Here is a 55,463-nt window from a genome sequence, read left to right as displayed (position 1 = left end):
GCCCGGTCCTTCCCGTCCGGCAGCCCGGTCCTTCCACCTGGTGTTCCCCTGCGTAGGCCTTGCTCACCCCTGGGTGGGCGAGATCACGGCGTCGCGTGGAGGGGTCCGGCCCTACGGCGTCCCGTCGAGATGGACGCGCGGCACGCGTGCCCCGACGCGGGTGACGATCTCGTACGCGATGGTGCCCGCCGCCTGGGCCCAGTCCTCGGCGGTCGGCTCGCCCCGGTCACCCGGTCCGAACAGCACCGCCTCGGTGCCCTCCGGCGGCTCTTCCCCGCCGAGGTCGACGACGAACTGGTCCATCGCCACCCGGCCCGCGATCGTCCGCCACTTGCCGTCGACCAGGACGGGGCCGGTGTTGGAGGCGTGCCGGGGTATGCCGTCGCCGTAGCCGAGCGGCACCAGGCCGAGGGTGGTCTCGCCGGGGGTGACGTAGGTGTGGCCGTAGCTCACGCCGTGGCCGCCAGGGACCTGCTTGACCAGCACCATCGACGCGGACAGCCGCATCACGGGGCGCAGCCCGAAGTCCGCGGGGGTGCCGATCTCCGGGCTCGGGGAGATCCCGTACATGGCGATGCCGGCGCGCACCAGGTCGAAGTGCGCCTCGGGGAGGGTGAGGGTGGCGGGTGAGTTGGCGATGTGCCGGACCTCCGGGCGTGCGCCCTGCTGCTCGGCGTAGCGGATCATGTCGCGGAAGCGGGCCAGCTGGGGGGCGATGGAGGGGTGGCCCGGCTCGTCGGCACAGGCCAGGTGCGACCAGATGCCGGAGATACGGACCAGTCCCGCGCGCTCCGCGCGCAGCGCCTCGGCGACCAGGGCGGGCCAGTCGGCGGGCTGGCAGCCGCCGCGGCCGAGGCCGGTGTCGGCCTTGAGCTGGACGCGGGCCGGCGCGCCGACCGCACGTGCGGCGGCCGTGGCCTCCCGCAGCGCCCTGGGTCCGCTGACGGACATGTCGAGATCGGCCTCGACGGCCTCCCGCCAGGGGCCGCCCGGCGCCCACAGCCAGCACATGATGCGGACCCGGTCCGGGCCGAACCCGGCGGCGCGCAGCGCCAGGGCCTCCTCCGGGAGGGCCGTACCGAGCCAGGTGGCGCCCGCGTCGAGCGCGGCACGGGCGACCGGCACCATTCCGTGGCCGTAGCCGTCCGCCTTCACCACGGCCATGAACGCGGCGCGGGGCGCGAGGGCCCGCAGGGCCCTCACGTTGGCACGCAGGGCCCCCAGATCGATCTCGGCACGCGCGCGCGCCGTCGCAGTGTCACTCATCGTTCATACAGTGTCTCAAAGGCGGCGGGGAGGCGCGTTCCGTGCAGCCGGGCCGGGGGCGGCCCGGTCTGCGGTGCGTTGGTTCGACCCAACCGATCCACCCCAACCGATCGTCCCAACCGATCACCCCAACCGATCACCCCCCAGCCGGCCGCACCCGGCTGACCGGCCCCGACCAGCCGCGACGAGCCGCACGAGCCCCGACGCGCCCGCGCCGGGCCACCGTGCCGAGCCCCTTGAGGCCCTCGTGTCGGCCCACCGGCCGGTGCGGCCTGAACGCACACCGGTTCGGGGTGCCGCGGCACGTGAGGGGCGGAGAACCGCGCCTGGCCGGGGCTAGCGTTCGCCGGGGAGCCGCGCGGCCGTCCCCACCACGTCCCGCCACACCCGCGGCAGCACCCTCACGAGCTCCGACGCGCCGACAGGCGCGCCCTCGCCGGTCGCGAGCCGCCCGGCGAGACCGTGCAGGTAGGCGCCGACCGACGCCGCGTCCTGCGCGCCGAGTCCCGCCGCGAGCAGGGAGCCCGCCAGGCCGGACAGGACGTCGCCGCTGCCCGCCGTGGCCAGCCACGGCGTCCCCGTCGGGTTCACCCGGACCGGGCCGCCGTCCGGGCGGGCGACCAGCGTCGTCGAGCCCTTGAGCAGCGCCGTCGCCCCGTACCGCGCGGCCAGCTCGCGCACCGCCGCGAGCCGGGCGCCCTCCACCTCCTCGCGGGAGGTGCCGAGCAGGGCGGCCGCCTCGCCCGCGTGCGGCGTCAGCACGGTCGGCGCCGTGCGGGCGCGCACCGCCGCACGGTCCGCGAGCCGCAGCCCGTCCGCGTCGACGAGCACCGGGACGTCGGAGGCCAGCACCTCGTCCACCGCCGCGCTGTCGTCCCCCACACCGGGGCCGACCACCCACGCCTGGACCCGGCCCGCCCTCGACGGCGGCCCCGCCGACACCAGCGTCTCGGGGAACCGGGCGATCACCGCGTCCGCGGCGGGGCCCACGTACCGCACGGCGCCCGCGCCGCCGTGCAGCGCGCCGGAGACCGCGAGCACCGCCGCGCCCGGGTAGCGGGCGGAACCCGCCACCACGCCCACCACGCCGCGCCGGTACTTGTCGCTCTCCGCCGCCGGGCTCGGCAGCAGGGCCGCGACGTCCGCGTGCTGGAGCGCCTCCAGGTCGGGGGTGGGCGGCAGATGGGGGCCCAGGCCGATGTCGATGAGCCGGGTGGTGCCCGCGTACTCGCGTGCCGGGTCGATGAGGAGGCCGGGCTTGTGGGTGCCGAAGGTGACGGTCACGTGCGCGTGCACCGCCTCGCCCCTGACCTCGCCCGTGTCCGCCTCCACGCCGCTGGGCAGGTCGACGGCGACGACCGGCGCGTCGCAGGCGCGCGCGAGGACGGCGAGCGGGACGGCGGCGGGGCGGAGGCCGCCGCTGCCGCCGATGCCCACGATGCCGTCCACGATGAGGTCGGCTCGGCGGATCAGTTCCTCGGTCGTGGGGCTGGCGCCGGTGGTGGAGCTGGTGCCGGTGGTGGCTTTGCCTGCCGGTGGTTCGGGTGCCGCGTGGTGGGCGGTGCCGCCCGCGGCGCGGAGGGCGGCCAGGCCGGCGGGGTGGGTGCGGTCCGGGGTGAGCAGCAGTGCGGTGACGCCGGCGCCGCGGCGGGCCAGCCTTGCGCCGGCGTAGAGGGCGTCGCCGCCGTTGTCGCCGCTGCCGATGAGGAGGACGATGCGGGAGCCGTAGACGCGGCCCAGCAGTTCGGCGCAGACGGCCGCGAGTCCGCTCGCGGCACGTTGCATCAGGGCACCCTCCGGCAGCCTCGCCATCAGCTCACGCTCGGCCGCCCTTACCGTCTCCACGCTGTACGCACTCCGCATGCCACGAGTGTCCCGCATGGCCGCGCCCGCGCGACGCGGGTGTACGCCGCGAGTTGTGTGCGCGGGCTTCGTCGGGGCCGGTGCGCCTTCTGTTGTTCGGGGCGGGCTGCTTGTGGCGAGCGCGGGCTTCGTCGTGGCCGGTGCGCCTTCTGTTTCGTTGTGGGGCGGGGCCGCGGGGGGATCTCCTCCCCCACTGCCTTGAAGGCGTGGGAGGTGCCCCCACGGTCCGGCGCCTTCCGCACACTGGAGGCTCCTCTGGTCGTGGCGCCGGCCTCCCCCAGTGCCTTAAGGGCCTGGGAGGTACCCCCAGGGCGGACATCCCCCCACGTCCCCTCACCTCTCGTACGCGACTGCGGACCGGTGGGCCTCCCGCGCCGCCAGGGGCAGACCGGGGAAGGGGGAAGAGCCGCCTCCACCCGACAGCCCACGGCGCGTGTGCGGTACCGGCCCGCACCGGCAGGGCGGACGGCTTCTTACGTGAAGAGGTGCGAGGGGAACGCTGCCGCCAGCGCTGCGTAGCCCGTTGGGTTGAGGTGGAGGTGGTCGCCCACGTCGTAGGCGGGGTTGAGGGCACGCGGGTGGGCCGGATCGCGGGACGCCCGGTCCAGGTCGACGACCGCGTCGAAGCGGCCACTGGTGCGGATCCAGTCGTTGACCCGCTGCCGCGCCGCCTCGCGAAGGCCGTCGGGGTCGTCGTAGGGCCCGTTGCCGCCGAACGGGGTGAGCGTCGCACCGTAGACGCGGATGCCCTGCGCGTGAGCACGCAGGACCATCTGGTCGTACGCGGTGATGAGATCCTCCGCCACGGTGCGCTGCGCCTCGGCGGTGGCCGGTGCCGTGCCGATGTCGTTGACGCCCTCGAAGACGATCAGCGAGGTGACCCCGCTCTGCGCGAGGACGTCGCGGTCGAAGCGGGAGAGCGCGGTGGGGCCGAGGCCGTTCGAGAGGACCTGGTTGCCGCCCGCGGCCTCGTTGAGTACCGCGGTGCCCGCGGTGGCCCGGTGCGCCTGAAGTCGGCTCAGGAGTTGGTCGGTCCAGCGGTCGTTGCCGTTGGTGGTGGAGCCGCGGCCGTCGGAGAGGGAGTCGCCGAGCACCACCGTCGCACCGGTGGCGGTGCGGGTGAGGACCTCGACGCCGCTGAGGAAGTACCAGTGGTCCGCGGTGGCCGCGCCCGGCAGGTCCGTGTCGCCGGTGTGGTCGCCGGCCAGCAGGTACGAGGTGGTGCGGGAACCCGGGTGGGAGGTGATGTCGTTGGACGCCTGCCCCTCGGCCAGGTAGATCGTGACGGTGAGGTTGGTGCCGGGCCGCACCGTGAAGTCCAGCGGATCGGAGACCATGTCCGCACCGGTCGGCACCGTCACGGAGGCCCTGCCGCGGAAGGTCACCGGGTGGGAGCTGCCCGGCTCGATCGCGGCGGCCCCGGGCCGCCCGCCGCGCGGCAGTGCCACGGAGACCGCGGTGAGCGGCAGCGGGGCGCCCCCGAACACGTTCGACACCCGCAGCCGGATGCGCGGGCCGCCCACGGACACGTGCACGGTCTGCCGCAGCGTGCTGTCGGCGAGCACCCGGCCGTCCTGCGTGAACGGCGCCGGGGGCATGTTGGCCGGCTCGGTAAGCTGCGGCATCGCCGTCCAGGTGTGTACCCAGCCGGCCTCGGTCGTCGTCGCTGCCGCGGGCGCGGCGGGGCCGTCCGGGGCGGCGCCGGCCACCGCGAGGGGGGCGCTGCCGAGGAACCCGGCCAGGACGAGGCTGACGATCCACGACGGTCTCTTCATGACGGTCTCTTCATCCTCTTCATCGGGGTGCGTCCTCCGCTTCACCGGTGCGTGACCCGTACGGCGTACGGAATACAGCGCCGGGCACCGCCCTGCACAGACCCCCGCACGGCTGTCGGGGAGCCGGGCGTTGGGTCCCCGACGGACGTCGGATGGTCCCCGTGCCGTGGGCGTGGCATCGTGCTGGCAGCCGTCGGTGGCCCCGTGCCTGTGGCTGTGTTCCGGCAGGTGCCGGTGGCTCTGTGCAAGCGGGGCCGGTGTCCTTGTTCCGGCTGCCGTCGGCGGACGGCGCCGACCGGAGGTCCGCACATGCGTTACCCGTACGATCCCGAGCTCGCCGCGGCCCTCGCGATGATGGCCGAGGTGGACATCTCCGACCTGGCCGCGGCGCGGGCCGCGCAGGCCGGTGAGGTGGCGGCCCGGGTCGCGGTGGCCGACACCGGCGGTGTGGAGGTGACGGACCTGACCGCAGCCGGGCTCGACGGCGCGCCCGACGTGCCGCTGCGGGTCTACCGGCCCGCGGACACCCGCGGCGAGCGGTTGCCGGCGCTCTACGCGCTGCACGGCGGCGGCTTCGTGCTCGGCTCCCCCGACGTCGACCACGACGCCAACCTGCGGCTCTGCCGCGAACTCGGCGCCGTCGTGGTCTCCCCCGACTACCGGCTGGCCCCCGAGCACCCGTACCCGGCGGCCCTGGAGGACTGCTGTGCCGGGCTGTGGACGCTGGCGAAGGACGCCGCCGAGCTGGGCATCAGGCCCGACCGGATCGCGGTGGGCGGCGACAGCGCCGGAGCTGGACTCGCCGCCGCGCTGACCCTCCTCGCCCGGGACCGCGGCGGCCCCGCGATCTGCTTCCAGTACCTGTGCAGCCCCGCCCTCGACGACCGCCTCACCACCCCCAGCGCCCTGCTGTACACGGACACGCCCGTCTGGAACCGCCACAACGCCGCCCTCGGCTGGACCGCGTACCTGGGCGAGGGCGTGCCCGGCTCCGAGGGTGTGTCGCACTACGCCGCCCCGGGCCGCGCCGACGTCACCGAGCTGGCGGGCCTGCCGCCGGCGTTCGTCTCCGTGATGCAGTTCGACCCGCTGCGCGACGAGGGCATCGGCTACGCCCAGGCCCTGCTGACCGCCGGGGTCCACGCCGAACTGCACGTCTATCCGGGCACGTTCCACGGGGCGATCATGGTGGAGCACGCCGCGGTGATCCGCCGCGCGGCCGAGGACGCACGCGGGGCGCTGCGGCGGGCGCTGTGGCGGTGAGTTCAGGGGTGGTTCGGGGGTGGGTTCGGGGGCTTCCGTGGTGCTTCGAGGGTGGTTCGCGGGGCTTCCGTGGATGCTTCGGGGGTGGTTCGGGGGCTTCCGTGGGTGTTTCGGGGTGCGTTTCAGCGGCGGTGGGCCGGCGCCTCGGCCGGTGATACGCGCGTTGGCTGGACGCACGGTGTGCCTGCCCGGGCCGGTGACGGCAGGCCGCCCCGGCTGACAACCGCGCGCCGGCTGCGGTGACGAGGCCCGCACGGGCCGGTGACGGAGCGTCGGCTGCGCGCACGGTGACCCGCCCGGGCCGATGCCCGCACGTCGGATGCGGTCACGGTCGCGGTGGGGCCGGGTGACGCGGTGACGTGGTCGGCGGTGGTGCGGCTCGGGCGGGTGGCCGGTTGGGGGCCGGCTCCGGCAGCCGTCACCTCGCCCGTCGTCCCCTGGCCATCCTCCGTCACCGTGGTCCGTCTCACCCACCCTCCGTCACCCGCCTTCCGTCACCCGCCGTCCCTTACCCGTCACCCCTCCCCCAACGTCCCTCACCCGTCCGGAGGACCCTCCTCCGGTGTCGTCGCCAACCGGTGGGCGTACAGGGCGAGGTGGGCGGCGAAGCGGTTCCGGGGGTCGCTCAGGGTGTGGCCCAGGGCGCGTTCGGCGCGGGTCAGGCGGCCCGCCACCGAGCTGTGGTGGAGGTGCAGCGCAGCCGCTGCCTGCCGGAGTGAGCCGGTGCGGCAGAAGGCGGCGAGGGCGGCGAGCACGGCCCGGCCGCCGGGCTGCTCCGCGAGCGCCGCGAGTGCCCGTACCTCGGGCCGCTCCCGCAGCCGCCGCACCGGAATCTCGGCGAGCAGCACCACGGGGCCGAGGGCGTCGTGGTCGGCGACCGCCTCGTACGGCGGGTCGGGGACCGTGAACCGCAGGGCGGTACGGGCCTGTGCCCAGCTCGTCCCGGCGTCCAGGGCCGGCACCGCGCCGCCCACCCCGGCCCGGATCCCGCCGGACCACGGCGCGCCGGACTGCCCGGGTCCGGCAGGGCGGCCGGGCGGGGCGCCGGGGCCCCGCGGACCGGCCCGCGACGGGTCGGCGCCCGCCCAGGACCGCTCCGTGCCCGCCGCCGCCCACTCGCCCAGCACGGTGCGCAGTGCCTCGCCGGGCGACTCGGTGCCGTCGCCGCGCTGGTGGAGCACCACCGCGCCCGAGCCCATCCGGGCCACCCTGACGGTGCCCGGCAGGTCGCCGCGGCCGAGCAGCGTGACGGCGACCGGGCCGGCGTCGGCACCGTTCCGGCAGCTCACCGCGGCCACCCGGAGGGCGCCCGCGGGGTCGAGGCCGAGGCGGCGCAGCGCGTGGGCGCGGTCGGCGACCGTCTCATGCGCGGAGAGCACCCGCTCGACCAGCAGCGGGTCGGAGACCTGCGGCGGCTGCGCCCGCTGGGCGGTGCCGCCGAGCGTGCCAGCGGCGATCGCCATCCACTCCAGGACGAGGTCGTCGAACGGGCCCCGGGCGCCCGGCCGCTCCAGCCAGACGCGTCCGGCGGGCGCGAGGCGGGCGCTGCCGGAGACCCGCGCCGGGCGCCCGGTCAGCGGGGCGCCGTCGGGGCCGCAGCGCACGGTGCGGCCGTCCGCGAGTTCCAGGCCCGCGGGACACTCGGCGAGTCCGGCGGTCGAGCGGACCAGGGCGGCGGCGTCGAGGCCGCCGCCGAGCAGGGCCTGGAAGTGGGCGATCACCCGCACCGCGGCGGCCGCGTCCGCGTCCAGGGCCGACAACCGCAGCAGCAAGCCCTTCACGCCGCGCAGTCTAGGGGGCTTCCGCGGTGCCGGTCAGGCGTTCGGGGCCCGTTCCCCGGCCGCGGCTGCCGACTGGTTGCGCACAGGGCCCCGGCCGGGGCGCGGGGCTGTGTGACCAGGCGGCTCCGGGGCGCACCCCGCTGCTCCGCCGCGCGGCGCGACCAGCCGCAGCGGGACACGCTGACCGCCACCGCCCCGCGCCCCTAGGGCAAGCTCAGCGGAAATCGTCCGCGTGGTCCGCCGCCCACTCCTCGAACGTCCTGGCCGGGCGACCGGTGATCCGCTCCACCTCGCCCGTGATCTCGGGCGTGGCCCCCACCGTCGAGCCGAGGAACTCGACGAGTTGCCTGGCGGCCTCGACCGGGAACTGCGGGCTCGTCAGCGCCTCGACGGCCGCCTCCGGCGAGATCTGCTCGAAGCGGGTCGCACGCCCGGCCGCCTTGCCGATCGCGGCGACCTGCTCGGCCAGCGTGACCGGCGCGGGCCCCGTGACGACGGGCGCCGTGCCGACGTGCGCGTCGTCCAGCAGGGCACGGGCGGAGACGGCCGCCAGGTCGGCCTCGTGCACCGGCGCGGCGACCGCGTCCGGATAGGGGCCGCGCACCACGCCGTCCTCCTTGATCGCCGCGGCCCACCGCAGCGCGTTGGTGGCGTACATGCCGCCGCGGACGAACGTCCACTCCAGCCCGGAGTCGCGCACCGCGCGCTCGGCGAACGCGTGGGCGCGCGCGATCATGCCCTCCTCGGCGCCCTCGATGGTCACCGCCATGGACGAGTTCAGGACGATGCGCTTGACGCCCGCCGCCGCGATCGCCTCGACGACCTGGTCGGCGCCGCGCATGCCGGCCGCGGCGAGGTTCAGGTAGACCGCCTCCGCGCCGCTGAGCACGGGGCCGAGCATCGACGGGTCGCCGAGGTCGGCCCGGACGGCGTCCACTCCGTCCGGCAGGTCCGCCGCACCGGGGTCGCGGGACAGGGCGCGCACCGCGGCGCCCTCCGCGAGGAGCTGGTCGACGAGACTGCGTCCGATGTTGCCGGTCGCGCCGGTCACTACGATCAAGGGTCCCCCTCGGGGTCGCATGCCGAACGGTGCCCGCTGCGGGCAGTCGACTCCGCGGGGCACAACTCGGCTCTGATGGGCAGGCGTTGACCGTACACGCGCCGTGGGGGCCCGGCAGCCCGGGGTCCTTGCGTGATCCTTGCGTACGGCTTGCGTGACGGCCGGGGCCGGCCCGGGGCCGACGGCCCTGAGCCGATGGTCTGCGGGCCGACGGCCCGGGGCCCCGGCGGGCCGTCCTCGCCGACCGCCCCCTACCCCTCCGCGATCACCACGGCCGACGCCACCCCCGCGTCATGGCTGAGGGAGACGTGCCAGGAGCGGACGCCGAGCAGTTCGGCGCGGGCCGCGACCGTGCCGCGCACCCGCAGCCGGGGCTGCCCGCTGTCCTCCGTCCAGACCTCGGCGTCCGTCCACCGCAGCCCGACCGGCGCGCCGAGGGACTTCGCGAGCGCCTCCTTGGCGGCGAACCGCGCGGCGAGCGAGGCGATGCCGCGCCGCTCGCCGGACGGCAGCAGCAGCTCACCGGCCACGAAGAGCCGCTCCGCCAGGCCGGGCGTGCGCGCCAGCGACGCCCGGAACCGGTCGATCTCCGCGACGTCGATCCCCACCCCGATGATCACGATTCCTCACTCCCACAGCCCGGCTCACCTCGGGCGGCCCCACCGAGGTGGGCCCGCCCGCGCTCACTCCACCGTCACGGACTTGGCGAGATTACGCGGCTGGTCGACCTCGTTGCCGCGCACGGTCGCCAGCTCGCACGCGAACACCTGCAACGGTACGGCGGCCACCAGCGGCTGGAGCAGGGTCGGGGTGGCGGGCACCGGGACGAGGTGGTCGGCGTAGGGCACCACGGTCTCGTCGCCCTCCTCGGCGATCACGATGGTACGGGCGCCGCGGGCCCTGATCTCCTGGATGTTGGAGACGACCTTGTCGTGCAGCAGGGACCGCCCGTCCGGCGACGGCACCACGACCACCACGGGAACGTCCTCCTCGATCAGCGCGATGGGCCCGTGCTTCAGCTCGCCGGCCGCGAAGCCCTCGGCGTGCATGTACGCCAGCTCCTTCAGCTTCAGCGCGCCTTCCAGGGCGACCGGGTGGCCGACGTGCCGGCCCAGGAAGAGCACCGTCCGCTTGTCCGCGAGGGTGCGGGCGAGGGCGCGCACCGGCTCCATGGTGCCGAGCACCCGCTCGACCGCGCCGGCGATCCCGGCCAGGTCCCGGATGACGGCCCGCACCTCGTCGCCCCACTGGGTGCCGCGCACCTGACCCAGGTAGAGGGCGACCAGGTAGCAGGCCACGAGCTGGGTGAGGAACGCCTTGGTGGAGGCCACCGCGATCTCGGGCCCCGCGTGCGTGTAGAGCACGGCGTCGGACTCGCGGGGGATGGTGGAGCCGTTGGTGTTGCAGATCGCCAGCACCCGGGAGCCCTGCTCGCGGGCGTGCCGGACCGCCATGAGCGTGTCCATGGTCTCGCCGGACTGCGAGATGGCGACGGTGAGCGTCCGGGCGCCGAGGATCGGGTCCCGGTAACGGAACTCGCTGGCCAGCTCCACCTCGCAGGGGATCCGGGTCCAGTGCTCGATGGCGTACTTGGCGATGAGACCGGCGTGGAAGGCGGTGCCGCAGGCGACGATGACGACCTTGTCGACCTCGCACAGCTCCGAGGCGGAGATCCGCAGCTCGTCGAGGACCAGCGAGCCGTTCGCGTCGATCCTGCCGAGCAGGGTGTCGGCGACGGCCTTGGGCTGCTCGGCGATCTCCTTCAGCATGAAGGAGGCGTGGCCGTCCTTCTCCGCCGCGGACACGTCCCAGTCCACGTGGTAGGCGCGGGCCCGGGCCGGCCGGCCGTCGAAGCCGGTGACCGTCACCCCGTCCCCGCGCACCTCCACCACCTGGTCCTGGCCGAGCTCCAGGGCCGACCGGGTGTGCGCGATGAAGGCGGCGACGTCCGAGGCGAGGAAGGCCTCGCCCCGGCCGACGCCCACCACCAGCGGGGAGTTGCGGCGCGCGCCCACGACCACCCCGGGTGCGTCGGCGTGCACCGCCACGAGGGTGAACGCCCCGTCGAGCCGCCGGCACACCAGCCGCATCGCCTCGCCGAGGTCGCCGCAGGAGGAGAACTCCTCGGCGAGCAGATGGGCCACCGTCTCGGTGTCGGTGTCGGAGCGCAGCACGTGGCCGCGCGCGGTGAGTTCGGCGCGGAGCGCGGCGAAGTTCTCGATGATGCCGTTGTGGACGACGGCGACCCGGCCCGCGTCGTCCAGGTGCGGGTGAGCGTTGGCGTCGTTGGGTGCGCCGTGGGTGGCCCAGCGGGTGTGCCCGATGCCGGTGGCACCGGACGGCAGCGGCCGGTCGCCGAGCGCCTTCTCCAGGTTGACGAGCTTCCCGGCCCGCTTCGCCACGGCGAGCCCGCCGTCCGCCAGTACGGCCACCCCCGCGGAGTCGTACCCCCGGTACTCCAGCCGCCTCAGCCCCGCCAGCACCACATCCAACGCCGACTGTCCACCGACATATCCCACAATTCCACACATACGGCCACCCTAAGGCTCCCCTCGCAGCCGCACCTTCCGGCAACCGTCCGGTTGGCGGCACACCGACAGCGACATGGCGGCGCCCGACCAGCGAGGCTCCACCCCCGGTGCCCTGAAGGAGCGCGGGGAACTGCGCGACGAGGCGGCGCCCCGACCGGTAAGGCTGCACCCCGGTGCCCTGAAGGGGCGCGGGGAACTGCGCGACAAGCCCCCACTGGCCGGTGGTCAGGCAGGAGACCGCAAGGGGCTGATCCTGATTGGCCCGCCGCAGGCGGATCGTGGCCGGACGCACGGTTCCCCGGGCCCCTGGAAGGCCCCGCCACCGGCAGGTGGCCCCGGACCCACCGGGGCACCCGGACCCACCGGGGCACCCGGGCCCACCGGGGCAACCGGGCCCCCGGGGCACCCGGAAAGCAGAGTGTGACGTGCACGAGTCACAATGAACTGTGACTGCTCCGGTATCCCCGGCGTCCCGGAGCGCCCACCGGCCCCGCCCGGAGGCGACTCCCTACGTCGATCTCACCCGCGCCGAATGGAGCGCCCTGCGCGACAAGACCCCGCTCCCGCTCACCGCGGCGGAAGTGGAGAAGCTGCGGGGCCTCGGCGACGTCATCGACCTCGACGAGGTCAGGGACGTCTACCTACCGCTCTCCCGGCTGCTCAACCTCTACGTCGGCGCCACCCACGGCCTGCGCGGCGCACTCAACACCTTCCTCGGCTCCCGCGGCTCCCAGTCCGGCACGCCCTTCGTGATCGGCGTCGCCGGCTCCGTCGCCGTCGGGAAGTCCACCGTCGCGCGGCTGCTCCAGGCGCTGCTGGCGCGCTGGCCCGAGCACCCGCGGGTGGAGCTGGTCACCACCGACGGCTTCCTGCTGCCGATGAAGGAGCTGGAGGACCGCGGCCTGATGTCCAGGAAGGGCTTCCCCGAGTCGTACGACCGCAGGGCGCTGACCCGGTTCGTCGCGGACATCAAGGCGGGCAAGGACGAGGTGACCGCGCCCGTCTACTCACACCTCGTCTACGACATCGTGCCGGGCGAGCGGCTCACCGTGCGGCGCCCGGACATACTGATCGTGGAGGGCCTGAACGTCCTCCAGCCCTCCCTGCCCGGCCAGGACGGCCGCACCCGGGTGGCGCTCGCGGACTACTTCGACTTCAGCCTGTACGTCGACGCCCGCACGGAGGACATCGAGCACTGGTATCTGGAGCGGTTCCGCAAGCTGCGGCAGACCGCCTTCCAGGACCCGTCGTCGTACTTCCGGAAGTACACCCGGGTCTCCGAGGAGGAGGCGATGGCCTACGCCCGCTCCACCTGGCGCACCATCAACCGCCCCAACCTCCTTGAGAACATCGCCCCGACCCGCGGGCGCGCCACCCTGATCCTCAGAAAGGGCCCCGACCACAAGGCCCGGCGCCTGAGCCTGCGCAAGCTCTGAACGCAGCGGCGGGCCCGCGCCGGCGCACGAGCGGTGGACCGGGCCGCGCCCCCCGGGCCGGTGGGCGCAGGCCCGGCGGCCCGCTACCCTGCGCCCATGCTCCATCTGCGCATGATCACACCGGCCGAGCGCACCGATGACGTCGTCCGGGTGGTCGAGGAGGCCGTCGGCACCGCCCACCTGGCCGTCCTCCCGGGCGCCGCCCGCATCCCGCCGGGCGACGTCGTGCTGTGCGACGTGGCACGGGAGGCCGGCGACGAGCTGATCGCCCGGCTCCGGGCGCTCGGCATCGGCGAGCAGGGCTCCATCGCCGTGGAGCACACCGACCTCACGCTCTCCAGCCGTGCGGACCGCGCGGAGGAGGAGGCGCCCGGCGAGGGCGCGGACGCGGTGCTGTGGGACCAGCTCACCGACGCCTCCCACGAGGAGTCCACGCTCTCCGTCACCTATGTCGCCTTCCTCACCATCGCGACCATGATCGCCGCCTGTGGCGTGGTCCTGGACAACGCCATCCTCATCGTGGGGGCCATGGCGGTGGGCCCGGAGTTCGGGCCGCTCGCCGGGTTCTGCACGGCCCTGGTGCGCCGGGCTCCGCGGCTGGTGCTGCGGTCGCTGGTCGCGCTGCTCGTGGGGTTCGCGGCGGCCATGGCGGTGACGGTCGTCTTCAGCCTGTTCATGAACGGGGTGGGGCTCTTCAGCCGGGCGCAGCTGGAGGGGCCGCGGCCCAACACGGACTTCGTGTTCGCGCCGGACTGGTTCTCGTTCGTGGTGGCGGTGCTCGCCGGCGCGGCCGGCACCCTCTCGCTCACCTCGACGAAGTCGGGGGCGCTCGTCGGCGTCGCCATCTCGGTGACCACCGTGCCGGCCGCCGCCAACGCCGCCGTCGCGCTCAGCTACGGCGACGGCGACCAGACCTGGGGCTCCGTCCAGCAGTTGCTGCTGAACATGCTCGGCATCGTCATCGCGGGCACGCTCACCCTGCTGGCACAGCGGTACTTCTGGACCCGGCGGCGCACCGGGCCCCCGGTCTCCGGGCTGGGAGCCGGCTGACGCGGGGGCAGACCGGGGGACGGGCGCCCGGACGGGGCCGGAGCGGGTGCCCGGATGAACGCCAGGAGCGGGTGCCCGGATGAACGCCCGGACCGGGACGAGCACCCGCGTCACCACCCGCCGCTCACCCCGCTGCCCCAAGCGGCCGCTCACCGGGCCGGTCGAGACCGCCGCCGGCCGGAGCAACCGGAGCGGCCACTCGGCGGGCTACCCGAGGGCGGACTTCACCGCGTCCGCGAGCCGCGCCGCCACGGAGCGTGCCTGGTAGCTGTCGGCGGCCTCCACCATCACCCTGACCAGCGGCTCCGTGCCGGAGGGCCGGAGCAGGACGCGACCGGTGCCGCCCAGCTCGCGCTCCGCGTCGGCCACCGCGGCGGCCAGCTCCGCGGAGGTGGCGACGCGTGACTTGTCGACGTCGCGCACGTTGACGAGGACCTGCGGCAGCCGCTCCATCACGGCGGCGAGGTCGGCGAGGGAGCGCCCCGTCTGGGCCACCCGGGCCGCGAGCAGCAGCCCGGTGAGAATGCCGTCCCCGGTGGTGGCGTGGTCCAGGACGATGACGTGCCCGGACTGCTCGCCGCCGAGGGCGTAGCCGTGCTCCTTCATCTCCTCCAGCACATACCGGTCGCCCACGGCCGTCTGCACCAGGTGGATGCCCTCGCGCTCCATGGCGAGCTTGAAGCCGAGGTTGGACATCACCGTGCCGACGACGGTGTCCGAGCGCAGCTCGCCCCGCTCGCGCAGCGCCAGCGCCAGCACGGCGAGGATCTGGTCGCCGTCCACCTCGGCGCCGGTGTGGTCCACGGCGAGGCAGCGGTCGGCGTCGCCGTCGTGTGCGATGCCGAAGTCCGCGCCGTGCTCGACGACCGCGCCCTTGAGGAGGTCCAGATGGGTGGAGCCGCAGCCGTCGTTGATGTTGAGGCCGTTCGGGTCGGTGCCGATGGTGACGACCTCGGCGCCCGCACGGGTGAAGACCGCGGGCGAGACCCGGGAGGCGGCGCCGTGCGCCTCGTCGAGGACCACCTTCAGGCCGTCGAGCCGGTTCGGCAGCACCCCGAGGAGGTGCCGCGCATACTCCTCGAAGCCTTCCTCGTACTCCCGGACACGGCCCACGCCCGCGCCGGTCGGACGGTCCCAGGGAGCGCCGGTGCGGTGCTCCTCGTACACCCGCTCGATCCTGTCCTCCAGTTCGTCGGCGAGCTTGTGGCCGCCGCGGTTGAAGAACTTGACGCCGTTGTCGGGCATGGGGTTGTGGCTGGCGGAGAGCATCACGCCGAGGTCGGCGCCGAGCGCGCCGGTGAGGTGGGCGACCGCGGGGGTGGGCAGCACGCCGACGCGCAGCACGTCCACGCCGGCGCTGGCGAGGCCGGCGACCACGGCCGCCTCCAGGAACTCCCCCGAGGCCCGCGGGTCCCGCCCGACCACGGCCACGGGACGGTGGCCCTCGAAGGTCCCCGCCTCCCCCAGCACATGGGCCGCCGCCACGGAGAGGCCGAGCGCCAGCTCCGCCGTCAGATCCGCGTTGGCCCTGCCGCGCACACCGTCCGTGCCGAAGAGTCGTCCCACAGGTGTCCTCCGTACTTTCTCCCCCGGTGCCGTACGGGCCCGGGTGGTACCCCCGGCCTACGACGAGGCCGAAGCGCAGCCCCCGAAGAGGCTGAAGCGGTCACAGAAGCTTCAGACGTGATCGGCTCGGGAAGCTTCTGAAAATCTTATGCCGTTATACGCCGGGGGCCGCAGATACACGAACGCCCCGGTGGCACAGAGCGTGCCGCCGGGGCGTGTGGTACCCCCTGTGCCGTATGGGCCGCGGGGGGAAGGTCGTACCCGCCCCCAGGGGCGGTACGCACCGCGTGCGGCGCGCCGGGCGGGCCGCACGCGAAGGACGCCCGCGCGGTCCGTCCCGGCGTCGCTCTGACGCCGATTCAGTTCGCGCGGGCGGCCGGGGTCAGCGCTTGCTGTACTGCGGGGCCTTGCGGGCCTTCTTCAGACCGGCCTTCTTCCGCTCGACCGCGCGGTCGTCGCGGCGCAGGAAGCCGGCCTTCTTCAGGGGGCCGCGGTTGTTGTCCACGTCCGCCTCGTTCAGCGCGCGGGCCACGCCGAGGCGCAGCGCGCCGGCCTGGCCGGAGACGCCGCCGCCGGCGATCCGGGCGATGACGTCGTAGCGGCCCTCCAGCTCCAGGACCTTGAACGGCTCGTTCACTTCCTGCTGGTGCACCTTGTTCGGGAAGTAGTCCTCAAGGGTGCGGCCATTGATCTTCCACCGGCCGGAGCCCGGGACGATCCGGACGCGGGCGATGGCGTTCTTGCGGCGGCCCAGGCCGGCGGCGGGCTGGGGCTCGCCGAACCGGGACGCGAGGGACTCGGTGGTGTACTCACCCTCGACGGGGACCTCGGACTCGGTCGTGTACGACTCGATGTCGGCGGTCTCTTCGAGCGGCTGCTCAGCAGTGGTCTCGGCCACGATGCTCCTCAGATTCTCTTCGTCTCAGTGGGTGGCCGGACTTACTGCGCGACCTGGGTGATCTCGTACGGCACCGGCTGCTGGGCGCCGTGCGGGTGCTGGTCACCCGAGTAGACCTTCAGCTTGGAGAGCATCTGACGGCCCAGGGTGTTCTTGGGGAGCATGCCCTTGACGGCCTTCTCGACGGCCTTCTCCGGGTTCTTGGCGAGCAGGTCGTCATAGCGGACGGAGCGCAGACCGCCCGGGTATCCCGAGTGGCGGTACGCCATCTTCTGGGTCCGCTTGTTGCCGGAGAGGTGCACCTTGTCGGCGTTGATGATGATGACGAAGTCACCGGTGTCGACATGCGGCGCGTAGATCGCCTTGTGCTTGCCCCTCAGGAGGCTCGCGGCCGTGGAGGCCAGACGGCCCAGAACGACGTCCTGGGCATCGATGACATGCCACTGGCGCGTCACATCGCCGGGCTTGGGGCTGTACGTACGCACGGTTCGTAGCCTTCGCTTCTTCAGTGATGGGGTCACCCTGCCCCGGCGGGGCTGGGGACGGGTCCTGACAAGGCCACCACGGACGATCACGACAGCCCTGGCCGCACGTCGGTCGACGCAAACCGAGTGCTTGCCGCTGGTCATCGGCCCGGTGGACCGGTGTAAGGGCCCCTCACGTGAGATTTGAGAAAGCCAATACACATAACGAATTTGCAGAATACCCGGGCGGGGCCACACGGGTCAAAACGACGCCGGCCGGCCCCCGGCCGGGGTGACCCGGCCCGTGGGCCGGGGTGACCCGGCCCGTGCGCTCGCCCCGACGTTGCTCGTGCTGCTCCCCACCCGCCCACCCGCCCTTTCGGCGCACCGACCCATGCACACCGACTCGCCGGGCGCCCCGGGCACCCCCGGGGGCGCGGGGAACTGCGCGCGCAACCCACCACCGGCCGGTGGCTCCGAGACGGCAGAAACAGCCCCCTCGGGCCGGTGACGACCAACGGCCTCGTCGTCGCTGATCGCGCAGTTCCCCGCGCCCCTGCCGGGGCGCAGCCCTGCCGGGCGGTCGGCACACGGGGGCCCGTCCGGCGATCGAGGACGAGCCCGGAGGGTGCCCCCTCCGCATGACCGCCCGTGGTCAAGAACGGACAACAAGCCCCCGCGCACCGTACGGCGGGGCGGCGCGGCCGCTCTAAGATGCCGCCATGAGTTTTGGGCAAGGGGGACCCCAATGGGGGCCCGGCCCGGGGTCCCGGACCCCGGACTGGAACGCGCTGGCCGACGCCTCACAGGCCCGCGCCAAACGCCGCAAATGGCTCATGATCGGCGGCGGCGCCCTGGCCACCGTCGCCATAGGAGCCGCCGTGGCCGTCGCCGTGGTCTCCGCGAACGGCACGAACGAGGCCGACAAGCCGTCGGACCAGCTCCCGGCCACCGCGGACATCCCCAGCGACACCACACAGCCGGCCCCGTCCTTCGCGGCCACCACTCCCCCGCCCCCGCCGGACCCCAAGGAGTACGTCTCCAGCGCCAAGAAGGACAGGGCCCCGCTGGGCCCCGGCACCCTCTTCCCCGCCGTGAAGATCACGATGGGTGACCACGTCTACACGAAGGGCGCCACCCGCGACACCAGGAGCTGCGCCTCCGCCGCCCACGGCGACCTCGTGCCGGCCCTCGGCGGCAACCACTGCACCCGCGTCATCCGCGCCACCTACGCCGCCAAGGGCGGCGTCGCGGTCACCGTCGGCGTCGCCGTCTTCGACACCGAGGCCCAGGCCACCAAGGCGGCCCAGCAGACCGACAAGGGCAACGTGGTCTCGCTCCCCGGCTCCGGCGTACCCGCCTTCTGCACCACGGCGATCTGCCGCTCCACCGCGAACTCGTACGGCCGCTACGCGTACTTCACCATCGCGGGCTTCACCAGCGGCGACGACGTCACCAAGAAGGACACCGGCGTCTTCGCGGCCGGCGACGACCTGGCCGAGTACACCTTCCGCCAGATCATCCACCGCGGCGAGATGCAGGCCTCGGCCGCCGCGAACGGCCAGTAGGCGCCGCCGCGCGGGGCGCGAAGCGCCATAAAAAGGGGCGCGGGGAACTGCGCGCCCACGCCCCACCGGCCGACAGCCAAACAGCCCACCGCAAGGGGCTGGACCCGGTGGCCGACGGCCCGCCGTCAGCCGCCCGCCACCCCCGGCGCCGTCCTCTTCCGGCGGCTCTGCCGGTTGCGTGCCTCGATCAGCTCGTCCGGGGGATAGCCGACCTCCTCCAGCGTGAGCCCGTGCGGCCGCACCACATGCACCGCGGAGTCCCGCACCCCGGCCGCCAGCACCTCCCGGGGCCACTCCGGGGGCCGGTGCCCGTCCCCGACGAAGAGCAGCGCACCGATCAGCGAACGCACCATGTTGTGGCAGAACGCGTCCGCCCGCACCCGCGCCGTGATCACCCCGTCCGCGCCCCGCTCCAGCGACAGGTCCTGGAGGGTACGGATGGTGGTCGCGCCCTCACGCCGCTTGCAGTACGCCGCGAAATCGTGCTCTCCGAGCAGCAGCCGCGCCGCCTCGTTCATGGCGTCCACGTCCAGCGCCCAGTCGTGCCACAGGACGTGGCCGCGCAGCAGCGGGTCCACGCCGGAGGGGTGATCGGTCACCCGGTACGCGTAGCGGCGCCACAGCGCGGAGAACCGCGCGTTGAAGCCCGCCGGCGCCTCGCCGACCGCCCACACCCGGACGTCCCTCGGCAGCCGCCCCGCCAGCCGCTTCAGCAGCTTCTCCCGGTGCTCGGCCCACACCGCCTCCGGCAGGTCGACGTGCGCCACCTGACCCCGCGCGTGCACCCCGGCGTCGGTGCGGCCGGCCACGGTCAGCTCGGGCGTCCGTGCGGACCGCAGCACGATCCTGAGCGCCTCCTCGACCTCCCGCTGAACGGTCCGCCGCTCGCCCTGCCGGGCCCAGCCGTGGAACCCGGCACCGTCGTAGGCCAGGTCAAGGCGCACCCTGACCATGCCCTCGGCCACTACGTCGTCACTCACCCAACAACCCCTCACACCCGGTCCCGCACCGGACGGCGGGCCCGCCCCCGCACGGGAAAGCGGGCCCGCCCCGAGGGGCAGACCCGCTCACACCACAAGGCAACCGAAGGCCTCAGTCCTCCGAAGAGGCCGCGCCCTCGGAGTCGGCCTTGGCCTCGGAGCCCGAGGCACCCTCGGCCTGCTCGGCCGGGGCCTCGGCGGGCGCCTCGGCCTTCTTCAGGGCGTCCTCCTTGACGGCACGCTGGGTGGCCGCCTCGGCCTCCCCGGTCGCCTGCTGCGCCACGGTCAGCGCCTCCACCAGCTCGATGACCGCCATGGGAGCGTTGTCGCCCCGGCGGTTACCGATCTTGGTGATCCGGGTGTAGCCACCCGGGCGGTTCTCGTAGCGCGGCCCGATCTCCGTGAAGAGCGTGTGCACCACGCTCTTGTCGGTGATCACCTGAAGCACCTGGCGGCGGTTGTGAAGGTCGCCCTTCTTCGCCTTGGTGATCAGACGCTCGGCGTACGGCCGCAGACGACGGGCCTTCGCCTGGGTCGTGGTGATCCTGCCGTGCTCGAAGAGCGACCTGGCGAGGTTCGCCAGGATCAGCCGCTCGTGCGCGGCGCTGCCGCCCAGACGGGCACCCTTGGTGGGCTTCGGCATGGTGATTCTCCTAGGTGTCTGCCCCGGCCGTATCAGGTACCGGGGTCAGTATCCGAGCAGGCGGTCGCCTGTCGGAGATCCGGGCCCCCGAAGGGGCCCGGAAGGGGCGCGGGCCCTGACTCCACGCAGCTCCGCCGCGTGGGCGCGATCAAACACAGCGCACCCGCACCCGAGAACGGACCGTCGGTCCCGAGCTCCTAGTACTGCTCGGTCTCGACGAATCCCGCATCCGCGTCGTCGTCGGCGCCGAACGCGTCCGCCGCGGCGGTCGGGTCGAATCCGGGCGGGCTGTCCTTGAGGGCCAGGCCCATGCCCGCGAGCTTCGCCTTGACCTCGTCGATCGACTTCGCGCCGAAGTTCCGGATGTCCAGCAGATCCGCCTCGGAGCGGGCGACGAGCTCACCCACGGAGTGGATGCCCTCACGCTTGAGGCAGTTGTAGGACCGGACCGTCAGCTCCAGCTCCTCGATCGGCAGCGCCAGGTCGGCCGCGAGGGCCGCGTCCGTCGGCGACGGACCCATGTCGATGCCCTCCTGGTCGATGTTGAGCTCACGGGCCAGCCCGAAGAGCTCGACCAGGGTCTTGCCCGCGGACGCCATGGCGTCGCGCGGCCGCATGGCCTGCTTGGTCTCGACGTCGACGATCAGCTTGTCGAAGTCGGTGCGCTGCTCGACACGGGTCGCCTCCACCTTGTAGGTGACCTTGAGCACCGGCGAGTAGATCGAGTCGACCGGGATCCGGCCGATCTCCTGGCCGACCTGCTTGTTCTGCACGGCGGAGACGTAGCCGCGGCCGCGCTCGACGGTCAGCTCCATCTCCAGCTTGCCCTTGCCGTTCAGCGTGGCGAGGACGAGGTCGGGGTTGTGCACCTCGACGCCCGCGGGCGGGGCGATGTCGGCCGCGGTGACCAGGCCGGGGCCCTGCTTGCGCAGGTACATCACCACGGGCTCGTCGTGCTCGCTGGAGACGACGAGCTGCTTGATGTTGAGGATGAGGTCGGTCACGTCCTCCTTGACGCCCGGCACGGTGGTGAACTCGTGCAGGACACCGTCGATGCGGATCGACGTGATCGCCGCACCCGGGATCGAGGAGAGGAGCGTACGGCGCAGGGAGTTACCGAGGGTGTAGCCGAAGCCCGGCTCCAGCGGCTCGATGACGAACCGGGAGCGGAACTCGTCGACGACCTCTTCGGTCAACGAGGGACGCTGAGCGATCAGCATGTGTGGATCAGATCCTTCAGTTCGTGGACGCCCGCTATTTGACGCCCGACGGACCGCGCGCGACCGCGCGGCGTACTGCAAGGGTACGGGTGGTACAGCCGAATCGTGCCGTACCACCCGCACCCGGCCCCGCGAGGGGGCGCAACCTCGGACGGCGCCGAGCGTGACTCAGACCCGGCGCCTCTTGGGCGGACGGCAGCCGTTGTGCGGGGTGGGCGTGACGTCCTGGATGGAGCCCACCTCGAGACCGGTCGCCTGGAGCGAGCGGATGGCGGTCTCGCGGCCCGAGCCCGGGCCCTTGACGAAGACGTCCACCTTGCGCATGCCGTGCTCCTGCGCGCGGCGCGCGGCCGACTCGGCGGCCATCTGCGCGGCGAACGGGGTCGACTTGCGCGAGCCCTTGAAGCCGACGTGGCCGGCGGAGGCCCAGGAGATCACGTTGCCCGTGGGGTCGGTGATCGAGACGATGGTGTTGTTGAACGTGCTCTTGATGTGGGCGTGCCCGTGAGCGACGTTCTTCTTTTCCTTGCGGCGTACCTTCTTGGCAGCGCCCTGACGGCCCTTCGGAGGCATGTATTTCTCCCGTGGAGGTGGTCGGTCCCGCAGCGTCCGCTGTCGATCGACCGCTGAGGACTACTTCTTGCCCGGCTTCTTCTTGCCGGCGATGGCGCGACGCGGGCCCTTGCGGGTGCGGGCGTTCGTGCTGGTGCGCTGGCCGTGCACGGGCAGGCCACGGCGGTGGCGCAGGCCCTGGTAGCAACCGATCTCCACCTTGCGGCGGATGTCGGCCGCGACCTCGCGGCGGAGGTCACCCTCGGTCTTGAGGTTGGTGTCCACGTACTCGCGGATCTTGACCAGGTCCTCCTCGGACAGGTCGCGAACGCGGGTGTCGGGGTTCACGCCCGTGGCCGCCAGCGTCTGCTGCGACAGGGTCCGGCCGATGCCGAACACGTAGGTGAGGGCGACCTCCACGCGCTTGTCGCGCGGGATGTCAACACCGGAAACGCGTGCCATTCAATGGCTCCAGTTGATCGTCGGAGGTCTTCCACAGGACCGCCCCCAGCCGCCGGCCCTCCGCAGAGGAAAGTGCGGTACGACTGGGTCCCCGGCCTCCGACCGGGGGTGTCGGATCTCTGATGCCCTACTGCGCGGCACTGGCGAGATCCGGGCCCTGCGATATGTACATGTCGTGCTTGCGTCGCGCGAAGTCTGCGGGTGCAGAGGTGCGGTCCTGCTCAGCCCTGGCGCTGCTTGTGGCGCGGGTTGTCGCAGATGACCATGACCCGGCCGTGACGGCGGATCACCCTGCACTTGTCGCAGATCTTCTTGACGCTCGGCTTGACCTTCATGGGATCGAGGTTCTCCGGGTCAGTGCTGGGACCCCACGGGAGCGGGGCTCAGCAAGATCTACTTGTACCGGTAGACGATCCGGCCACGGGTGAGGTCGTACGGAGAAAGCTCCACCACGACCCGGTCGTCAGGGAGGATGCGGATGTAGTGCATGCGCATCTTGCCGCTGATGTGTGCCAGGACCTGGTGGCCGTTCTGGAGCTCGACCTTGAACATCGCGTTCGGAAGAGACTCGACGACAGTGCCCTCGATCTCGATGGCACCTTGCTTCTTGGCCACGCTTCGCCCTTCGAATCGACTACCTGAGCCGACTCCCGCCTGACCCCGCCGGCCCAGCCGGTCACAGCGGGTCCACTGACCTCACGGAACGTAGAAGGCCGCCGCTGGAGCGCATGCTGATTGACGGGTGCACGAGAGCCGACGAGTCAGTCTACGTCAGTGCACCCGGAAAGACGAATCGCCGCCGCCCGGCGCAGCGTACTCGCATGGTTTCCCACCGAGGGAGGTCTTTATGCGTGGCTCCCGGCGTGGGGACCCCGGAAGGGTCTCCCCCGCCTCGGACCGCGTCAGGGCCTCGCGGCGGGGTCGGGGGCGGTGGTGATCCCGTACTCCGCGAGCTTGGCCCTGCCGCCGTCGGGGGCGGTGAGCACCAGCGGCCCCTCCTCCGTGAGGGCGATGGTGTGCTCCCAGTGCGAGGACCAGGTGCCGTCGGTGGTGATGACCGTCCAGTCGTCGTCGAGCACCTGGGTGCGGGGGGTGCCGAGGCTCACCATGGGCTCGATGGCCAGGCAGAAGCCGGGCACCAGCCGCGGTCCGCGGCCGCGCCGGCGCTCCACGTAGTTCAGCAGGTGGGGCTCCATGTGCATCTCGGTGCCGATGCCGTGGCCGCCGTAGTCCTCGATGATCCCGTACTTGCCGCCGCCCGGCTTGGGCTGGCGGCGGATGTACGTCTCGATGGCGCGGGAGACGTCGACCAGGCGGTTGCCGTTCTTCACAGCGGCGAGCCCGGCCCACATGGACTCCTCGGTCACCCGGGACAGCTCGACCAGCTCCGGGGGGTGACCACTGCCGACGAACGCGGTGTACGCGGCGTCGCCGTGCCAGCCGTCGACCACGGCGCCGGCGTCCACGGAGATGATGTCGCCGTCCTTGAGGACGACGTCGGAGCGGGGGATGCCGTGCACCACGACCTCGTTCACCGAGGTGCAGATGGTGGCGGGGAAGCCGCCGTAGCCCAGGAAGTTCGAGGTGGCACCGTGCTCGGCGAGCACCTTGCGGGCGATGTCGTCGAGGTCCTTGGTGGTGGCCCCCGGCACGGCGGCGGCCCTGGTCGCCTCGTGGACGGCGGCCACCACCAGTCCCGCCTCACGCATCTTGGCGATCTGCTCGGGAGTCTTGATCTGCACCATGGCGGCTGTCGCCTTTCTGAGCCGATACGCGGGCCTGCCCGGCCCGGGGTCACCGGCCTACCACCTTACGGCCAACGTCACCCCGGCAGGGGCGCGGGGAACTGCGTGACCAGCCCGCACCGGCCGGTGGTCCGGATGCGACCGCATCCGCCCCCTTCGGCCGGTGGCGAGCTACGGGCATCGCTGTGGCTGGTCGCGCCCACGCGGCGGAGCCGCACATCGACACAGCCCCGCGCCCCTTGGGCGGAACGGGGTGGCCCCACAAGAGGGCTAGGAGGTACGGAGCGCCGTCATCGCGCGCTCCGTGACCTCCTCCACCTTGCCGAGCGCGGAGATCGTCACCACAAGCCCCTGCGACCGGTAGTAGTCGATCACCGGCTCCGTCTGGCTGTGGTACACCTCCAGCCGCTTGCGGACGGTGTCCTCGCTGTCGTCGTCGCGCTGGTACAGCTCCCCACCGCAGACGTCGCAGACGCCCTCCCGCTTCGGCGGGGCGTAGGTGGCGTGGAAGACATGGCCGGCGTCATTGCGGCAGATCCGCCGGCCGGCGATCCGCTTGACGACCTCGTCCTCGGGGACCTCCAGGTCCAGGACCGCGTCCAGCTTCATGGACTCGGACTTCAGCATCTCGTCGAGCGCCTCGGCCTGGGCGACGTTCCGCGGGTAGCCGTCCAGCAGGAAGCCGTTCTCGGCGTCCGGCTGGGACATGCGGTCCTTGGCCATGGCGATGGTGACCTCGTCCGGGACCAGGTTCCCGGCGTCCATGTACGACTTGGCCTGCTTGCCCAGCTCGGTTCCGTTGCTGATGTGGCCCCGGAACAGGTCGCCCGTCGAGATGTGCGGGATCGACAGGTTCTTGGCGAGGTACGCGGCCTGCGTTCCCTTGCCGGCACCGGGCGGTCCGACGAGGACGATTCGCATCAGCGGAGGAACCCTTCGTAGTTGCGCTGCTGGAGCTGGCTCTCGATCTGCTTCACCGTCTCCAGGCCGACACCCACGATGATCAGGATGCTGGTACCGCCGAACGGGAAGTTCTGACTCGCCCCGAAAGCGACCAGCGCCACCGTCGGCACAAGCGCGATCAGACCCAGATACAGCGAGCCCGGCCAGGTGATGCGGTTGAGCACATAGCTCAGATATTCAGCGGTCGGGCGCCCGGCACGGATGCCAGGGATGAAACCACCATACTTCTTCATATTGTCCGCGACTTCCTCGGGGTTGAACGAGATCGCCACGTAGAAGAAGGCGAAGAACACGATCAACAGGAAGTACAGGGTGATGTAAATCGGGTGGTCACCCTTGGTGAGGTTGGTCTGGATCCAGGTCTTCCAGGCGGAATTGCCGCTGGCGAACTGGGCGATCAGCGCCGGAATGTAGAGCAGCGACGACGCGAAGATGACGGGGATCACGCCCGCCTGGTTGACCTTCAGCGGAATGTAGGTGGAGGTACCGCCGTACGAGCGACGGCCGATCATCCGCTTCGCGTACTGGACCGGAATGCGCCGCTGGGCCTGTTCCACGAAGACCACGAGACCGACCATCACGAGGCCGATCAGGATCACCGTGCCGAACTCGATCCAGCCGTCCGCGAGCGAGCCCTGCTTCTTGATCGCCCAGAGCGCGCTCGGGAAGGTGGCGGCGATCGAGATGAACATCAGGATCGACATGCCGTTGCCGATGCCGCGGTCGGTGATCAGCTCGCCGAGCCACATCACGACGCCGGTGCCGGCCGTCATGGTGACGACCATCACGATGGTGGTGAAGATCGACTGGTCGGGCACGATCTGGTTGGCGACCGGGCAGCCCTGGAACAGCGCGCCGCTGCGGGCGGTGGCGACCAGGCCGGTGCCCTGGAGCACGGCCAGCGCGACCGTCAGGTACCGGGTGTACTGCGTGATCTTGGCGGTGCCCGCCTGGCCCTCCTTCTTCAGGGCCTCCAGGCGTGGGATGACCACGGTCAGCAGCTGGAGAATGATGCTCGCTGTGATGTACGGCATGATGCCGAGCGCGAAGACCGTGATCTGGAGCAGCGCACCACCACTGAACATGTTGACCAGACCGAAGAGACCCTGGTTGGCACTGGCCTGGTCCATACAGGTCTGGACGTTCTTGTAGCTGACTCCGGGAATCGGGATGTGCGTACCGATCCGGTACACCACGATGATGCCGAGCGAGAAGAGCAGCTTCTTGCGCAGGTCGGGCGTCCTGAACGCCCGGGCGAACGCGGTGAGCACGGTGCCTCCTGCAGCGACCCCCGCGCGCGTGCGTCAGAGGTGACGGTCTTGAGGTTCCAACAAATACCGGTCTGTGTACCTGTCAACCCGCGCATCCCGGCGTCTGGTGGGCTCCGGCGCGCGCAAAGTTGGCAGTGCAGGCCACCTTACCGGCGACACTGCCCCCGTGGAATGACCAACCGGGGATACCCCGTATGAGGTATCCCCGGTTGGCGTGAATTAGGTCACCGGGTCATGCCTCGGTGACGCTGCCGCCCGCGGCGGTGATCTTCTCCCTGGCGGAGCCGGAGACGGCGTCGACCGTCACCCGCAGCGCCACGGAGACCTCACCCTGGCCGAGGACCTTGACGGGGCTGTTCTTGCGAACGGCACCCTTGGCGACCAGGTCGGCCACCGTGACGTCGCCGCCCTCGGGGTAGAGCGCGGAGAGCCTGTCGAGGTTGACGACCTGGTACTCGGTCTTGAACGGGTTCTTGAAGCCCTTCAGCTTCGGGAGCCGCATGTGGAGCGGCATCTGGCCGCCCTCGAAGCGCTCCGGAACCTGGTAGCGGGCCTTCGTGCCCTTGGTACCACGACCGGCCGTCTTGCCCTTGGACGCCTCACCACGACCCACCCGGGTCTTGGCGGTCTTGGCGCCGGGGGCCGGACGGAGGTTGTGGATCTTGAGCGGCTTCTGCTCCGCCATGATCAGTCGACCTCCTCGACCGTCACGAGGTGGCGGACGGTGTGCACCATGCCGCGGAACTCGGGGCGGTCATCCTTGACGACCACGTCGTTCACCCGCTTGAGACCGAGCGAACGAAGGGTGTCACGGTGGTTCTGCTTGCTGCCGATGTACGACTTCGTCTGCGTGATCTTGAGGCGGGCCATCACACACCCGCCCCGGCACGCGCACGCAGCAGGGCCGCGGGGGCCACGTCCTCCAGGGGCAGACCGCGGCGGGCCGCGATCTCCTCGGGACGCTGCAGGCCCTTCAGGGCCTCCACGGTGGCGTGCACGATGTTGATCGCGTTGTCGGAGCCGAGCGACTTCGACAGGATGTCGTGGACGCCGGCGCACTCCAGCACGGCACGCACCGGGCCACCGGCGATCACACCGGTACCGGGGGACGCCGGCTTGAGCAGGACGACGCCCGCGGCCTTCTCACCCTGGATCGGGTGCGGGATGGTGCCCTGGATCCGGGGGACCTTGAAGAAGTGCTTCTTGGCCTCCTCCACACCCTTGGCGATGGCGGCCGGCACCTCCTTGGCCTTGCCGTATCCGACACCGACGGTGCCGTCGCCGTCGCCCACCACGACCAGCGCGGTGAAGCTGAAGCGACGACCACCCTTCACAACCTTGGCGACGCGGTTGATCGCGACGACGCGCTCAACGTACGCGGTCTTCTCGGCGGCAGCTGCGCCGCCGTCACGGCCCTTCCGGTCCCGCCGCTCGCCGCCACCGGCACCGCTACCGCGGCGCTGGGGTCCAGCCATTGGAATTACCTCTCTTCGTCTCCGCTAGCTACGGCAGGCTCAGAACTTGAGCCCGGCTTCGCGGGCGGCGTCGGCCAGGGCGGCGATCCGCCCCGCGTACTTGTTGCCGCCACGGTCGAACACCACGGCCTCGATGCCCGCTGCCTTGGCGCGCTCGGCGACCAGGGCGCCGACCCGGCCGGCCTGCGCGGACTTGTCGCCCTCGCTGCCGCGGATCGAGCTGTCCAGCGTGGACGCGGACGCCAGGGTGTGGCCCTTCAGGTCGTCGATGACCTGGGCCACGATGTGGCGGTTGGAGCGCGTCACGACCAGACGCGGACGCTCGGCCGTGCCGGAGACCTTCTTACGGATCCGGATGTGGCGGCGCTTGATCGCGGCACGCTTGTAGGCGTCACCCTTGGCGATCTTCGTACCGTATGCCATGGCTTACTTACCCGCCTTTCCGACCTTGCGGCGGATCACTTCGCCCTCGTACTTGACACCCTTGGCCTTGTACGGGTCGGGCTTGCGCAGCTTGCGGATGTTCGCGGCGACCTCGCCGACCTTCTGCTTGTCGATGCCTTCGACAGAGAAGTGGGTCGGGTTCTCCACCTTGAAGGTGATGCCTTCGGGAGCCTCGACGAGGATCGGGTGGCTGTAGCCGAGCGAGAACTCCAGGTTGGAGCCCTTCGCCGCGACACGGTAACCGACACCGCTGATTTCGAGCTTCTTGACGTATCCCGTGGTCACACCGGTGATCATGTTCGCCACCAGCGTGCGGGACAGGCCGTGCAGGGCCTTGTTCTGCCGCTCGTCGTTCGGGCGGGTGACGTTCAGGACGCCCTCGCCCTTCTCGATCTCGATCGGCGCGGCAACGGTGTGGGAGAGGGTCCCCTTGGGGCCCTTCACCTGCACCGAACGGCCGTCGATGGTGACGTCCACGCCGGTGGGAACCGGGATGGGGAGCTTGCCGATACGCGACATTGCATTTCCTCCTTATCCCGATTACCAGACGTAGGCGAGGACTTCCCCGCCCACACCCTTCTTGCCGGCCTGCTTGTCGGTGAGGAGCCCGTGGGACGTGGAGATGATCGCCACGCCCAGGCCGCCCAGCACCTTCGGCAGGTTGGTGGACTTCGCGTAGACCCGCAGACCGGGCTTGGAGATCCGCTTGATGCCCGCGATGGAGCGCTCACGGTTCGGGCCGAACTTCAGCTCGAGGACGAGGTTCTTGCCCACCTCGGCGTCCTCGGTCTTCCAGCCGGTGATGAAGCCCTCCTGCTGGAGGATCTCCGCGATGTGCGACTTGATCTTGCTGTGCGGCATCGCCACGGTGTCGTGGTACGCCGAGTTCGCGTTCCGCAGACGGGTCAGCATGTCTGCGATTGGATCGGTCATGGTCATGAAGTGGCCTATGGCCTTTCTCACCGCGGTTTCCTGTCTGCGCCATCCCTCTCCCCGTACTCGGACGGGGCGGGTGCGGCGCGGGGACCTACGGCGTAGTGGTGACTACCAGGAGCTCTTGGTGACGCCCGGCAGCTCGCCGCGGTGCGCCATCTCACGCAGGCACACACGGCAGAGGCCGAACTTGCGGTACACGGAGTGCGGACGGCCGCACCGCTGGCAGCGGGTGTAGGCACGCACGCCGAACTTGGGCTTGCGGGCAGCCTTCGCGATCAGGGCCTTCTTCGCCATCTCGCTCACGCCTCCTTGAACGGGAAGCCGAGGTGACGGAGGAGCGCGCGGCCCTCTTCGTCGTTGGTCGCCGTGGTGACCACGGTGATGTCCATACCCCGGACGCGGTCGATCTTGTCCTGGTCGATCTCGTGGAACATGACCTGCTCCGTGAGACCGAAGGTGTAGTTGCCCCGGCCGTCGAACTGCTTCGGGGACAGACCGCGGAAGTCACGGATGCGCGGCAGCGCCAGCGACAGGGTGCGGTCGAGGAACTCCCACATCCGGTCGCCACGGAGCGTGACGTGCGCACCGATCGGCTGGCCCTCACGCAGCTTGAACTGCGCGATGGACTTCCGGGCCTTGGTGACGGCGGGCTTCTGGCCGGTGATCGTGGCGAGGTCGCGGATGGCGCCCTCGATCAGCTTGGAGTCACGGGCGGCGTCGCCCACACCCATGTTGACCACGATCTTGACCAGGCCGGGCACCTGCATGACGTTCTCGTACTTGAACTCGTCACGCAGCTTGCCGACGATCTCTTCGCGGTAGCGCGTCTTCAGACGCGGCGCAATGGTGGCAGCAGTCATCAGATGTCCTCACCGGTCCGCTTGGCAACGCGGATCTTGTTGCCTTCGTCGTCGAAGCGGTAGCCGACGCGGGTGACGACCTTCTTGCCGTCCTTCTCCACCACGAGCTGGACGTTGCTCACGTGGATCGGGGCCTCGGTGGTCACGATGCCGCCGGTCTTCGAGCCGCGTGCGGTCTGGCCGGTCTTGGTGTGCTTCTTGACCCGGTTGACACCCTCGACGAGGACACGGTCCAGCTTGGGGTAGGCCGCGATGACCTTGCCCTGCTTGCCCTTGTCCTTGCCGGTGATGACCTGGACCAGGTCGCCCTTCTTGATCTTCATGCCTACAGCACCTCCGGCGCGAGCGAGATGATCTTCATAAACTTCTTCTCGCGCAGCTCACGGCCGACCGGGCCGAAGATACGGGTGCCGCGGGGGTCGCCGTCGTTCCTCAGAATGACGGCGGCGTTCTCGTCGAAGCGGATGTACGAGCCGTCCGGGCGGCGGCGCTCCTTGACGGTGCGAACGATGACCGCCTTGACGACGTCACCCTTCTTCACGTTGCCACCGGGGATCGCGTCCTTGACGGTGGCGACGATGACGTCACCGATGCCCGCGTAGCGGCGGCCCGAGCCACCGAGAACACGGATGCAAAGGATTTCCTTGGCACCGGTGTTGTCGGCGACGCGAAGCCGCGACTCCTGCTGGATCACGTCTTTCTCCTGATCGTCTGCCGGTTCCCTCCGGGGTGAGCCGGAGAGCCTGGCGGAACTGGTGCTGGGGGCCGCCGCCCGGATCCTTCGGACCGGGACGGCGGGCACCCCAGCGGGGGCATGCGGGGCGCTTTGCCCCGCAGTATTACTTCGCCTTCTCGAGGATCTCGACGACGCGCCAGCGCTTGGTCGCGGACAGCGGCCGGGTCTCCATCAGGAGGACGCGGTCGCCGATACCCGCGGCGTTCTGCTCGTCGTGCGCCTTGAGCTTGCTGGTACGGCGGATGACCTTGCCGTACAGCGCGTGCTTGACGCGGTCCTCGACAGCGACGACGACGGTCTTGTCCATCTTGTCGCTGACGACCAGACCCTCACGGGTCTTGCGGAAACCGCGCTGGGCGGAGTCGCTCTTGCTTGCAGTCTCAGTCACGTTCGTCTCGCTCATCAGGCGCTCTCCACCGTCTCGATGCCCAGCTCACGCTCGCGCATCAGGGTGTAGATCCGGGCGATGTCCTTGCGGACGGCCTTCAGCCGGCCGTGGTTCTCGAGCTGGCCGGTCGCCGCCTGGAAGCGGAGGTTGAACAGCTCTTCCTTGGCCTCGCGGAGCTTCCCCAGAAGCTCCTCGTTGCCCAGCTCGCGCAGCTCGGAGGCCTTGATACCGGCCGACATCACGCTTCACCTGCCTCGCGCCGGACAATGCGGCACTTCATCGGAAGCTTGTGAGCAGCGCGGGTAAGCGCCTCACGCGCAATCTTCTCGTTCGGGTAGGACAGCTCGAACATCACCCGTCCCGGCTTGACGTTCGCGACCCACCACTCCGGCGAACCCTTACCGGAACCCATGCGGGTCTCGGCGGGCTTCTTGGTGAGCGGGCGGTCCGGGTAGATGTTGATCCAGACCTTGCCGCCACGCTTGATGTGGCGGGTCATCGCGATACGGGCGGCCTCGATCTGACGGTTCGTCACATAGGCCGGGGTGAGCGCCTGGATGCCGAACTCGCCGAACGCCACCTGCGTGCCACCCTTGGCAGCGCCGCTGCGCTTCGGGTGGTGCTGCTTGCGGTGCTTGACCCTACGGGGGATCAGCATGTCGGTCAGGCCTCCGTTCCACTGGTCTCGGCCGGCGTCGCGGCAGCCGCGGCACCTGCCCCAGCTTCGCCGCCCTGGGCGGCGCTTTCGGCGTTCGCCGCCGCGCTCGGCTGCTGCTGCGGCCTGCGGCCACGGCCGCCCCGCTCGCCACCGCGGCCACCACGGGCCGGGCGGTCGGCGCCGCCGCGGGCCGGGCGGTTGCCGGCGCGGGCGGCCGCGTTCTCGGCGCGGACCTCGGCGATGTTCTTGACGTCGCCCTTGTAGATCCACACCTTCACGCCGATCCGGCCGAAGGTGGTCTTGGCCTCGAAGAAGCCGTAGTCCACGTTGGCGCGGAGCGTGTGCAGGGGCACACGGCCCTCGCGGTAGAACTCCGAGCGGGACATCTCGGCGCCGCCGAGGCGGCCACCGCACTGGATCTTGATGCCCTTGGCGCCCGCCTTCATCGCCGACTGCATGCTCTTGCGCATGGCGCGGCGGAAGGAGACACGCGAGGAGAGCTGCTCGGCGACGGCCTGCGCGACCAGCTGGGCATCGGTCTCGGGGTTCTTGACCTCGAGGATGTTCAGCTGGACCTGCTTGCCGGTGAGCTTCTCCAGGTCGCCGCGGATGCGGTCGGCCTCGGCGCCGCGGCGGCCGATGACGATGCCGGGGCGCGCGGTGTGGATGTCCACCCGCACACGGTCACGGGTGCGCTCGATCTCCACCTTGGAGATGCCGGCGCGCTCCATGCCCTGCGTCATCATCCGGCGGATGGCGACGTCTTCCTTGACGTAGTCCTTGTAGAGCTTGTCGGCGTACCAGCGCGACTTGAAGTCGGTGGTGACACCGAGCCGGAACCCGTGCGGGTTTACCTTCTGGCCCATTACCGGGTTCCTTCCTTGCTGCTGACGACCACGGTGATGTGGCTGGTCCGCTTGCGGATCCGGTAGGCACGGCCCTGGGCGCGCGGCCGGAACCGCTTCAGGGTCGGGCCCTCGTCCACATAGGCCTCGGAAACGAAGAGGCTGTTCACGTCGGTGTGGTCGTAGTTGTGCGCGGCGTTGGCGATGGCGCTGTTGAGCACCTTGCCCACCGGCTCACTCGCGGCCTGCGGGGCGAAACGCAGGACCGCCTGAGCCTCCGCGGCGTCCAGGCCACGGATGAGGTCCACCACACGGCGGGCCTTCATGGGCGTGACGCGGATGTACCGCGCCTGGGCCCTGGCTTCCATGGTTGTCCCTTCAGTGTCTGACACGTTCGTCATGTCGTTTGCACCCCGCGTTAGCGGCGCTTGGACTTCCGGTCTTCCTTGACGTGGCCCCGGAAGGTGCGCGTCGGCGAGAACTCGCCGAGCTTGTGGCCGACCATCGACTCGGTGACGAACACCGGGATGTGGGTCTTGCCGTTGTGCACCGCGATCGTGTGGCCCAGCATGGCCGGGACGATCATGGAGCGACGGGACCAGGTCTTGATGACGTTCTTGGTGCCGGCTTCGTTCTGGGCGTCCACCTTCTTGATCAGGTGGTCGTCGACGAAGGGCCCCTTCTTGAGACTGCGCGGCATCTGAACCCGCTCCTAGCGCTTCTTGTTCGTCTTGCGGCGGCGGACGATGTACTTGTTGCTCGCCTTCTTGGGAGAACGAGTACGTCCTTCCTTCTGACCCCAGGGGCTCACCGGGTGGCGGCCACCGGAGGTCTTGCCCTCACCACCACCGTGCGGGTGGTCGACCGGGTTCATCGCGACACCGCGGACGGTCGGGCGGACGCCCAGCCAGCGCTTGCGGCCTGCCTTGCCCCAGTTGATGTTCGACTGCTCGGCGTTGCCGACCTCGCCGACGGTGGCGCGGCAGCGCACGTCGACCAGGCGGATCTCACCGGAGGGCATGCGGAGGTGGGCCATGGAGCCCTCCTTCGCGAGCAGCTGCACCGAGGCGCCGGCGGAGCGGGCGAACTTGGCGCCGCCGCCCGGACGGAGCTCGATCGCGTGGATCGTGGTACCGACCGGGATGTTGCGGAGCGCCAGGTTGTTGCCCGGCTTGATGTCGGCGGCGGGGCCGTTCTCGACCCGGTCGCCCTGGCTGAGGCCGCGCGGCGCGATGATGTAGCGCTTCTCGCCGTCCGCGTAGTGCAGCAGCGCGATACGGGCGGTGCGGTTCGGGTCGTACTCGATGTGTGCGACCTTCGCCGGCACGCCGTCCTTGTCGTGGCGGCGGAAGTCGATCAGGCGGTAGGCGCGCTTGTGCCCGCCGCCCTGGTGGCGGACGGTCACACGACCGGCGTTGTTACGGCCGCCCTTGCTGTGCAGGGGGCGGACCAGCGACTTCTCCGGCGTGGACCGCGTGACCTCGACGAAGTCGGCGACGGAGGCGCCACGGCGGCCCGGCGTCGTCGGCTTGTACTTGCGGATTCCCATTTCTCAGTCCTCGTCCGATATTCGGACCAGGGCGCTCCGTCAGGAGGCCTGGCCGAAGATGTCGATACGGTCGCCCTCTGCGAGGGTCACGATCGCCCGCTTGGTGTCGGCGCGCTTGCCGAAACCGGTGCGGGTGCGCTTCCGCTTGCCCGGACGGTTGATCGTGTTGACCCCGGTGACCTTGACCGAGAAGACCGCCTGGACGGCCTGCTTGATCTGGGTCTTGTTGGCGCGGGGGTCGACGATGAACGTGTACTTGTTCTCGTCGAGCAGCGCGTAGCTCTTCTCGGAGACGACCGGCTTGAGCAGCACGTCACGGGGGTCCGTGTACGACTTGCTCAGCGGCGTCTCGACGGTGTTCTTGCCCTCGGTGGCGTGCCGCTTCGCCTTGGCGATGCGGGCCGCCTTGGCGGCCTTGGCCGCCTTCGGGGCAATGCTCGGGTGACGCGTAGCCATCAGGCCTCGCTCCCTTCAGCGGTCTTGGCGGCCGGGGTACGGGCGGCCACGAAGGACTCCAGGGCGGCCTTGGTGAAGACCACGTCGTCCGAGACGAGCACGTCGTACGTGTTGAGCTGGCCCGGCTCCAGGATGTGCACCTGGGGGAGGTTGCGGGCGGACAGCCAGCCGGCCTCGTCGGTCCTGTCGATGACCAACAGCAGGTTCTTGCGCTCGCTGATCTTGCCGAACAGGGTCTTGGCCGCCTTGGTGGACGGGGCGTCGCCCTCGATCACACCGGAGACGACGTGGATGCGGCCCAGGCGCGCCCGGTCGGAGAGGGCACCGCGCAGGGCGGCGGCCTTCATCTTCTTCGGGGTCCGCTGGGCGTAGTCGCGCGGCACGGGGCCGTGCACGACGCCACCGCCGGCGAACTGCGGTGCGCGCGTCGAGCCCTGGCGGGCGCGGCCGGTGCCCTTCTGGCGGTACGGCTTCTTGCCGCCGCCGCGGACCTCGCCGCGGGTCTTGGTCTTGTGCGTGCCCTGGCGGGCCGCGGCCAGCTGGGCGACGACGACCTGGTGGATCAGCGGGATGCTGACCTTGGCGTCGAAGATCTCCGCGGGGAGCTCGACGGTACCGGCCTTGTCGCCCGCCGGCGAAAGGATGTCAACAGTGCTCATCGTTCCCTCAGGCCCCCTTGGCCGCGGTGCGGACCAGGACGAGGCCGCCGTTCGGACCGGGAACCGCGCCCTTGATGAGCAGCAGGCCCTTCTCCGCGTCAACGGCGTGGACGGTCAGGTTCTGGGTGGTGACGCGCTCGTTGCCCATGCGGCCCGCCATGCGCAGGCCCTTGAACACCCGGCCGGGGGTGGCGCAGCCGCCGATGGAGCCGGGCGAGCGGTGCTTGCGCTGCGTGCCGTGACCGGCGCCGAGGCCACCGAAGTTGTGGCGCTTCATCACACCGGCGAAGCCCTTGCCCTTGCTCTTGCCGGTCACGTCGACCTTGCCGCCGGCCTCGAAGGTCTCGGCGGTCACCTCCTGGCCGAGGGTGTACTCGCTGGCGTCCGCGGTACGGATCTCGACGAGGTGGCGGCGGGGAGTGACGTCGGCCTTGGCGAAGTGGCCCTTGAGGGGCTTGTTCACCTTGCGCGGGTCGATCTCGCCGAAGGCGATCTGGACGGACTCGTAGCCGTCGCGGTCGCCGCTGCGGACCTGGGTCACGACGCAGGGGCCGGCCTTGACCACGGTCACCGGGACGACACGGTTGTTCTCGTCCCAGACCTGGGTCATGCCGAGCTTCTCGCCCAGGATGCCCTTGATGTTCTTGGTCGTCATCGTTGGTCAGCCCGCCTTCTCAGAGCTTGATCTCGATGTCGACGCCCGCCGGGAGGTCGAGGCGCATCAGCGAGTCAACGGTCTTGGGGGTCGGGTCGAGGATGTCGATGAGCCGCTTGTGCGTGCGCATCTCGAAGTGCTCGCGCGAGTCCTTGTACTTGTGCGGCGACTTGATGACGCAGTACACGTTCTTCTCTGTGGGCAGCGGCACCGGGCCCGCGACCGACGCACCAGTGCGGGTCACCGTCTCGACGATCTTCTTCGCCGAGGAGTCGATGACCTCGTGGTCGTAGGCCTTGAGCCGGATGCGGATCTTCTGTCCCGCCATGGCTGCTTCTTAGTCCTGTCTCTCGTTGAACGCTCTGGAACCCGGCGGTCGGATGCGATCCCCTCTCCGACCCACGCGGTCGGGCGTGTCGCTCCCCGCTCGCATACGTGTCCACCTGGGGACGTCCCTTGCGAGGGGATGCGATCGACGATCCGACGATCACGGGCCGGGGACGGGGACCGGGCGGTCCGTCCACCGGGTGCCTGGCCGGCGCCCCGCTGACACTTCCCGGAAGATTCCCGTACGTCCGCCTCAGCGCTGCGGTCAGGGCCGACGGCCCTGGGCGCAGTTGGGGCGACGAGTACTGTGGGACTCGCTTCCGGTCCCCCCGGCGGGAGGCGCGCAGCATCGGCACTCAACCGAGCAACCCGGACAGTCTGCCATACGCGCGGGGGCAGGGGCCAATCGAGCGGGGATCCTACCCCGCGGTGGTGCTTGTCCAAACGGATGGACCAGTGCGGGAGTGCCAGGGGGTGACGCCGGTCACGGCGGGACCCCTGCGGGGACGCAGGCGCGGCGAGTGGGGCGTACGTCCGCGCGGGACGATACGGGCGCGCTCCCCCCGGCGGTCGAGGCCCGCCACACGACCCTCAAGCGGGTGAGGCAACCCCCTATCGGGTGAACCCTCCCATATCTACACTCGGCATATGCCGTTGGCGTTTTAGCGTCCCGCCCATGGTCGCTTCATCCCATGAGGCGATGCATCGGATCTTCCAGGAGGATCCCGGCATCTTCGCCCGCTCCTTCGGCAAGCTCGGGATCCCTTTCGCCGAGCCTGTCGCGGTGTCCCTCTTAACCACCGATCTCACGGAGATCAAGCCGCTGGAACGCAGGGTGGACACGCTCCTGCGGATCGACACGGAAACGGACGGCAGCTACCTGCTGGCCGTGGAGGCATCCCCCTCGCCACGTTTGCGGCGATTACACACGGCAATCACCCGGACGCGGATACCATGCTGAATGCGCTGGCCACCGCATTGAAAACCGTTGACGAAGACACCGCCACCGTTTTCCGGGAGCTCACCGAACTCGGGCTGGGCACCAGCCCGGCAGCACAGACCTGGAGGGATCTCATGGCCATCGACCTCTCTTTCTTCCGCTCGGAGACGTCACAGAAGCTGCGCGCGGAAGGACGCGCGGAAGGACGCACAGAGGGCCTCCTCCTGGTTCTCAAGGCGCGCGGCATCACCATCGACGACACCGCGCGGCTGCGAATCACTGGCTGCACCGACTCCGAGACCCTCGGCACCTGGCTCCACAGGGCGGTCACCGCCACCACCGTCGACGAGGTCTTCGGCGACGACTGAGCGACGGGCCCCGTGCCGGACCGGCGACGGGGCCCCGTGCGGTCAGCCGCGCGGGGCACGGAGCCCGTCCGACTGGTACGGTGCACCCCGGACATCACGCCTTCCGGCGCCGGGAGCCTCCCGGGCCGGGAGGCTTTTTCTGTTGTCCGGAAGCGTTCGGGAGCGTTCCGGAGCGAGGAGGAGCGAGGGCATGACGGATGTGCGTGTGCGGCGGGCCGGTGCCGGGGACCGGGTTGTGCTGGAGCGGATGTGGTTGATGTTCCGGCACGACATGAGTGAGTTCGGCGGGGAGCTGCCGAACCCGGACGGGACCTACCGGAGCGAGCGGCTGGAGGCGGCGCTCGCTGGTGGGCCCGACTGGGCGGCGTATCTGCTGGAGAGCGGGGCGCCGGGCACGGACCGGCCGGCGGGCTTCGCGTTCGTGCGCGGGCTCAGCGGGCCGAAGGCCGTGCTGAACAGCTTCTTCGTGGTGCGCGGCGTCCGCCGCGCGGGGGTCGGTCGGCACGCCGTCCAGGACGTCGTCGCCCGGCACCCGGGCCCCTGGGAGGTGGCCTTCCAAGACGCCAACGCCGGTGCCGTCCGGTTCTGGCGCCGGGTCGCCACCGCGATCGCCGGGGACCGGTGGACGGAGGAGCGCAGGCCCGTGCCCGGCCGTCCGGACCTGCCGCCGGACGTCTGGATCTCGTTCGACGTGCCCGCGGCGGCCCCCGCCCTTCCCGCCCTGGACGCACCGCGCGGCTGAGCGCGGCGGAGCGGGGGGTGCACGGCCGGTCCCAGCCGGTTCGGGGCGGGCCGGGGCCGGCCGTGCGGTCGGGTCAGCGGGTCGGGGCGGGTGCCCGCCGGCCCGGTCGGTGGGGTCGGCGGGTGGCGCCCGCGCGACCACGCGCCGGCCCGTGTCAGGGCAGGCCGGAGAGGGTCGGGGAAGGTCGGTCGGGGAAGGTCGGCCGGGGAAGAACGGCCGGGGAAGTACGGCCGGGGAAGAACGGCCGGGGACTGGTCAGGGCAGCCTTCGGCTCTCCAGGGGGCCCAGGTACGTCGGCTCCAGCCCGCCCGCGTCCACCAGCAGCCGCTGCAGGACGACGGTGGGGTCGACCATCCAGAACGTCAGCCGGTGCACCCCGGCCGTCCTGACCGTGTGCCTGGTGGCGGTCCGGCTCACGTTGTCGGAGGTGTTCCGGGCCCACTGCTTGTTCATCAGGCCGTCGTCGGCACCGGTGACGGCGATGATGTCCACGGTCTGCGGCGGCTCGTCGTCGAAGGAGACCGCGTAGCAGAGGCCGTCGTGGGCGAGCGCCGGATTGCGCGGGGAGAGCAGCGCCCAGACCGTCAGCTCGCCGGGGGTGAGCACGGTGACCTCGTACTCCAGGCGGGGCGAGGCACCGCCGGGCTTCTGCCGGGCGGCGGTGACCGGCGTGGGCGTCATCCCCGCGCCCGTGCGCCCGATGCGGTCGATGCGCCGCCACCCGATACCGCCGGCGCCCACCACCCGCGTGGCGTGCTCCGCGTCGATGGCGATGTACCCGCCCGCCTCCACGAAGCCCCGGGCCCGGCCGCGCACCTGCGGCGGCTCCACGACCGCGGTGACGGTGACGACCGCGCCGTCCGGGCCGTGCACCACGATGCCTGCCTCGGTCCTGTGCCGCGGCGCCCGCGCCCAGTCGACGGTGACGGTGGCCCGGACCTGCTGCCGGACGGTGCCGTGCGGGCGGTCCACCCGGAGCCAGTCCACGGTGGGCTCGATGCGGTAGCCGAAGGGCCTGCCGCCCCGGTTGAAGACCTCGATGTACTGGTCAGGGCGGGTCTGGTGGGGGCTGAAGGCGGGCAGCCTGGGCTCCGTCCCCGCCTGCGGCCACCAGTCGGCGGACCCGTCGACCGCGACGCCCAGCTCCGCCCGGTCGGGCAGCTCGATCCGCTTGACCGCGGGGAACAGCACATCGGGTATCGCGACGTTGTCGATCTCGGGCTGCTGCCAGGGCGCATTGGGTCCGTACCGTTCGACGTCCCCGTAGTCGATGTGCGGCTGGGTCATGAAGCCCCGCCACTTGCCGCCGGCGATCTTCGTGTTGAAGCGGTCCATCAGCGCGAAGTCGTCCTGGAGGCGGGCCTCCGCGGCAGCGGCGCGGTCGTTGGTGGCGGCGCGGCCCTGCTCGGCGTAGAGCAGGTTGGTGAACTCCGCCTCCCTGAGTGCGTACAGGTTGGCGGTGGCCGCCACCTCGTACCCGACCAGCTCGAACCACGCGTCCTGGTCGGCGGCCGGCAGCCGGCGGCCCACGGCCTCGGCCCGTCTCGCGAGGCCCTGCCACTCCTCGGTGACCCGCTCCAGCTCCCGGTGCGCGGTGAGCGAGAACGGCGTGGCCTGGTCGTCGTAGACGATCGCGGCCTCGTCGTGCGCCGGGTCCTTCGCCGGGTCCAGGCTGATCCTGCGGTTGAGCAGCTCGGGCTTGCGGCGGGACTGGAGCTGGGCGTACTCGGCGAGCACGGCGGCGATGGCCCCTGCCTGGGCCTCGCCGAAGTTCTGCCGGGCGTAGCGGCGCTCCCACTCGGGCAGGGCGTCCAGGTCCCAGCGGTCCGGGCGCCAGGCGTAGTCCAGGAAGAACTGGGTGGGCAGCTCGTTGCCCTTCAGGTCGCCCACGTTCGTCACCCACAGGCCGTGGTTGCCGTAGGCGATGGCCTGGTGGAGCTGGTCCCACATGTTCGGCAGCGAGGTGGTGTCCACCCACTTGTAGTTGCGGCCCACCCCCACGTAGTCGAAGTGGTAGTAGAGGCCGTAGCCGCCGGAGCGCGCCGGCTCGGCGGGGTCCGGGTGCATGCGGATGTTGGCCCAGTTGTCGTCGGTGAGGACGACGGTGACGTCCTCGGGGGCGCGCAGGCCCCGGTCCCAGTAGCGCTGCACCTCCTTGTAGAGGGTCCACACCTGCGGGATCGTGGTGAGGTCCTTGCCGGTGACGTCGGCGAGGATGTCCCGCTGGGTGGCGATGATCTCCTGCATCAGGTCGATGCCGTCGCCGTCCGGGAGGCTGGTGTCGCCGTTGCCGCGCATGCCGAGCGTGACGACGCCCTCGAAGCCCTGGTCGACCATCCGCTGGATGCCGTCCCGCCAGTACTTCCTGATCGCGTCGGCGTTGTTCCGGAAGGACCACTCGCCGGTGCCCCCGTACGGGTCGTGGCCCGGGGTGGTGATCTTGCCGTCCTTGTCGCGGACCGCGGGGACGGCGTGGCGGTTCCACTCCTCGATGCCGCGCATCATCGGCGCCTCGTGCGAGGTGCCCATCACGATGCCGTACGCGGTGGCGCGGGCGTGGTTGTCCGGGTCGTCCTCGGCGAAGGCCCGGCCCCAGACGGCCGGCCAGAGGTAGTTCCCCTTCAGCCGCAGCAGCAGCTCGAAGACCTTGGCGTAGAAGTCGGCGTTGAAGCCGCCCTCGTAGCCCTCGGCCTTGCCGGGGCCGAAGTAGGCCGGGGCCCAGGTGCCCAGCGCCGGGTTCTCGTCGTTGATGAAGATCCCGCGGTACCGCACCGCGGGCGTGCCCTGGGTGTGGACGCCGGGCAGCACGTACAGCGCGTCGCGGCGCACCGGGCGGACGTCGTCCCACCAGTACCAGGGCGAGACGCCGATGCCGAGGCTGACGTCGTAGGCGCCGAAGATGGTGCCGCGCTGGTCGCTGCCGACGATCACCAGGGCCCGGTCCACGCCGTCCAGCGGCCGCTCGACCACGGCCTGCAGCGAGGTCTCCCACTTGCCCTCGACCGCGCTCACGTCGAGCTTGCCCGCGGCCACCAGGGCGTCGACGAGGGGGCTGCGGCCCAGGGTGCCGACGATGACGATCTCCCGGGCGCCCGGTCTCGAATGTTTCGGGGCCCGGTCCCCCTCGGGGACCTTCTCGACGTCCGGTCTGACGCCGGTGACCCGCTCGATGTCGTCCCGCAGATCGCCGACGACGCGGAGCACGCCGGGGTGGTCGCCGGCGCTCACCACAAGGGGTGCGGCCCGTCCCCGGCCGGCGAGGGCGAACGCGCCCGGCTGCGGGGTGAACGAGATGTAGGCGCCCGGGTCGGTGGGGTGCGGGGCGCCCGCGGGGCCGTTGCCCGTGGAGTCCTTGCCCGTGGGCCCCTCGTAGGGCTCGGAGTGGGCGACGCCGGAGAGGCCGGTGACGGTCCCCAGGGCGCCCAGGGCCAGGGCGCCGCCGGCACCCGCACCGATGATCGCTCTCCGGCCGGGTGGCCGTGGGGTATGGCTGTCCATCGCGGCTCCTCCGTGTCCCTGCGGGCCGGCCGGGCGGCGCCCGGCCGAGGGATATCTTGGTTCGAAAGAACACCCGAAACAACGGCTACACCACACCGAAACCTTTTCGATGGCCCCGGGTTGTTGTCCGACCCAGCCCAGGCCCACCTCAGGGGCGCGGGGAACTGCGCGAGCAACCCACCACCCGCCGGCGGCCCGGCCACGACAGAGACAGCCCCCTTGGGACGGTGACGACCCGCGGCTCTCGCCGTCGCCGATCGCGCAGTTCCCCGCGCCCCTGAGGTGGGCCTGGGCTGGGTCGACCGAGACAGGGCCGGGATGCCGAAGGACCCGCACGACGGAGTCGTGCGGGTCCTTGGGGGTGCGGGGCCCAACGAGGCCCCGCCGACGTCAGACGACGCTCACTTGATGATCTTCGTGACCTGGCCGGCGCCCACCGTCCGACCACCCTCACGGATGGCGAACTTCAGGCCCTCCTCCATGGCGATGGGCTGAATCAGCTCAACGCGCATCTCGGTGTTGTCGCCCGGCATGACCATCTCGGTGCCCTCGGGGAGGTTCACCACACCGGTCACGTCCGTGGTACGGAAGTAGAACTGCGGGCGGTAGTTGTTGAAGAACGGGGTGTGGCGACCACCCTCGTCCTTCGACAGGATGTACGCCTGCGCCTCGAACTCCGTGTGCGGGGTGACCGAGCCCGGCTTGATGATGACCTGGCCGCGCTCGACGTCCTCGCGCTTGACACCACGGAGCAGCAGACCGACGTTCTCACCGGCCTGGCCCTCGTCGAGCAGCTTGCGGAACATCTCGATGCCGGTGACCGTGGTGGAGGTCTTCTCCGGCTTGATGCCGATGATGTCCACGGTCTCGTTCACCTTGAGGATACCGCGCTCGATACGACCGGTGACGACGGTGCCACGACCCGTGATCGTGAAGACGTCCTCGATCGGCATCAGGAACGGCTTGTCGACGTCGCGCTCGGGCTCCGGGATGGCCTCGTCCACGGCCTTCATCAGGTTGAGGACGGACTCGCCCCACTCCTTGTCGCCCTCCAGGGCCTTCAGAGCGGAGACCTTGACGACCGGAACCTCGTCGCCCGGGAACTCGTACTCGGTGAGGAGCTCACGGACCTCGAGCTCGACGAGCTCGAGGATCTCCTCGTCGTCCACCATGTCGGCCTTGTTCAGGGCGACGACGATGTACGGCACACCCACCTGGCGGGCCAGGAGCACGTGCTCCTTGGTCTGCGGCATCGGGCCGTCGGTCGCGGCGACCACCAGGATCGCGCCGTCCATCTGGGCGGCACCGGTGATCATGTTCTTGATGTAGTCCGCGTGACCGGGGCAGTCGACGTGGGCGTAGTGACGCGTCTCGGTCTGGTACTCGACGTGCGCGATGGAGATGGTGATACCGCGCTGACGCTCCTCAGGAGCCTTGTCGATCTGGTCGAAGGCCGAGGCCTCGTTCAGGTCCGGAAACGCGTCGTGCAGCACCTTGGTAATGGCGGCCGTGAGGGTCGTCTTACCGTGGTCGATGTGACCGATGGTGCCGATGTTGACGTGCGGCTTAGTCCGCTCGAACTTCGCCTTCGCCACTGGGGTCCTCCTGTGGAGTGGTTCTGTACGCCTTACTTCATCGGCGCCAGGTGATCTTTGCTGGAATGCCGGGGCCAGGGGCGTTCCGCCGGGATTGTGGCGGAACGTCCCAGGGGTCCCGAGTCAAGCCTAAAGCGTGTGGGCGGCCGAGCCGGCCGAGCTACTCGCCCTTGGCCTTCGCGATGATCTCCTCGGCGACGTTCCGCGGAACCTCGGCGTAGGAGTCGAACTGCATCGAGTAGCTTGCGCGACCCGACGTCTTGCTGCGGAGGTCGCCGACGTAGCCGAACATCTCCGACAGCGGCACCAGGCCCGTGACGAGCTTGGCACCGTGGCGGTCCTCCATGGACTGGATCTGACCGCGCCGGGAGTTGATGTCGCCGATGACGTCGCCCATGTAGTCCTCGGGCGTGGTCACCTCGACCTTCATCATCGGCTCGAGCAGGGCCGGGGAGGCCTTGCGGGCGGCCTCCTTGAAGGCCATCGAACCGGCGATCTTGAAGGCCATCTCGGAGGAGTCGACCTCGTGGTAGGCGCCGTCGAGCAGGATGACCCGGACACCCGTGAGCGGGTAGCCGGCGAGCACGCCGAACTCCATGGCCTCCTGGCAGCCCGCGTCCACGGACGGGATGTACTCCCGCGGGATACGGCCACCGGTGACCTTGTTCTCGAACTCGTACCCATCGCCTTCGAGCGGCTCGACCGCGATCTGCACCTTCGCGAACTGGCCGGAGCCACCCGTCTGCTTCTTGTGGGTGTACTCCAGCTTGTCGACCGACTTGCGCAGCGTCTCGCGGTAGGCCACCTGCGGCTTGCCGACGTTGGCCTCGACCTTGAACTCGCGGCGCATCCGGTCCACCAGCACGTCGAGGTGGAGCTCGCCCATGCCGGCGATGATCGTCTGCCCGGTCTCCTCGTCGGTCTTGACGCGGAAGGACGGGTCCTCCTCGGCGAGGCGCTGGATCGCGACGCCCAGCTTCTCCTGGTCGCCCTTCGACTTGGGCTCGATGGCGACCTCGATCACCGGCGCCGGGAAGTCCATGGACTCCAGGATCACCTGGTTCGCCGGGTCACAGAGCGTCTCACCGGTGGTGGTCTGCTTCAGGCCCATGACGGCGACGATGTCACCGGCGCCCACCGACTCGATCTCCTCACGCTTGTTCGCGTGCATGCGGTAGATCTTGCCGATGCGCTCCTTCTTGCCCTTGACCGAGTTCTGCACCTGGGAGCCTGCGGTGAGGCGGCCCGAGTACACCCGGACGAAGGTGAGCTTGCCGAGGTGCGGGTCGCTCGCGATCTTGAACGCCAGCGCCGACAGCGGCTCGTCCTCCGACGGCTTGCGCCGGATGATCTCGTCGGGGTCGGAGACCGCGTGGCCCTCGATCGCCTCGATGTCGAGCGGCGAGGGGAGGTAGCGGACCACGGCGTCGAGCAGCGGCTGGACACCCTTGTTCTTGAACGCGGTGCCGCAGAACACGGGGGTGACGGTGGTGCCGCCGCCCTTGCCCGAGTTGATCGTGACCCGGCGGATGGCCGCGTAGAGCTGCTCCTCGGTGGGCTCCTCGCCCTCCAGGTACAGCTCCATCATCTCCTCGTCGTTCTCCGCGACGGCCTCGAGGAGCTTGCCGCGCCACTCGTCGGCGGCCTCCCGGTGGGTCTCGGGGATCTCGACGACGTCGTACGCCTCGCCGAGCGCGGTCTCCGCGGACCACACCAGCGCCTTCATGCGGACGAGGTCGACAACGCCCTTGAAGTCCGCCTCGGCGCCGATCGGGAGCTGCATGACCAGCGGGGTCGCGCCCAGCCGGTCGATGATCATGTCGACGCAGCGGTGGAACTCGGCACCGGTGCGGTCGAGCTTGTTCACGAAGCAGATGCGCGGCACGCCGTAGCGGTCCGCCTGACGCCACACGGTCTCGGACTGCGGTTCGACACCGGCGACACCGTCGAACACCGTGACGGCACCGTCGAGCACGCGCAGTGAGCGCTCCACCTCGACCGTGAAGTCGACGTGGCCCGGGGTGTCGATGATGTTGATGGTGTTGTCTACGTCATCGAGCGGCCAGTGACAGGTGGTGGCAGCAGAGGTGATCGTGATGCCACGCTCCTGCTCCTGCTCCATCCAGTCCATGGTGGCGGCGCCGTCATGGACCTCACCGATCTTGTAGGAGACACCGGTGTAGTACAGGATCCGCTCGGTGGTCGTCGTCTTGCCCGCGTCGATGTGGGCCATGATCCCGATGTTCCGGACCCTGGCCAGGTCAAGCGAAGTGGTAGCCATAAGGCTTCAGTCTTCTCTCGGTTCTCGATGGGGGTGCGACTACCAGCGGTAGTGCGCGAAGGCCTTGTTGGACTCGGCCATCTTGTGCGTGTCCTCGCGCTTCTTCACGGCTGCGCCGAGGCCGTTGGAGGCGTCGAGCAGCTCGTTCAGCAGACGCTCGGTCATGGTCTTCTCGCGACGGGCGCGGGAGTAACCGACCAGCCAGCGCAGCGCCAGCGTGTTGGCGCGGCCCGGCTTGACCTCGACCGGAACCTGGTAGGTCGCACCGCCGACTCGGCGGGACTTGACCTCGAGGGTCGGCTTGATGTTCTCCAGGGCGCGCTTGAGGGTGATGACCGGGTCGTTGCCGGTCTTGTCGCGCAGCCCTTCCATGGCGCCGTAGACGATGCGCTCGGCGGTGGAACGCTTGCCGTTCAGCAGCACCTTGTTGATCAGGGAGGTCACCAGAGGAGAGCCGTAGACCGGGTCGATGATGACCGGACGCTTCGGGGCGGGGCCCTTACGAGGCATGCTTACTTCTCCTTCTTGGCGCCGTAACGGCTGCGGGCCTGCTTGCGGTTCTTGACACCCTGGGTGTCGAGGGAACCGCGGATGATCTTGTAACGAACACCCGGCAGGTCCTTCACACGGCCGCCGCGCACGAGCACGATGGAGTGCTCCTGCAGGTTGTGTCCTTCACCCGGAATGTAGGCCGTGACCTCGATGCCGGAGGTCAGACGCACACGCGCGACCTTGCGGAGGGCCGAGTTCGGCTTCTTCGGGGTGGTCGTGAACACACGCGTGCAGACACCACGGCGCTGGGGCGAACCCTCGAGTGCGGGCGTCTTGTTCTTCTCGACCTTGTCCTGCCGGCCCTTGCGGACCAGCTGCTGGATCGTAGGCACTACTTCTCCGGTTTCTGTGTGCCGATGGGTAAAGCTAACCTGGAACTTCGCCGACCCACGCGGTCGGGTGTGTCGAATGCTGCAGACTCCCCCACGCTAGGGAGGAAGAGCACAGAATTGCGGCGGCCGCTTCTGGCCCTCCGCACGGTTTCAAGGCACGCACGAGAGCCAGGGCACACCCCAGGCACAAGGTCTGAGCGTACCTAGCTCGTCGAGTTCGGTCAAAACGAATAGGGGCACGGCGACACGCCGATGCGGCCGGCCGGTGCACAGCGGGCGGCGTGTCCGTGATTCCGGGGTTGCGGAACGTACAACACAGTGGGGGGCCGCCGGCATTCCCTCCGGTGCCACGGTGCGATTCCCACTAGGGGCACGAGGTGTCCGCCCCGGCAGCTCGACCGCCGTGACCTGCACCTTTGAGGAAATTACCGATCAAGTCGATATCGGCCCTGTCCTTGGGTCTGCCGAGCTTTTCCTTCCAGGCGAGAACCTGTCCGAGCGGGCTGAACGGAATACCGTCCACCCACTCCGCCCCGGCGATCATCTCGTCGGGTTCCGGAGAGCCGGGAAGCCAGCGATCGAAGATTTCCACCGTGCCGTCGAACAGTGCCACCATATGCCCGGTACCCGAGGGCGAGGAGGTCGCCGGGGCGCACTCCTGAGCCATCTGCCACGCCTTGCCGCGAGCGACGACGTCCAGGTCTCCGATGTCCTCCCGCAGGCCGTGCGCCAGCAGAGGACCACTGCCCGACACCACGCAGTCGTCCAGCGGCAGACCGAGAGACAGCAGCTTCCGGAACAGCGGGTGCCGAGTCAGGTCCATGGGACTCCTAGAGGACTGGCAGCCCCATCGCCGAGCGAGCGGCCATACTCATCGCCGACGAGGCGATGACGCTCGCCAGTGTACCGATGAGGAAGTACTCGGACGCGTGCTTACCGTGATCGGCCGTGGGGACGCGCGCCAGGGACTTGGCGGCGAGCACCAGCGCCGCCGCCTCCGGTTGGCCTGCGGCGAAGAAGCAGAAGAGCAGGCCCCGCTCCAGAAGCCCTATGGCCCGGCTGCCGCTCATGAACTCCACCGCGGCGTCGCGCTGCTGACCGGCCGGCAGAGCCCCGATCTCCCTGCGCACCGGCCCTGTCGCCGCCTGGGCCAGGCTGCCTCCGCCGAACACGGCGATGAGGAAGGCGGACAGCAGCACGGCAGCCCGGTCGCTGGCCACCAGGTCGGCGCCGAGCGAGATGATCCGTGCCCCGGCAGCCCATGACGACAGTACGGCGGCGGCCGCGAAACCGGCGGCGCTCAGCCAGCGCGTGCGCGCCACGCTTCCCGGGAAGAGCGGCATCGTGACGGAGAACCCCGCGCTGGGCGTCATGGGACCGCGAGACCACAGCCCTACGCTCAAGGAGACCAGGGCCGCACAGGCGAAAAGGGCTTCCGGCTTGCCGTGGCCGGCATAGGGAGCGACCGCGAAGGCGCCGTAGAGAAGGGTGAAGAGCACGTACACCCAAGGGCGCGAGCGCTGCCAGCCCAGACCCCACGGGACGAGAACCGCCGCCCACAAGCCGAACACGACACGTGCCGTCTCCACCCGTCTCCCCCGACTCCCCCGCCCACCTGCGGTTTTGCCATGTCCAAGGGAGCCTAGTCACCCGAGGCGGGAGGGGAAGTCCGATTCCCGGCCACTCTCGGTCCGCGCAGACCGAGCTCCGGCCATCCGGCCTCGCGGCGTCCGCGGAGGGCGTTCAGCGTCCTGGGGGCTCGTCGTGGGCCCCGTCCACGCGCCGCCCAGGTCCGCCGCCCAGGTCCGCCGCCCAGGTCCGCCGCCCAGGTCCGCCGACCGGGTCCGCCGACCGGGTCCAGCAAGCCGCTGACCGCGCGGGCGGCGACTCACGTGATCGGTGTGCCGCATGCGCATGAACAAGCACGAAGAGGAGTGGCAGAGCTGATCCGGGAGCCGACGAGCAAGGCCCTGGTCGCTCGTCCCCGCCCGGGGTGACAGAGGGTGACAGAGAGGGAGCCGACCGGCCGGACCCGGTCGATCACCCACCGGTCCGACCCGGAGGAGCCGTAACCGCTCCCCGTCCTCAGACCGCCGCCGCGATCACCAGCAGCACGAAGAGCACCAGCCCCACCCAGCCGAGCACCAGCCCGGTGAGCGCCATGCCGTCGCCACGCTCGCCCGTGCGCCGGATCTCCTTGCGGGCCATGTGCCCGAGGATGATCGCCGGGATCGAGGTGATCCCCGCCGTGGCGAACCCGGCCACGCCGAACGACAGCGCGCCGATCGACTTGACGTTGGCGTCCCACTGCGTCGCCGGCAGGAAGGTCCGCGGCACCGGGGGCGTCGCCGGGAGCCTCTGCTGCGGTACCGGCCCCTGCGGCAGGTCGGCGACGAGAGCACCCAGGTCGCCCAGGGTGCGCGCCCGATAGGCCCGCTCGACCCGCTTCTCGTACTCCTCCTGCTCGAGCCGCCCCTCGGTGAACCCGGCCCGCAGGACATCGACAGCCCGCTCCCGGTCGGCGTGTGCGGCCAGCATGGAAGGCTGAGTGCCGTGCTGGGGCGGCCAGGGCGCCGGCTGCCAGGAACGGCTCAGCGCCGGCTCCGACAAATGACTCTGCGTGTTGCGCTGGGGTTGCCAGGGCAACGACTGCCATGCGTGACTCGACATGATACAAATACCCCGAACCAGGACAAGTATCTCGTATAGACCCCTCCATCATGCGCCTACGCACCGTGGGGCGGCCACCCTGATCTTCGTCAGGATGGCCGCCCCACGGATCAGGCAGCTACTCGGTTACCGGGTGTACGGTCGCTTACTGGTTGTAAGGCCCGTAGTCGTAGTCCTCCAGCGGAACGGCCTGGCCAGAGCCCGTGCCGAACGGCGAGTAGTCGATGTCGTCGTAGCCGACGGCCGAGTACATCGCCGCCTTCGCCTCCTCGGTCGGCTCGACCCGGATGTTGCGGTAGCGGGACAGGCCCGTACCGGCCGGGATGAGCTTGCCGATGATGACGTTCTCCTTGAGGCCGATCAGGGAGTCGGACTTGGCGTTGATCGCCGCGTCCGTGAGGACCCTGGTGGTCTCCTGGAAGGACGCCGCCGACAGCCAGGACTCCGTGGCCAGCGAGGCCTTGGTGATGCCCATCAGCTGCGGACGGCCGGAGGCCGGGTGACCGCCCTCCTGGACCACGCGGCGGTTCTCGGTCTCGAACTTCGAGCGCTCCACGAGCTCACCCGGCAGCAGCTCCGCGTCGCCGGACTCGATGATCGTCACCCGGCGCAGCATCTGGCGGATGATGATCTCGATGTGCTTGTCGTGGATCGACACGCCCTGGGAGTTGTAGACCTTCTGGACCTCGCCGACCAGGTGCACCTGGACCGCGCGCTGGCCGAGGATGCGGAGCACGTCGTGCGGGTTGGTGGCACCCACGGTGAGCTTCTGGCCCACCTCGACGTGTTCGCCCTCGCTCACCAGCAGGCGGGCACGCTTCGAGATCGGGTAGGACGTCTCGTCGCTGCCGTCGTCCGGGGTGACGATGATCTTCTTGGTCTTCTCGGTCTCCTCGATCCGCACGCGGCCGGAGGCCTCGGAGATCGGGGCGACACCCTTGGGCGTACGGGCCTCGAAGAGCTCGACGACACGCGGCAGACCCTGCGTGATGTCGTCACCGGCCACACCACCGGTGTGGAAGGTGCGCATCGTCAGCTGGGTGCCGGGCTCACCGATGGACTGGGCGGCGATGATGCCGACCGCCTCACCGATGTCGACCAGCTTGCCGGTGGCCAGCGAGCGGCCGTAGCACATGGCGCAGGTGCCGACGGCGGACTCGCAGGTCAGGACCGAGCGGGTCTTGACCTCCTCGACCCCGTGCCGCACCAGCTCGTCGATGAGCACGTCGCCCAGGTCGGTACCGGCCGGGGCCAGCACCTTGCCCTCGACGACGATGTCCTCGGCGAGGCAGCGCGCGTACACGCTGGTCTCGACGTTCTCCGCCTTGCGCAGGACACCGTCGGCGCCCTGCTCGGCGATCCGCAGACGCAGGCCGCGGTCGGTGCCGCAGTCCTCCTCGCGAATGATGACGTCCTGGGAGACGTCGACCAGACGACGGGTGAGGTAGCCCGAGTCGGCGGTGCGCAGCGCGGTGTCGGCGAGACCCTTACGGGCACCGTGCGTGGAGATGAAGTACTCCAGCACGGACAGGCCCTCGCGGAACGACGCCTTGATGGGACGCGGGATCGTCTCGTTCTTGGCGTTGGACACCAGACCACGCATACCGGCGATCTGACGCATCTGCATCATGTTGCCGCGCGCACCCGAGTTCACCATCATGAAGATCGGGTTGGTCTTCGGGAAGTTGTCGTTCATCGCCTCGGCGACCTCGTTGGTCGCCTTGGTCCAGATGGCGATGAGCTCCTGGGTCCGCTCGTCCTTGGTGATCAGACCGCGCTCGTACTGCTTCTGGACCTTCTCGTCCTGCGCCTCGTAGCCGCGGACGATCTCCTTCTTCGCCTCGGGGACGACGACGTCGGAGATGGCCACGGTGACGCCGGAGCGGGTGGCCCAGAAGAAGCCGGCCGCCTTCAGGTTGTCGAGCGTCGCCGCCACGATGACCTTCGGGTAGCGCTCGGCGAGGTCGTTGACGATCTCGGAGAGCTGCTTCTTGCCGACCTCGTAGTCGACGAACGGGTAGTCCTCGGGCAGCAGCTCGTTGAAGAGCGCACGGCCCAGGGTCGTCTTCAGCCGGAACGGGTCGCCCGCCTGCCACTCGCCGATGCCGGCCTCGCCCGTGAAGGAGGTGGCCCCAGCCTCGCCGGCCTCGTCGACGGACGCCGGGGTCCAGCCGCGCGGCGGGATGGTGCCCACCGGGAAGCGGATGTCGACCTTCGACTGGAGCGACAGCTCGCCCGCGTCGAACGCCATGATCGCCTCCGCGACCGAGGCGAACGAGCGGTCCTCGCCCACCAGGTCGCGCGCGGAGCCGTCCGTGGTGAGGAAGAACAGCCCCAGCACCATGTCCTGGGTGGGCATGGTCACCGGACGGCCGTCGGCCGGCTTGAGGATGTTGTTCGAGGACAGCATCAGGATGCGGGCCTCGGCCTGCGCCTCCGCGGACAGCGGCAGGTGCACGGCCATCTGGTCACCGTCGAAGTCCGCGTTGAACGCGGTGCACACGAGCGGGTGGATCTGGATGGCCTTGCCCTCGACCAGCTGCGGCTCGAAGGCCTGGATGCCGAGGCGGTGCAGCGTCGGAGCGCGGTTCAGCAGCACCGGGTGCTCGGCGATGACCTCTTCCAGCACGTCGTACACGACCGTGCGGCCGCGCTCCACCATGCGCTTGGCCGACTTGATGTTCTGCGCGTGGTTCAGGTCCACCAGGCGCTTCATCACGAACGGCTTGAAGAGCTCCAGCGCCATGGCCTTGGGCAGGCCGCACTGGTGCAGCTTGAGCTGCGGGCCGACGACGATCACGGACCGTGCCGAGTAGTCGACGCGCTTGCCGAGCAGGTTCTGGCGGAACCGGCCCTGCTTGCCCTTGAGCATGTCGGACAGCGACTTCAGCGGACGGTTGCCGGGGCCCGTGACCGGGCGGCCGCGGCGGCCGTTGTCGAAGAGCGCGTCGACGGCCTCCTGGAGCATCCGCTTCTCGTTGTTCACGATGATCTCGGGCGCGCCGAGGTCGAGCAGTCGCTTCAGGCGGTTGTTGCGGTTGATGACACGGCGGTACAGGTCGTTCAGGTCGGAGGTCGCGAAGCGGCCACCGTCCAGCTGCACCATCGGGCGCAGGTCCGGCGGGATCACCGGGACGCAGTCGAGCACCATGCCCTTGGGGCTGTTGGACGTCTGCAGGAACGCGGAGACGACCTTCAGCCGCTTCAGCGCACGGGTCTTCTTCTGGCCCTTGCCGGTGCGGATGATCTCGCGGAGCTTCTCCGCCTCCTCCTCCAGGTCGAAGGACTCCAGGCGCTTCTGCAGCGCCGCGGCGCCCATCGAGCCGTCGAAGTACGTGCCGAAGCGGTCACGCAGCTCGCGGTAGAGGAGCTCGTCGCCCTCCAGGTCCTGGACCTTGAGGTTCTTGAAGCGGTTCCACACCTCGTCCAGGCGGTCGATCTCGCGCTGGGCGCGGTCGCGGAGCTGCTTCATCTCGCGCTCGGCGCCCTCGCGCACCTTGCGGCGCACATCGGCCTTGGCGCCCTCGGCCTCCAGCTCGCCCAGGTCGCTCTCCAGCTTCTTGGCGCGGGCCTCGAGGTCGGCGTCGCGGCGCTGCTCGATCTGCTGGCGCTCGACGGAGACGTGGGCCTCCAGCGAGGGCAGGTCGCGGGTGCGGCGCTCCTCGTCGACGTACGTGATCATGTACGCGGCGAAGTAGATGACCTTCTCCAGGTCCTTCGGGGCGAGGTCGAGCAGGTAGCCCAGACGCGACGGGACGCCCTTGAAGTACCAGATGTGGGTGACGGGGGCGGCCAGCTCGATGTGGCCCATCCGCTCGCGCCGCACCTTGGCTCGAGTGACCTCGACGCCGCAGCGCTCACAGATGATGCCCTTGAACCGGACGCGCTTGTACTTGCCGCAGTAGCACTCCCAGTCCCGGGTGGGGCCGAAGATCTTCTCGCAGAAGAGGCCGTCCTTCTCGGGCTTGAGGGTGCGGTAGTTGATGGTTTCTGGCTTCTTGACCTCGCCGTGGGACCACTGACGGATGTCGTCAGCGGTGGCCAGGCCGATCCGCAGCTCGTCGAAGAAGTTGACGTCGAGCACTTGTCGTCAATCCCTCTTTCGGGGTCGTGCCCCTCGCGTCAGCTGTGCGAGGGACGCTGTGTGGTCTGTACGGGGTCCGGGCCCCCGGGTGGTGTCCGGGGGGCTTGGGCTGACCTCCCGCCGCGGCCGCCGCGGGGGCGGCGGGGACGCGGCGGGAGGGCCCGTCAGACCTCTTCGACGCTGCTCGGCTCGCGCCGGGACAGGTCGATACCGAGCTCTTCCGCGGCACGGAAGACGTCCTCGTCCGTGTCACGCATCTCGATGGACATGCCGTCGGACGACAGCACCTCCACGTTCAGGCACAGGGACTGCATCTCCTTGATGAGCACCTTGAAGGACTCGGGGATGCCGGGCTCCGGGATGTTCTCGCCCTTGACGATGGCCTCGTAGACCTTCACGCGGCCGGTGACGTCGTCGGACTTGATGGTCAGCAGCTCCTGGAGGGCGTAGGCGGCGCCGTACGCCTCCAGCGCCCACACCTCCATCTCGCCGAACCGCTGGCCGCCGAACTGAGCCTTACCACCCAGCGGCTGCTGGGTGATCATCGAGTACGGACCGGTCGAGCGGGCGTGCAGCTTGTCGTCGACCAGGTGGTGCAGCTTGAGGATGTACATGTACCCGACCGAGATCGGGTCCGGGAACGGCTCACCGGAGCGGCCGTCGAACAGCCGGGCCTTGCCGGACGGCAGGACCATGCGGTCGCCGTCGCGGTTCGGCAGGGTGTTCTCCAGCAGGCCGGCCAGCTCGTCCTCGCGGGCGCCGTCGAAGACGGGGGTGGCGACGTTGGTCCTGGCGTCGACGCGGTCGGCGCCGATGGCCTGGAGTCGCCGTGCCCACTCGTCGCCGAGTCCGGAGACGTCCCAGCCCTGGCTGGCGAGCCAGCCGAGGTGGATCTCCAGGACCTGGCCCGGGTTCATCCGGGACGGCACGCCGAGCGGGTTGAGGATGATGTCGACCGGGGTGCCGTCCTCCAGGAACGGCATGTCCTCGATCGGCAGGATCTTCGAGATGACGCCCTTGTTGCCGTGCCGTCCCGCGAGCTTGTCACCGTCGGTGATCTTCCGCTTCTGGGCGACGTAGACGCGCACCAGCTGGTTCACACCGGGCGGCAGCTCGTCGCCCTCCTCGCGGTCGAAGACGCGCACGCCGATGACCTTGCCGGTCTCGCCGTGCGGCACCTTCAGCGAGGTGTCGCGGACCTCACGGGCCTTCTCACCGAAGATCGCGCGCAGCAGCCGCTCCTCCGGGGTCAGCTCGGTCTCACCCTTCGGGGTGACCTTGCCGACCAGGATGTCGCCGGCGATGACCTCGGCGCCGATGCGGATGATGCCGCGCTCGTCGAGGTCGGCCAGGACCTCCTCGGAGACGTTCGGGATGTCCCGGGTGATCTCCTCGGGGCCGAGCTTGGTGTCCCGGGCGTCGACCTCGTGCTCCTCGATGTGGATCGAGGAGAGGACGTCGTCCTGGACGAGGCGCTGCGACAGGATGATCGCGTCCTCGTAGTTGTGCCCCTCCCACGGCATGAACGCCACCAGGAGGTTCTTGCCGAGGGCCATCTCGCCCTTCTCGGTGGCCGGGCCGTCGGCCAGCACCTGGCCGGTGATGACCCGGTCGCCCTCGGACACGACGACCTTCTGGTTGACCGAGGTGCCCTGGTTGGAGCGGGAGAACTTGGCGAGCCGGTAGGTGGTGTAAGTGCCGTCGTCGTTGCCGACGGTGATGTAGTCGGCGGAGACCTCCTGGATCACGCCGTCCTTCTCGGCCTTGACGACGTCGCCGGCGTCGGTGGCGCAGCGGTACTCCATGCCCGTGCCGACCAGCGGGGCCTCGGCCTTGATCAGCGGCACGGCCTGGCGCATCATGTTGGCGCCCATGAGCGCGCGGTTGGCGTCGTCGTGCTCCAGGAAGGGGATCATGGCGGTCGCGACCGACACCATCTGGCGCGGCGAGACGTCCATGTAGTCCACGTCGTCACCGGGGACGTAGTCGACCTCGCCGCCGCGGCGGCGGATGAGGACGCGGGCCTCGGCGAAGTGCAGGTCGTCCGTCAGCGGGG

58 protein-coding genes (1 of these 58 cut by a window edge) are annotated in these 55,463 nt (G+C 70.6%); 7 read left to right on the top strand and 51 right to left on the bottom strand.

All coding sequences use genetic code 11. The annotated features are described in order from the left end of the window. Positions 1–111: 111 nt before the first annotated feature. The 3 genes from alr to ACSMXW_RS21930 all read right to left on the bottom strand — a co-directional run bounded on the left by alr (position 112) and on the right by ACSMXW_RS21930 (position 4,904). Positions 112–1,266: an alanine racemase gene (alr, locus tag ACSMXW_RS21940; protein ID WP_485798624.1), complete on the bottom strand. Its 1,155-nt coding sequence runs from the start codon at positions 1,264–1,266 to the stop codon at positions 112–114. 336 nt (positions 1,267–1,602) lie between these two features. Next, positions 1,603–3,129, bottom strand: coding sequence for an NAD(P)H-hydrate dehydratase (locus tag ACSMXW_RS21935; RefSeq protein ID WP_485798622.1), 1,527 nt, complete (start codon positions 3,127–3,129; stop codon positions 1,603–1,605). Positions 3,130–3,602: 473 nt separating this feature from the next. Next, the gene (locus tag ACSMXW_RS21930) at positions 3,603–4,904 is read right to left on the bottom strand and encodes an SGNH/GDSL hydrolase family protein (protein ID WP_485798620.1); all 1,302 of its coding nucleotides are present in this window, start codon (positions 4,902–4,904) and stop codon (positions 3,603–3,605) included. 309 nt (positions 4,905–5,213) lie between these two features. Here ACSMXW_RS21930 and ACSMXW_RS21925 point away from each other — a divergent pair, with 309 nt between their 5' ends. Next, complete coding sequence (locus ACSMXW_RS21925) at positions 5,214–6,167, top strand: alpha/beta hydrolase (protein ID WP_485798618.1); 954 nt, start codon at positions 5,214–5,216, stop codon at positions 6,165–6,167. A 536-nt stretch (positions 6,168–6,703) separates the two neighbouring features. On the opposite strand, the gene ACSMXW_RS21920 is transcribed toward ACSMXW_RS21925, so the two are convergent. From ACSMXW_RS21920 to glmS, 4 genes are all read right to left on the bottom strand, one after another. Next, on the bottom strand, positions 6,704–7,948 hold the full coding sequence (locus ACSMXW_RS21920) for a PucR family transcriptional regulator (RefSeq protein WP_485798616.1): 1,245 nt from the start codon (positions 7,946–7,948) through the stop codon (positions 6,704–6,706). Positions 7,949–8,162: 214 nt separating this feature from the next. After that, a complete protein-coding gene (locus tag ACSMXW_RS21915) occupies positions 8,163–8,999 on the bottom strand; it encodes an SDR family oxidoreductase (RefSeq protein WP_485808210.1) in 837 nt (278 codons plus the stop codon). A gap of 260 nt (positions 9,000–9,259) precedes the next feature. Beyond that, positions 9,260–9,631, bottom strand: coding sequence for a holo-ACP synthase (locus ACSMXW_RS21910; protein WP_485808209.1), 372 nt, complete (start codon positions 9,629–9,631; stop codon positions 9,260–9,262). A gap of 60 nt (positions 9,632–9,691) precedes the next feature. After that, positions 9,692–11,539: a glutamine--fructose-6-phosphate transaminase (isomerizing) gene (glmS, locus tag ACSMXW_RS21905; RefSeq protein ID WP_485798614.1), complete on the bottom strand. Its 1,848-nt coding sequence runs from the start codon at positions 11,537–11,539 to the stop codon at positions 9,692–9,694. A gap of 446 nt (positions 11,540–11,985) precedes the next feature. On the opposite strand from glmS, the gene coaA reads away from it, so the two are divergent. Further along, positions 11,986–12,975 carry a type I pantothenate kinase gene (gene coaA, locus ACSMXW_RS21900; protein WP_485798612.1) on the top strand — a complete coding sequence of 330 codons (990 nt, stop codon included), beginning with the start codon at positions 11,986–11,988 and terminating at the stop codon, positions 12,973–12,975. A 96-nt stretch (positions 12,976–13,071) separates the two neighbouring features. Continuing rightward, positions 13,072–14,025 (top strand): DUF389 domain-containing protein, encoded by a 954-nt coding sequence (locus ACSMXW_RS21895; RefSeq protein WP_485798609.1) that lies wholly within the window; start codon positions 13,072–13,074, stop codon positions 14,023–14,025. Between the two features lie 207 nt (positions 14,026–14,232). Here the strand turns inward: ACSMXW_RS21895 and glmM are convergent, their stop codons facing one another. From glmM to rplM, 3 genes are all read right to left on the bottom strand, one after another. Then, positions 14,233–15,591 (bottom strand): phosphoglucosamine mutase, encoded by a 1,359-nt coding sequence (glmM, locus tag ACSMXW_RS21890; protein WP_485798607.1) that lies wholly within the window; start codon positions 15,589–15,591, stop codon positions 14,233–14,235. A gap of 382 nt (positions 15,592–15,973) precedes the next feature. After that, complete coding sequence (gene rpsI, locus ACSMXW_RS21885) at positions 15,974–16,489, bottom strand: 30S ribosomal protein S9 (RefSeq protein ID WP_485798605.1); 516 nt, start codon at positions 16,487–16,489, stop codon at positions 15,974–15,976. 41 nt (positions 16,490–16,530) lie between these two features. After that, positions 16,531–16,974 carry a 50S ribosomal protein L13 gene (rplM, locus tag ACSMXW_RS21880; protein ID WP_485798603.1) on the bottom strand — a complete coding sequence of 148 codons (444 nt, stop codon included), beginning with the start codon at positions 16,972–16,974 and terminating at the stop codon, positions 16,531–16,533. A 701-nt stretch (positions 16,975–17,675) separates the two neighbouring features. On the opposite strand from rplM, the gene ACSMXW_RS21875 reads away from it, so the two are divergent. Next, positions 17,676–18,521, top strand: a complete 846-nt coding sequence (locus tag ACSMXW_RS21875; protein WP_485798601.1) for a hypothetical protein — start codon at positions 17,676–17,678, stop codon at positions 18,519–18,521. A gap of 125 nt (positions 18,522–18,646) precedes the next feature. On the opposite strand, the gene truA is transcribed toward ACSMXW_RS21875, so the two are convergent. From truA to rpsJ, 31 genes are all read right to left on the bottom strand, one after another. Further along, positions 18,647–19,474, bottom strand: a complete 828-nt coding sequence (truA, locus tag ACSMXW_RS21870) for a tRNA pseudouridine(38-40) synthase TruA (RefSeq protein ID WP_485808207.1) — start codon at positions 19,472–19,474, stop codon at positions 18,647–18,649. 139 nt (positions 19,475–19,613) lie between these two features. After that, entirely contained in the window at positions 19,614–20,144 is a 531-nt protein-coding gene (gene rplQ, locus ACSMXW_RS21865) for a 50S ribosomal protein L17 (protein WP_485798599.1), read from the bottom strand. A gap of 197 nt (positions 20,145–20,341) precedes the next feature. Beyond that, positions 20,342–21,364 carry a DNA-directed RNA polymerase subunit alpha gene (locus tag ACSMXW_RS21860; RefSeq protein ID WP_485798597.1) on the bottom strand — a complete coding sequence of 341 codons (1,023 nt, stop codon included), beginning with the start codon at positions 21,362–21,364 and terminating at the stop codon, positions 20,342–20,344. A gap of 168 nt (positions 21,365–21,532) precedes the next feature. Further along, positions 21,533–21,937, bottom strand: coding sequence for a 30S ribosomal protein S11 (rpsK, locus tag ACSMXW_RS21855; RefSeq protein ID WP_003948617.1), 405 nt, complete (start codon positions 21,935–21,937; stop codon positions 21,533–21,535). Between the two features lie 60 nt (positions 21,938–21,997). Next, positions 21,998–22,378, bottom strand: a complete 381-nt coding sequence (gene rpsM / locus ACSMXW_RS21850) for a 30S ribosomal protein S13 (RefSeq protein WP_485798594.1) — start codon at positions 22,376–22,378, stop codon at positions 21,998–22,000. Positions 22,379–22,599: 221 nt separating this feature from the next. Continuing rightward, positions 22,600–22,713: a 50S ribosomal protein L36 gene (gene rpmJ / locus ACSMXW_RS21845; protein WP_003974245.1), complete on the bottom strand. Its 114-nt coding sequence runs from the start codon at positions 22,711–22,713 to the stop codon at positions 22,600–22,602. Between the two features lie 58 nt (positions 22,714–22,771). Further along, complete coding sequence (gene infA, locus ACSMXW_RS21840; RefSeq protein ID WP_003948620.1) at positions 22,772–22,993, bottom strand: translation initiation factor IF-1; 222 nt, start codon at positions 22,991–22,993, stop codon at positions 22,772–22,774. A gap of 287 nt (positions 22,994–23,280) precedes the next feature. Beyond that, complete coding sequence (map, locus tag ACSMXW_RS21835; RefSeq protein WP_485798581.1) at positions 23,281–24,123, bottom strand: type I methionyl aminopeptidase; 843 nt, start codon at positions 24,121–24,123, stop codon at positions 23,281–23,283. Positions 24,124–24,393: 270 nt separating this feature from the next. Further along, positions 24,394–25,044 (bottom strand): adenylate kinase, encoded by a 651-nt coding sequence (locus ACSMXW_RS21830; protein ID WP_485798579.1) that lies wholly within the window; start codon positions 25,042–25,044, stop codon positions 24,394–24,396. Beyond that, positions 25,044–26,357 carry a preprotein translocase subunit SecY gene (secY, locus tag ACSMXW_RS21825; protein ID WP_485798578.1) on the bottom strand — a complete coding sequence of 438 codons (1,314 nt, stop codon included), beginning with the start codon at positions 26,355–26,357 and terminating at the stop codon, positions 25,044–25,046. The genes ACSMXW_RS21830 and secY overlap by 1 nt, the downstream gene beginning before the upstream one ends. Before the next feature lie 232 nt (positions 26,358–26,589). Then, a complete protein-coding gene (gene rplO, locus ACSMXW_RS21820; RefSeq protein WP_485798576.1) occupies positions 26,590–27,042 on the bottom strand; it encodes a 50S ribosomal protein L15 in 453 nt (150 codons plus the stop codon). 2 nt (positions 27,043–27,044) lie between these two features. Next, a complete protein-coding gene (rpmD, locus tag ACSMXW_RS21815; protein WP_485798574.1) occupies positions 27,045–27,227 on the bottom strand; it encodes a 50S ribosomal protein L30 in 183 nt (60 codons plus the stop codon). Continuing rightward, positions 27,227–27,832 carry a 30S ribosomal protein S5 gene (gene rpsE, locus ACSMXW_RS21810; protein WP_189931926.1) on the bottom strand — a complete coding sequence of 202 codons (606 nt, stop codon included), beginning with the start codon at positions 27,830–27,832 and terminating at the stop codon, positions 27,227–27,229. Before rpsE ends, rpmD begins: the two co-directional genes overlap by 1 nt. A gap of 39 nt (positions 27,833–27,871) precedes the next feature. Further along, a complete protein-coding gene (rplR, locus tag ACSMXW_RS21805) occupies positions 27,872–28,255 on the bottom strand; it encodes a 50S ribosomal protein L18 (RefSeq protein ID WP_485798571.1) in 384 nt (127 codons plus the stop codon). Positions 28,256–28,258: 3 nt separating this feature from the next. After that, positions 28,259–28,795: a 50S ribosomal protein L6 gene (gene rplF, locus ACSMXW_RS21800; protein ID WP_485798569.1), complete on the bottom strand. Its 537-nt coding sequence runs from the start codon at positions 28,793–28,795 to the stop codon at positions 28,259–28,261. Positions 28,796–28,816: 21 nt separating this feature from the next. After that, positions 28,817–29,215 (bottom strand): 30S ribosomal protein S8, encoded by a 399-nt coding sequence (gene rpsH / locus ACSMXW_RS21795; protein ID WP_033319644.1) that lies wholly within the window; start codon positions 29,213–29,215, stop codon positions 28,817–28,819. Between the two features lie 105 nt (positions 29,216–29,320). Next, positions 29,321–29,506 carry a type Z 30S ribosomal protein S14 gene (locus tag ACSMXW_RS21790; RefSeq protein WP_003956452.1) on the bottom strand — a complete coding sequence of 62 codons (186 nt, stop codon included), beginning with the start codon at positions 29,504–29,506 and terminating at the stop codon, positions 29,321–29,323. 5 nt (positions 29,507–29,511) lie between these two features. Then, a complete protein-coding gene (rplE, locus tag ACSMXW_RS21785; RefSeq protein ID WP_485798567.1) occupies positions 29,512–30,072 on the bottom strand; it encodes a 50S ribosomal protein L5 in 561 nt (186 codons plus the stop codon). Beyond that, a complete protein-coding gene (rplX, locus tag ACSMXW_RS21780; protein ID WP_189931918.1) occupies positions 30,072–30,395 on the bottom strand; it encodes a 50S ribosomal protein L24 in 324 nt (107 codons plus the stop codon). The genes rplE and rplX overlap by 1 nt, the downstream gene beginning before the upstream one ends. A 2-nt stretch (positions 30,396–30,397) precedes the next feature. After that, complete coding sequence (rplN, locus tag ACSMXW_RS21775; protein ID WP_189931916.1) at positions 30,398–30,766, bottom strand: 50S ribosomal protein L14; 369 nt, start codon at positions 30,764–30,766, stop codon at positions 30,398–30,400. Between the two features lie 145 nt (positions 30,767–30,911). Next, on the bottom strand, positions 30,912–31,211 hold the full coding sequence (gene rpsQ / locus ACSMXW_RS21770) for a 30S ribosomal protein S17 (RefSeq protein WP_485798564.1): 300 nt from the start codon (positions 31,209–31,211) through the stop codon (positions 30,912–30,914). Then, positions 31,211–31,435: a 50S ribosomal protein L29 gene (rpmC, locus tag ACSMXW_RS21765; RefSeq protein ID WP_189931912.1), complete on the bottom strand. Its 225-nt coding sequence runs from the start codon at positions 31,433–31,435 to the stop codon at positions 31,211–31,213. The genes rpsQ and rpmC overlap by 1 nt, the downstream gene beginning before the upstream one ends. Continuing rightward, a complete protein-coding gene (rplP, locus tag ACSMXW_RS21760) occupies positions 31,435–31,854 on the bottom strand; it encodes a 50S ribosomal protein L16 (protein ID WP_485798562.1) in 420 nt (139 codons plus the stop codon). The genes rpmC and rplP overlap by 1 nt, the downstream gene beginning before the upstream one ends. Before the next feature lie 5 nt (positions 31,855–31,859). Then, positions 31,860–32,720: a 30S ribosomal protein S3 gene (gene rpsC, locus ACSMXW_RS21755; RefSeq protein WP_485798561.1), complete on the bottom strand. Its 861-nt coding sequence runs from the start codon at positions 32,718–32,720 to the stop codon at positions 31,860–31,862. Then, positions 32,720–33,067, bottom strand: a complete 348-nt coding sequence (rplV, locus tag ACSMXW_RS21750) for a 50S ribosomal protein L22 (RefSeq protein WP_485798560.1) — start codon at positions 33,065–33,067, stop codon at positions 32,720–32,722. The genes rpsC and rplV overlap by 1 nt, the downstream gene beginning before the upstream one ends. Before the next feature lie 50 nt (positions 33,068–33,117). Next, positions 33,118–33,399: a 30S ribosomal protein S19 gene (gene rpsS / locus ACSMXW_RS21745; protein ID WP_004984529.1), complete on the bottom strand. Its 282-nt coding sequence runs from the start codon at positions 33,397–33,399 to the stop codon at positions 33,118–33,120. 12 nt (positions 33,400–33,411) lie between these two features. Continuing rightward, positions 33,412–34,248, bottom strand: coding sequence for a 50S ribosomal protein L2 (gene rplB / locus ACSMXW_RS21740; protein ID WP_485798557.1), 837 nt, complete (start codon positions 34,246–34,248; stop codon positions 33,412–33,414). 39 nt (positions 34,249–34,287) lie between these two features. After that, positions 34,288–34,704 (bottom strand): 50S ribosomal protein L23, encoded by a 417-nt coding sequence (rplW, locus tag ACSMXW_RS21735; protein WP_485798555.1) that lies wholly within the window; start codon positions 34,702–34,704, stop codon positions 34,288–34,290. Further along, entirely contained in the window at positions 34,704–35,363 is a 660-nt protein-coding gene (rplD, locus tag ACSMXW_RS21730; protein WP_485798554.1) for a 50S ribosomal protein L4, read from the bottom strand. Before rplD ends, rplW begins: the two co-directional genes overlap by 1 nt. A gap of 7 nt (positions 35,364–35,370) precedes the next feature. Beyond that, positions 35,371–36,018 carry a 50S ribosomal protein L3 gene (rplC, locus tag ACSMXW_RS21725; protein ID WP_485798553.1) on the bottom strand — a complete coding sequence of 216 codons (648 nt, stop codon included), beginning with the start codon at positions 36,016–36,018 and terminating at the stop codon, positions 35,371–35,373. Between the two features lie 19 nt (positions 36,019–36,037). Beyond that, on the bottom strand, positions 36,038–36,346 hold the full coding sequence (gene rpsJ / locus ACSMXW_RS21720) for a 30S ribosomal protein S10 (protein ID WP_003948644.1): 309 nt from the start codon (positions 36,344–36,346) through the stop codon (positions 36,038–36,040). Between the two features lie 675 nt (positions 36,347–37,021). On the opposite strand from rpsJ, the gene ACSMXW_RS21715 reads away from it, so the two are divergent. The 3 genes from ACSMXW_RS21715 to ACSMXW_RS21705 all read left to right on the top strand — a co-directional run bounded on the left by ACSMXW_RS21715 (position 37,022) and on the right by ACSMXW_RS21705 (position 38,395). Beyond that, positions 37,022–37,306, top strand: coding sequence for a hypothetical protein (locus ACSMXW_RS21715; protein WP_485798552.1), 285 nt, complete (start codon positions 37,022–37,024; stop codon positions 37,304–37,306). Continuing rightward, on the top strand, positions 37,300–37,653 hold the full coding sequence (locus tag ACSMXW_RS21710; protein ID WP_485798550.1) for a hypothetical protein: 354 nt from the start codon (positions 37,300–37,302) through the stop codon (positions 37,651–37,653). Before ACSMXW_RS21715 ends, ACSMXW_RS21710 begins: the two co-directional genes overlap by 7 nt. Positions 37,654–37,843: 190 nt before the next feature. Further along, the gene (locus ACSMXW_RS21705; protein WP_485798548.1) at positions 37,844–38,395 is read left to right on the top strand and encodes a GNAT family N-acetyltransferase; all 552 of its coding nucleotides are present in this window, start codon (positions 37,844–37,846) and stop codon (positions 38,393–38,395) included. 255 nt (positions 38,396–38,650) lie between these two features. Here ACSMXW_RS21705 and ACSMXW_RS21700 read toward each other — a convergent pair whose 3' ends face one another. The 10 genes from ACSMXW_RS21700 to rpoB form a co-directional block, all read right to left on the bottom strand. Continuing rightward, positions 38,651–41,893 carry a glycosyl hydrolase 115 family protein gene (locus ACSMXW_RS21700; protein ID WP_485798546.1) on the bottom strand — a complete coding sequence of 1,081 codons (3,243 nt, stop codon included), beginning with the start codon at positions 41,891–41,893 and terminating at the stop codon, positions 38,651–38,653. Between the two features lie 401 nt (positions 41,894–42,294). After that, positions 42,295–43,488 carry an elongation factor Tu gene (gene tuf, locus ACSMXW_RS21695; protein ID WP_485798544.1) on the bottom strand — a complete coding sequence of 398 codons (1,194 nt, stop codon included), beginning with the start codon at positions 43,486–43,488 and terminating at the stop codon, positions 42,295–42,297. A gap of 160 nt (positions 43,489–43,648) precedes the next feature. After that, positions 43,649–45,769, bottom strand: a complete 2,121-nt coding sequence (fusA, locus tag ACSMXW_RS21690; RefSeq protein WP_485798542.1) for an elongation factor G — start codon at positions 45,767–45,769, stop codon at positions 43,649–43,651. A 39-nt stretch (positions 45,770–45,808) separates the two neighbouring features. After that, a complete protein-coding gene (rpsG, locus tag ACSMXW_RS21685) occupies positions 45,809–46,279 on the bottom strand; it encodes a 30S ribosomal protein S7 (RefSeq protein WP_009330725.1) in 471 nt (156 codons plus the stop codon). Positions 46,280–46,281: 2 nt separating this feature from the next. Next, complete coding sequence (gene rpsL, locus ACSMXW_RS21680; protein ID WP_003948652.1) at positions 46,282–46,653, bottom strand: 30S ribosomal protein S12; 372 nt, start codon at positions 46,651–46,653, stop codon at positions 46,282–46,284. A 364-nt stretch (positions 46,654–47,017) separates the two neighbouring features. Next, positions 47,018–47,476 carry a hypothetical protein gene (locus ACSMXW_RS21675; RefSeq protein WP_485798487.1) on the bottom strand — a complete coding sequence of 153 codons (459 nt, stop codon included), beginning with the start codon at positions 47,474–47,476 and terminating at the stop codon, positions 47,018–47,020. A gap of 7 nt (positions 47,477–47,483) precedes the next feature. After that, positions 47,484–48,242 (bottom strand): hypothetical protein, encoded by a 759-nt coding sequence (locus ACSMXW_RS21670; protein ID WP_485798485.1) that lies wholly within the window; start codon positions 48,240–48,242, stop codon positions 47,484–47,486. A gap of 496 nt (positions 48,243–48,738) precedes the next feature. Continuing rightward, positions 48,739–49,323: a DUF1707 and DUF4190 domain-containing protein gene (locus tag ACSMXW_RS21665; RefSeq protein ID WP_485798483.1), complete on the bottom strand. Its 585-nt coding sequence runs from the start codon at positions 49,321–49,323 to the stop codon at positions 48,739–48,741. A gap of 145 nt (positions 49,324–49,468) precedes the next feature. Continuing rightward, positions 49,469–53,407: a DNA-directed RNA polymerase subunit beta' gene (locus ACSMXW_RS21660; protein WP_485798481.1), complete on the bottom strand. Its 3,939-nt coding sequence runs from the start codon at positions 53,405–53,407 to the stop codon at positions 49,469–49,471. Positions 53,408–53,571: 164 nt separating this feature from the next. After that, a protein-coding gene (gene rpoB, locus ACSMXW_RS21655; RefSeq protein ID WP_485798479.1) for a DNA-directed RNA polymerase subunit beta crosses the window boundary here: on the bottom strand, positions 53,572–55,463 show its 3' portion. Its footprint extends 1,594 nt past the window's final position; the window shows 1,892 of its 3,486 coding nt (coding positions 1,595–3,486); its start codon lies off the right edge, out of view — the gene reads right to left on this strand; the stop codon is at positions 53,572–53,574.

Source organism: Streptomyces sp. DSM 116793 (assembly GCF_057320905.1).
This window is presented reverse-complemented; position numbering and strand designations above follow the sequence as displayed.

Bases quoted from the DNA above. Each gene is read 5' to 3' on its own strand.
- alr (WP_485798624.1), bottom strand. From the start codon at position 1,266: ATGAGTGACACTGCGACGGCGCGCGCGCGTGCCGAGATCGATCTGGGG.
- ACSMXW_RS21935 (WP_485798622.1), bottom strand. From the start codon at position 3,129: ATGCGGAGTGCGTACAGCGTGGAGACGGTAAGGGCGGCCGAGCGTGAG.
- ACSMXW_RS21930 (WP_485798620.1), bottom strand. From the start codon at position 4,904: ATGAAGAGACCGTCGTGGATCGTCAGCCTCGTCCTGGCCGGGTTCCTC.
- ACSMXW_RS21925 (WP_485798618.1), top strand. From the start codon at position 5,214: ATGCGTTACCCGTACGATCCCGAGCTCGCCGCGGCCCTCGCGATGATG.
- glmS (WP_485798614.1), bottom strand. From the start codon at position 11,539: ATGTGTGGAATTGTGGGATATGTCGGTGGACAGTCGGCGTTGGATGTG.
- ACSMXW_RS21895 (WP_485798609.1), top strand. From the start codon at position 13,072: ATGCTCCATCTGCGCATGATCACACCGGCCGAGCGCACCGATGACGTC.
- ACSMXW_RS21875 (WP_485798601.1), top strand. From the start codon at position 17,676: ATGAGTTTTGGGCAAGGGGGACCCCAATGGGGGCCCGGCCCGGGGTCC.
- truA (WP_485808207.1), bottom strand. From the start codon at position 19,474: ATGGTCAGGGTGCGCCTTGACCTGGCCTACGACGGTGCCGGGTTCCAC.
- rplQ (WP_485798599.1), bottom strand. From the start codon at position 20,144: ATGCCGAAGCCCACCAAGGGTGCCCGTCTGGGCGGCAGCGCCGCGCAC.
- ACSMXW_RS21860 (WP_485798597.1), bottom strand. From the start codon at position 21,364: ATGCTGATCGCTCAGCGTCCCTCGTTGACCGAAGAGGTCGTCGACGAG.
- rpsK (WP_003948617.1), bottom strand. From the start codon at position 21,937: ATGCCTCCGAAGGGCCGTCAGGGCGCTGCCAAGAAGGTACGCCGCAAG.
- rpsM (WP_485798594.1), bottom strand. From the start codon at position 22,378: ATGGCACGCGTTTCCGGTGTTGACATCCCGCGCGACAAGCGCGTGGAG.
- rpmJ (WP_003974245.1), bottom strand. From the start codon at position 22,713: ATGAAGGTCAAGCCGAGCGTCAAGAAGATCTGCGACAAGTGCAGGGTG.
- map (WP_485798581.1), bottom strand. From the start codon at position 24,123: ATGGTGCAGATCAAGACTCCCGAGCAGATCGCCAAGATGCGTGAGGCG.
- ACSMXW_RS21830 (WP_485798579.1), bottom strand. From the start codon at position 25,044: ATGCGAATCGTCCTCGTCGGACCGCCCGGTGCCGGCAAGGGAACGCAG.
- rplO (WP_485798576.1), bottom strand. From the start codon at position 27,042: ATGGCGGAGCAGAAGCCGCTCAAGATCCACAACCTCCGTCCGGCCCCC.
- rpmD (WP_485798574.1), bottom strand. From the start codon at position 27,227: ATGGCCCGCCTCAAGATCACGCAGACGAAGTCGTACATCGGCAGCAAG.
- rpsE (WP_189931926.1), bottom strand. From the start codon at position 27,832: ATGGCTGGACCCCAGCGCCGCGGTAGCGGTGCCGGTGGCGGCGAGCGG.
- rplR (WP_485798571.1), bottom strand. From the start codon at position 28,255: ATGGCATACGGTACGAAGATCGCCAAGGGTGACGCCTACAAGCGTGCC.
- rplF (WP_485798569.1), bottom strand. From the start codon at position 28,795: ATGTCGCGTATCGGCAAGCTCCCCATCCCGGTTCCCACCGGCGTGGAC.
- rpsH (WP_033319644.1), bottom strand. From the start codon at position 29,215: ATGACCATGACCGATCCAATCGCAGACATGCTGACCCGTCTGCGGAAC.
- ACSMXW_RS21790 (WP_003956452.1), bottom strand. From the start codon at position 29,506: ATGGCGAAGAAGGCCCTGATCGCGAAGGCTGCCCGCAAGCCCAAGTTC.
- rplE (WP_485798567.1), bottom strand. From the start codon at position 30,072: ATGACTGCTGCCACCATTGCGCCGCGTCTGAAGACGCGCTACCGCGAA.
- rplX (WP_189931918.1), bottom strand. From the start codon at position 30,395: ATGAAGATCAAGAAGGGCGACCTGGTCCAGGTCATCACCGGCAAGGAC.
- rpsQ (WP_485798564.1), bottom strand. From the start codon at position 31,211: ATGAGCGAGACGAACGTGACTGAGACTGCAAGCAAGAGCGACTCCGCC.
- rpmC (WP_189931912.1), bottom strand. From the start codon at position 31,435: ATGTCGGCCGGTATCAAGGCCTCCGAGCTGCGCGAGCTGGGCAACGAG.
- rplP (WP_485798562.1), bottom strand. From the start codon at position 31,854: ATGCTGATCCCCCGTAGGGTCAAGCACCGCAAGCAGCACCACCCGAAG.
- rpsC (WP_485798561.1), bottom strand. From the start codon at position 32,720: ATGGGCCAGAAGGTAAACCCGCACGGGTTCCGGCTCGGTGTCACCACC.
- rplV (WP_485798560.1), bottom strand. From the start codon at position 33,067: ATGGAAGCCAGGGCCCAGGCGCGGTACATCCGCGTCACGCCCATGAAG.
- rpsS (WP_004984529.1), bottom strand. From the start codon at position 33,399: ATGCCGCGCAGTCTCAAGAAGGGGCCCTTCGTCGACGACCACCTGATC.
- rplB (WP_485798557.1), bottom strand. From the start codon at position 34,248: ATGGGAATCCGCAAGTACAAGCCGACGACGCCGGGCCGCCGTGGCGCC.
- rplW (WP_485798555.1), bottom strand. From the start codon at position 34,704: ATGGCTACGCGTCACCCGAGCATTGCCCCGAAGGCGGCCAAGGCCGCC.
- rplD (WP_485798554.1), bottom strand. From the start codon at position 35,363: ATGAGCACTGTTGACATCCTTTCGCCGGCGGGCGACAAGGCCGGTACC.
- rplC (WP_485798553.1), bottom strand. From the start codon at position 36,018: ATGACGACCAAGAACATCAAGGGCATCCTGGGCGAGAAGCTCGGCATG.
- rpsJ (WP_003948644.1), bottom strand. From the start codon at position 36,346: ATGGCGGGACAGAAGATCCGCATCCGGCTCAAGGCCTACGACCACGAG.
- ACSMXW_RS21715 (WP_485798552.1), top strand. From the start codon at position 37,022: ATGGTCGCTTCATCCCATGAGGCGATGCATCGGATCTTCCAGGAGGAT.
- ACSMXW_RS21710 (WP_485798550.1), top strand. From the start codon at position 37,300: ATGCTGAATGCGCTGGCCACCGCATTGAAAACCGTTGACGAAGACACC.
- ACSMXW_RS21705 (WP_485798548.1), top strand. From the start codon at position 37,844: ATGACGGATGTGCGTGTGCGGCGGGCCGGTGCCGGGGACCGGGTTGTG.
- ACSMXW_RS21700 (WP_485798546.1), bottom strand. From the start codon at position 41,893: ATGGACAGCCATACCCCACGGCCACCCGGCCGGAGAGCGATCATCGGT.
- fusA (WP_485798542.1), bottom strand. From the start codon at position 45,769: ATGGCTACCACTTCGCTTGACCTGGCCAGGGTCCGGAACATCGGGATC.
- rpsG (WP_009330725.1), bottom strand. From the start codon at position 46,279: ATGCCTCGTAAGGGCCCCGCCCCGAAGCGTCCGGTCATCATCGACCCG.
- ACSMXW_RS21675 (WP_485798487.1), bottom strand. From the start codon at position 47,476: ATGGACCTGACTCGGCACCCGCTGTTCCGGAAGCTGCTGTCTCTCGGT.
- ACSMXW_RS21665 (WP_485798483.1), bottom strand. From the start codon at position 49,323: ATGTCGAGTCACGCATGGCAGTCGTTGCCCTGGCAACCCCAGCGCAAC.